General features: G+C 55.7%; 51 protein-coding genes, 1 tRNA gene and 1 pseudogene (2 of these 53 only partly in view). 27 read left to right on the top strand and 26 right to left on the bottom strand.

The genetic code is table 11. The features are described 5' to 3' along the window. Positions 1 to 360, top strand: the end of a protein-coding gene (gene mgtE / locus D5067_RS07425; protein ID WP_119937054.1) for a magnesium transporter. It extends 1,077 nt beyond the left edge of the window; the window shows 360 of its 1,437 coding nt (coding positions 1,078-1,437); its start codon lies off the left edge, out of view; the stop codon is at positions 358 to 360. Here mgtE and D5067_RS07430 read toward each other — a convergent pair. Further along, a complete protein-coding gene (locus tag D5067_RS07430) occupies positions 323 to 1,612 on the bottom strand; it encodes a SulP family inorganic anion transporter (protein ID WP_119937053.1) in 1,290 nt (429 codons plus the stop codon). The genes mgtE and D5067_RS07430 overlap by 38 nt on opposite strands. Positions 1,613 to 1,799: 187 nt before the next feature. Between D5067_RS07430 and mqo the strand changes: the two genes are divergently transcribed. Beyond that, positions 1,800 to 3,449 carry a malate dehydrogenase (quinone) gene (gene mqo, locus D5067_RS07435; RefSeq protein ID WP_119937052.1) on the top strand — a complete coding sequence of 550 codons (1,650 nt, stop codon included), beginning with the start codon at positions 1,800 to 1,802 and terminating at the stop codon, positions 3,447 to 3,449. 97 nt (positions 3,450 to 3,546) lie between these two features. Here the strand turns inward: mqo and eco are convergent, their stop codons facing one another. Continuing rightward, positions 3,547 to 4,002 carry a serine protease inhibitor ecotin gene (gene eco, locus D5067_RS07440; protein ID WP_235843298.1) on the bottom strand — a complete coding sequence of 152 codons (456 nt, stop codon included), beginning with the start codon at positions 4,000 to 4,002 and terminating at the stop codon, positions 3,547 to 3,549. A gap of 255 nt (positions 4,003 to 4,257) precedes the next feature. On the opposite strand from eco, the gene D5067_RS07445 reads away from it, so the two are divergent. Both D5067_RS07445 and D5067_RS07450 read left to right on the top strand, forming a co-directional pair. Then, positions 4,258 to 4,518, top strand: a complete 261-nt coding sequence (locus D5067_RS07445) for a DUF2534 family protein (RefSeq protein WP_119937050.1) — start codon at positions 4,258 to 4,260, stop codon at positions 4,516 to 4,518. A gap of 138 nt (positions 4,519 to 4,656) precedes the next feature. Further along, a complete protein-coding gene (locus D5067_RS07450) occupies positions 4,657 to 5,844 on the top strand; it encodes an MFS transporter (protein ID WP_119937049.1) in 1,188 nt (395 codons plus the stop codon). 36 nt (positions 5,845 to 5,880) lie between these two features. On the opposite strand, the gene D5067_RS07455 is transcribed toward D5067_RS07450, so the two are convergent. The 3 genes from D5067_RS07455 to D5067_RS07465 form a co-directional block, all read right to left on the bottom strand. After that, positions 5,881 to 5,957 (bottom strand) — tRNA-Pro (locus D5067_RS07455). 73 nt (positions 5,958 to 6,030) lie between these two features. Further along, positions 6,031 to 7,791, bottom strand: a complete 1,761-nt coding sequence (gene yejM, locus D5067_RS07460) for an LPS biosynthesis-modulating metalloenzyme YejM (RefSeq protein ID WP_119937048.1) — start codon at positions 7,789 to 7,791, stop codon at positions 6,031 to 6,033. Positions 7,792 to 7,810: 19 nt separating this feature from the next. Then, positions 7,811 to 8,038, bottom strand: a complete 228-nt coding sequence (locus tag D5067_RS07465) for a YejL family protein (protein WP_001135586.1) — start codon at positions 8,036 to 8,038, stop codon at positions 7,811 to 7,813. A gap of 134 nt (positions 8,039 to 8,172) precedes the next feature. Between D5067_RS07465 and yejK the strand changes: the two genes are divergently transcribed. Beyond that, positions 8,173 to 9,180, top strand: a complete 1,008-nt coding sequence (gene yejK / locus D5067_RS07470) for a nucleoid-associated protein YejK (protein ID WP_119937047.1) — start codon at positions 8,173 to 8,175, stop codon at positions 9,178 to 9,180. Positions 9,181 to 9,232: 52 nt separating this feature from the next. Here yejK and rplY read toward each other — a convergent pair whose 3' ends face one another. Both rplY and radD read right to left on the bottom strand, forming a co-directional pair. Then, positions 9,233 to 9,517 carry a 50S ribosomal protein L25 gene (rplY, locus tag D5067_RS07475; RefSeq protein ID WP_119937046.1) on the bottom strand — a complete coding sequence of 95 codons (285 nt, stop codon included), beginning with the start codon at positions 9,515 to 9,517 and terminating at the stop codon, positions 9,233 to 9,235. A 125-nt stretch (positions 9,518 to 9,642) separates the two neighbouring features. Then, positions 9,643 to 11,403 (bottom strand): DNA repair helicase RadD, encoded by a 1,761-nt coding sequence (gene radD, locus D5067_RS07480; protein WP_119937045.1) that lies wholly within the window; start codon positions 11,401 to 11,403, stop codon positions 9,643 to 9,645. Between the two features lie 280 nt (positions 11,404 to 11,683). On the opposite strand from radD, the gene rsuA reads away from it, so the two are divergent. From rsuA to D5067_RS07495, 3 genes are all read left to right on the top strand, one after another. After that, positions 11,684 to 12,391 (top strand): 16S rRNA pseudouridine(516) synthase RsuA, encoded by a 708-nt coding sequence (gene rsuA / locus D5067_RS07485; protein WP_119937044.1) that lies wholly within the window; start codon positions 11,684 to 11,686, stop codon positions 12,389 to 12,391. 15 nt (positions 12,392 to 12,406) lie between these two features. Further along, positions 12,407 to 13,603, top strand: a complete 1,197-nt coding sequence (locus D5067_RS07490; protein ID WP_119937043.1) for a Bcr/CflA family multidrug efflux MFS transporter — start codon at positions 12,407 to 12,409, stop codon at positions 13,601 to 13,603. Between the two features lie 279 nt (positions 13,604 to 13,882). After that, a complete protein-coding gene (locus D5067_RS07495) occupies positions 13,883 to 14,227 on the top strand; it encodes a YejG family protein (RefSeq protein ID WP_119937042.1) in 345 nt (114 codons plus the stop codon). Between the two features lie 3 nt (positions 14,228 to 14,230). Here D5067_RS07495 and yejF read toward each other — a convergent pair whose 3' ends face one another. From yejF to D5067_RS07540, 9 genes are all read right to left on the bottom strand, one after another. Then, on the bottom strand, positions 14,231 to 15,820 hold the full coding sequence (gene yejF, locus D5067_RS07500) for a microcin C ABC transporter ATP-binding protein YejF (protein ID WP_119937041.1): 1,590 nt from the start codon (positions 15,818 to 15,820) through the stop codon (positions 14,231 to 14,233). Between the two features lies 1 nt (position 15,821). Beyond that, on the bottom strand, positions 15,822 to 16,847 hold the full coding sequence (locus tag D5067_RS07505) for an ABC transporter permease (RefSeq protein WP_119937040.1): 1,026 nt from the start codon (positions 16,845 to 16,847) through the stop codon (positions 15,822 to 15,824). After that, the gene (locus D5067_RS07510; protein ID WP_119937039.1) at positions 16,847 to 17,941 is read right to left on the bottom strand and encodes a microcin C ABC transporter permease YejB; all 1,095 of its coding nucleotides are present in this window, start codon (positions 17,939 to 17,941) and stop codon (positions 16,847 to 16,849) included. Before D5067_RS07510 ends, D5067_RS07505 begins: the two co-directional genes overlap by 1 nt. Before the next feature lie 9 nt (positions 17,942 to 17,950). After that, positions 17,951 to 19,756 (bottom strand): extracellular solute-binding protein, encoded by a 1,806-nt coding sequence (locus tag D5067_RS07515; protein WP_119937038.1) that lies wholly within the window; start codon positions 19,754 to 19,756, stop codon positions 17,951 to 17,953. A gap of 63 nt (positions 19,757 to 19,819) precedes the next feature. Beyond that, complete coding sequence (gene pdeN, locus D5067_RS07520; protein WP_119937037.1) at positions 19,820 to 21,376, bottom strand: cyclic di-3',5'-guanosine monophosphate phosphodiesterase PdeN; 1,557 nt, start codon at positions 21,374 to 21,376, stop codon at positions 19,820 to 19,822. 127 nt (positions 21,377 to 21,503) lie between these two features. Continuing rightward, a complete protein-coding gene (mepS, locus tag D5067_RS07525; RefSeq protein WP_119937036.1) occupies positions 21,504 to 22,073 on the bottom strand; it encodes a bifunctional murein DD-endopeptidase/murein LD-carboxypeptidase in 570 nt (189 codons plus the stop codon). Positions 22,074 to 22,489: 416 nt separating this feature from the next. Next, positions 22,490 to 23,203 carry a phosphatase PAP2 family protein gene (locus D5067_RS07530; protein WP_119937035.1) on the bottom strand — a complete coding sequence of 238 codons (714 nt, stop codon included), beginning with the start codon at positions 23,201 to 23,203 and terminating at the stop codon, positions 22,490 to 22,492. 33 nt (positions 23,204 to 23,236) lie between these two features. Further along, positions 23,237 to 24,223, bottom strand: coding sequence for a CobW family GTP-binding protein (locus D5067_RS07535; protein WP_119937034.1), 987 nt, complete (start codon positions 24,221 to 24,223; stop codon positions 23,237 to 23,239). A gap of 128 nt (positions 24,224 to 24,351) precedes the next feature. Continuing rightward, complete coding sequence (locus D5067_RS07540) at positions 24,352 to 25,818, bottom strand: mannitol dehydrogenase family protein (protein ID WP_119937033.1); 1,467 nt, start codon at positions 25,816 to 25,818, stop codon at positions 24,352 to 24,354. Between the two features lie 204 nt (positions 25,819 to 26,022). On the opposite strand from D5067_RS07540, the gene uxuA reads away from it, so the two are divergent. Continuing rightward, positions 26,023 to 27,213 carry a mannonate dehydratase gene (uxuA, locus tag D5067_RS07545; protein ID WP_119937032.1) on the top strand — a complete coding sequence of 397 codons (1,191 nt, stop codon included), beginning with the start codon at positions 26,023 to 26,025 and terminating at the stop codon, positions 27,211 to 27,213. A gap of 120 nt (positions 27,214 to 27,333) precedes the next feature. Here the strand turns inward: uxuA and yeiP are convergent, their stop codons facing one another. Beyond that, positions 27,334 to 27,906 carry an elongation factor P-like protein YeiP gene (gene yeiP, locus D5067_RS07550; RefSeq protein ID WP_006176435.1) on the bottom strand — a complete coding sequence of 191 codons (573 nt, stop codon included), beginning with the start codon at positions 27,904 to 27,906 and terminating at the stop codon, positions 27,334 to 27,336. A gap of 163 nt (positions 27,907 to 28,069) precedes the next feature. On the opposite strand from yeiP, the gene D5067_RS07555 reads away from it, so the two are divergent. Beyond that, positions 28,070 to 28,324 (top strand): YkgJ family cysteine cluster protein, encoded by a 255-nt coding sequence (locus tag D5067_RS07555; RefSeq protein ID WP_119937031.1) that lies wholly within the window; start codon positions 28,070 to 28,072, stop codon positions 28,322 to 28,324. On the opposite strand, the gene setB is transcribed toward D5067_RS07555, so the two are convergent. Then, a complete protein-coding gene (gene setB, locus D5067_RS07560; RefSeq protein WP_119937030.1) occupies positions 28,321 to 29,502 on the bottom strand; it encodes a sugar efflux transporter SetB in 1,182 nt (393 codons plus the stop codon). The two genes, D5067_RS07555 and setB, sit on opposite strands and share 4 nt — an antisense overlap. A gap of 357 nt (positions 29,503 to 29,859) precedes the next feature. Between setB and fruB the strand changes: the two genes are divergently transcribed. From fruB to fruA, 3 genes are read left to right on the top strand one after another with little or no spacing between them, the layout of a single operon-like run. After that, the gene (gene fruB, locus D5067_RS07565) at positions 29,860 to 30,990 is read left to right on the top strand and encodes a fused PTS fructose transporter subunit IIA/HPr protein (RefSeq protein ID WP_119937154.1); all 1,131 of its coding nucleotides are present in this window, start codon (positions 29,860 to 29,862) and stop codon (positions 30,988 to 30,990) included. Next, positions 30,990 to 31,928 carry a 1-phosphofructokinase gene (gene fruK / locus D5067_RS07570; RefSeq protein ID WP_119937029.1) on the top strand — a complete coding sequence of 313 codons (939 nt, stop codon included), beginning with the start codon at positions 30,990 to 30,992 and terminating at the stop codon, positions 31,926 to 31,928. Before fruB ends, fruK begins: the two co-directional genes overlap by 1 nt. Positions 31,929 to 31,944: 16 nt before the next feature. Beyond that, a complete protein-coding gene (gene fruA, locus D5067_RS07575; RefSeq protein ID WP_119937028.1) occupies positions 31,945 to 33,630 on the top strand; it encodes a PTS fructose transporter subunit IIBC in 1,686 nt (561 codons plus the stop codon). Positions 33,631 to 33,705: 75 nt separating this feature from the next. On the opposite strand, the gene nfo is transcribed toward fruA, so the two are convergent. Together nfo and D5067_RS07585 are read right to left on the bottom strand one after the other, a co-directional pair. Continuing rightward, the gene (gene nfo / locus D5067_RS07580; RefSeq protein WP_119937027.1) at positions 33,706 to 34,563 is read right to left on the bottom strand and encodes a deoxyribonuclease IV; all 858 of its coding nucleotides are present in this window, start codon (positions 34,561 to 34,563) and stop codon (positions 33,706 to 33,708) included. Between the two features lie 64 nt (positions 34,564 to 34,627). Then, a complete protein-coding gene (locus tag D5067_RS07585; protein ID WP_119937026.1) occupies positions 34,628 to 35,674 on the bottom strand; it encodes a YeiH family protein in 1,047 nt (348 codons plus the stop codon). Between the two features lie 97 nt (positions 35,675 to 35,771). Here D5067_RS07585 and yieE point away from each other — a divergent pair, with 97 nt between their 5' ends. After that, positions 35,772 to 36,638, top strand: a complete 867-nt coding sequence (yieE, locus tag D5067_RS07590) for a DNA-binding transcriptional regulator YeiE (RefSeq protein ID WP_119937025.1) — start codon at positions 35,772 to 35,774, stop codon at positions 36,636 to 36,638. Positions 36,639 to 36,813: 175 nt separating this feature from the next. Beyond that, a complete protein-coding gene (locus D5067_RS07595; protein ID WP_119937024.1) occupies positions 36,814 to 38,283 on the top strand; it encodes an amino acid permease in 1,470 nt (489 codons plus the stop codon). A 54-nt stretch (positions 38,284 to 38,337) separates the two neighbouring features. Here the strand turns inward: D5067_RS07595 and D5067_RS07600 are convergent, their stop codons facing one another. Continuing rightward, positions 38,338 to 40,323: a ligand-gated channel protein gene (locus D5067_RS07600; protein WP_119937023.1), complete on the bottom strand. Its 1,986-nt coding sequence runs from the start codon at positions 40,321 to 40,323 to the stop codon at positions 38,338 to 38,340. Positions 40,324 to 40,586: 263 nt separating this feature from the next. After that, the gene (gene fghA, locus D5067_RS07605; RefSeq protein ID WP_119937022.1) at positions 40,587 to 41,423 is read right to left on the bottom strand and encodes an S-formylglutathione hydrolase; all 837 of its coding nucleotides are present in this window, start codon (positions 41,421 to 41,423) and stop codon (positions 40,587 to 40,589) included. Between the two features lie 138 nt (positions 41,424 to 41,561). Here fghA and D5067_RS07610 point away from each other — a divergent pair, with 138 nt between their 5' ends. The 7 genes from D5067_RS07610 to mglC all read left to right on the top strand — a co-directional run bounded on the left by D5067_RS07610 (position 41,562) and on the right by mglC (position 49,755). Continuing rightward, complete coding sequence (locus D5067_RS07610; protein ID WP_119937021.1) at positions 41,562 to 42,698, top strand: YbfB/YjiJ family MFS transporter; 1,137 nt, start codon at positions 41,562 to 41,564, stop codon at positions 42,696 to 42,698. A gap of 114 nt (positions 42,699 to 42,812) precedes the next feature. Then, positions 42,813 to 43,481 carry a GTP cyclohydrolase I FolE gene (folE, locus tag D5067_RS07615; RefSeq protein ID WP_119937020.1) on the top strand — a complete coding sequence of 223 codons (669 nt, stop codon included), beginning with the start codon at positions 42,813 to 42,815 and terminating at the stop codon, positions 43,479 to 43,481. A gap of 18 nt (positions 43,482 to 43,499) precedes the next feature. Continuing rightward, complete coding sequence (gene yeiB, locus D5067_RS07620) at positions 43,500 to 44,657, top strand: DUF418 domain-containing protein YeiB (protein WP_119937019.1); 1,158 nt, start codon at positions 43,500 to 43,502, stop codon at positions 44,655 to 44,657. Between the two features lie 155 nt (positions 44,658 to 44,812). Then, positions 44,813 to 45,835, top strand: coding sequence for an HTH-type transcriptional regulator GalS (gene galS / locus D5067_RS07625; protein ID WP_119937018.1), 1,023 nt, complete (start codon positions 44,813 to 44,815; stop codon positions 45,833 to 45,835). A gap of 295 nt (positions 45,836 to 46,130) precedes the next feature. Then, complete coding sequence (mglB, locus tag D5067_RS07630) at positions 46,131 to 47,129, top strand: galactose/glucose ABC transporter substrate-binding protein MglB (protein ID WP_119937017.1); 999 nt, start codon at positions 46,131 to 46,133, stop codon at positions 47,127 to 47,129. 79 nt (positions 47,130 to 47,208) lie between these two features. Then, positions 47,209 to 48,729 (top strand): galactose/methyl galactoside ABC transporter ATP-binding protein MglA, encoded by a 1,521-nt coding sequence (mglA, locus tag D5067_RS07635; RefSeq protein ID WP_119937016.1) that lies wholly within the window; start codon positions 47,209 to 47,211, stop codon positions 48,727 to 48,729. A 15-nt stretch (positions 48,730 to 48,744) separates the two neighbouring features. Beyond that, on the top strand, positions 48,745 to 49,755 hold the full coding sequence (mglC, locus tag D5067_RS07640) for a galactose/methyl galactoside ABC transporter permease MglC (RefSeq protein WP_119937015.1): 1,011 nt from the start codon (positions 48,745 to 48,747) through the stop codon (positions 49,753 to 49,755). A gap of 166 nt (positions 49,756 to 49,921) precedes the next feature. On the opposite strand, the gene sanA is transcribed toward mglC, so the two are convergent. The 4 genes from sanA to D5067_RS07660 form a co-directional block, all read right to left on the bottom strand. Then, positions 49,922 to 50,635: an outer membrane permeability protein SanA gene (gene sanA, locus D5067_RS07645; RefSeq protein ID WP_119937014.1), complete on the bottom strand. Its 714-nt coding sequence runs from the start codon at positions 50,633 to 50,635 to the stop codon at positions 49,922 to 49,924. Positions 50,636 to 50,760: 125 nt separating this feature from the next. Beyond that, positions 50,761 to 51,645 carry a cytidine deaminase gene (gene cdd / locus D5067_RS07650; protein ID WP_119937013.1) on the bottom strand — a complete coding sequence of 295 codons (885 nt, stop codon included), beginning with the start codon at positions 51,643 to 51,645 and terminating at the stop codon, positions 50,761 to 50,763. A gap of 129 nt (positions 51,646 to 51,774) precedes the next feature. Beyond that, on the bottom strand, positions 51,775 to 52,470 hold the full coding sequence (locus D5067_RS07655) for a CidB/LrgB family autolysis modulator (protein WP_119937012.1): 696 nt from the start codon (positions 52,468 to 52,470) through the stop codon (positions 51,775 to 51,777). Then, positions 52,467 to 52,862, bottom strand: coding sequence for a CidA/LrgA family protein (locus tag D5067_RS07660; protein ID WP_119937011.1), 396 nt, complete (start codon positions 52,860 to 52,862; stop codon positions 52,467 to 52,469). Before D5067_RS07660 ends, D5067_RS07655 begins: the two co-directional genes overlap by 4 nt. Positions 52,863 to 53,064: 202 nt before the next feature. Between D5067_RS07660 and map the strand changes: the two genes are divergently transcribed. The 5 genes and pseudogenes from map to bglF all read left to right on the top strand — a co-directional run. Further along, complete coding sequence (gene map / locus D5067_RS07665) at positions 53,065 to 53,844, top strand: type I methionyl aminopeptidase (RefSeq protein ID WP_119937010.1); 780 nt, start codon at positions 53,065 to 53,067, stop codon at positions 53,842 to 53,844. Positions 53,845 to 53,910: 66 nt separating this feature from the next. Beyond that, on the top strand, positions 53,911 to 54,843 hold the full coding sequence (dusC, locus tag D5067_RS07670) for a tRNA dihydrouridine(16) synthase DusC (RefSeq protein WP_119937009.1): 933 nt from the start codon (positions 53,911 to 53,913) through the stop codon (positions 54,841 to 54,843). Between the two features lie 301 nt (positions 54,844 to 55,144). Then, complete coding sequence (locus D5067_RS07675) at positions 55,145 to 56,491, top strand: carbohydrate porin (protein ID WP_119937008.1); 1,347 nt, start codon at positions 55,145 to 55,147, stop codon at positions 56,489 to 56,491. Between the two features lie 154 nt (positions 56,492 to 56,645). After that, on the top strand, positions 56,646 to 57,479 hold the full coding sequence (gene bglG / locus D5067_RS07680) for a transcriptional antiterminator BglG (protein WP_119937007.1): 834 nt from the start codon (positions 56,646 to 56,648) through the stop codon (positions 57,477 to 57,479). A gap of 24 nt (positions 57,480 to 57,503) precedes the next feature. Beyond that, positions 57,504 to 57,671, top strand: a pseudogene (gene bglF / locus D5067_RS07685) (PTS beta-glucoside transporter subunit IIABC); it runs 1,795 nt beyond the window's last position.

Raw genomic sequence — 57,671 nt, forward strand, 5'->3', positions numbered from 1 at the left:
GGAAACCAGACCATCACCATGATCGTCCGCGCGCTGGCGCTGGAAAATATTCAGCCCGGTAACTTTTCGTGGCTCATTTTTAGAGAGATGGGCGTCGCGCTGATTAACGGCCTGGTGTGGGGCGGGATTATGGGGGGCATCACCTGGTGGCTATACGACGACATGGCGCTGGGCGGCGTGATGATGCTGGCGATGGTGCTGAACCTGCTGGTGGCGTCGATGATGGGGGTGATTATTCCGCTGACGATGACCAAACTGGGGCGCGACCCCGCGGTGGGGTCGAGCGTGATGATCACCGCCATCACCGATACCGGCGGTTTCTTTATTTTCCTTGGGCTGGCGACGATTTTTCTTCTTTAAGCCGGCGCTTGATGCGGGCGGGAAGCAGCACCATCACCACAATCCCGCCCAGCACGCCAATGGCCAGATTGCCGGTTGAGACCGTTGCGGCCACGGTAACCAGCATGACCACCGTTTCTGCGACGGGGGCATTTTTGATCGTCGCAGGCTGAAGGCTATGCCAGCTGAAGGTTTTAATGGCGACAATCGCCATGATCCCCGCCAGCACGGCCATCGGGATTTTAGCCATCACTTCGCTGAGCGCCGTCACCAGCACCAGCAGCACAAGGCCCGCAGCGACGGTGGAAATGCGGCTCCTGCCTTTCCCCATCTCCACGTTGACGATGGTTTGGCCAATCATCGCGCAGCCCGCAATCCCACCGTAAAAACCTGACAGGATGTTACCCACGCCCAGCCCGATGCTTTCGCGGCGTTTGCTCGACGGCGTTGCGGTCAGTTCATCCACCAGCTTTGCCGTCAGCAGAGATTCCAGCAGGCCAACGAAGGCGATACTCAGCGCGCACGGCCAGATAATGCTCAGCGTTTGTACGTTAAGCGGCACCAGCAGTTCCGTGAACCCCGGCAGCCCGCCGCTCATCGAGCCTTCATCCCCGACCGTCGGCAGGATTTGCCCGGTGGTGACGGTGAACAGGGTTAACAGCACAATCGCAATCAGCGGCGAGGGGATACTTTTGACGTAGCGTGGCACCCACAGCACAATGAGCAGCGTGAGCACGAACAGGCCTACAATCAGGGGGCTTCGGCTCCAGAAATGGGGAACCTGGGCAAAAAATATCAAAATGCCGAGGGCATTCACAAAGCCGGTCATCACCGACTGGGGGATAAAGCGCATTAGCCGCGCCATGCCCAGTACGCCAAACAGGATTTGAATCACGCCGGCCATCAGCACGGCGGGCAGAATGTACTGTACGCCATGCTGATGCACCATGGGTCCAATCACCAGCGCCACGGAACCTGCGGCCGCGGTAACCATTGCGGGACGCCCGCCGAGGACAGACAGCGCGAGGCAGAGCACCACGGAGGCGATCAGGCTGACCTTCGGATCAACGCCTGCAACCACCGAAAATGAGATCACTTCAGGGATTAGCGCCAGAGCGGTAATCACGCCCGCCAGCGTTTCACGCATCAGGTGTTTAGGCGAACGTAAGACCGTAGTGACGTGGTCTTCATGGGGTAGAGCTGAATGGGGTAGAGACATAACATTTCGCAGGTTAGGGCAGGCTTCCGTGCGTGCGATCACAAAGTGCAGCATAGTAGCCAGAAAAAGCCCGTTTTGCCAGCTGTGCCCCTAATCCCTACAAACAATCCATCATTAAATTTCACAATTACAATAATTTCGTAACCTTTAAACAATATTTAAAAGTTGCTACCGTTCCCCCCGCAGCTTTTTTCACCTGCACTTTCCACGCATCAAGCACTATTACACTAAGGCATTAATTATGAAAAAAATGACTGCCATGCTCTTTTCTCTGGCCGTCGTGCTGAACACCGTCCCTATGGCGGCGAAAGCAGACGCGCCCAAAGAGCAGGAAACGGACGTCCTTTTAATTGGCGGCGGTATCATGAGCGCCACGCTGGGAACCTATCTTCAAGAACTGCAGCCGGACTGGTCGATGACCATGGTCGAGCGCCTCGATGGCGTGGCGCAGGAGAGCTCCAACGGCTGGAATAATGCCGGTACAGGGCATTCGGCACTCATGGAACTGAACTATACGCCGCAGAAAAAGGACGGTTCCATTAGTATCGAAAAGGCGGTTGAGATCAACGAAGCGTTCCAGATCTCCCGTCAGTTCTGGTCCCACCAGGTCAACGGCGGCGTGATGCACGATCCGCACTCCTTCATTAACACCGTACCGCACATGAGCTTTGTGTGGGGCGATCAGAACGTGAACTTCCTGCGCGCGCGCTACGCTGCGCTGCAGCAGAGCACCCTGTTCCGCGGCATGAAATACTCGGAAGATCACGCGCAGATCAAGGAGTGGGCACCGCTGGTCATGGAAGGTCGTGACCCGAACCAGAAAGTGGCGGCGACCCGTACCGAAATTGGTACCGACGTTAACTACGGTGAAATTACCCGTCAGCTGGTCGCGTCTCTGAAGAAAAAAGAGAACTTCAACCTGCAGCTCAGCACCGAAGTGCGTGGCTTCAAGCGCAATGCGGATAACAGCTGGAGCGTGACGGTAGCCGATCTGAAAAACAACGACGCCGAGCACGTTATCAAGGCGAAGTTTGTCTTTATCGGTGCGGGCGGCGCGGCGCTGAAGCTGCTGCAGGAGACCGGTATTCCTGAAGCAGATGACTACGCGGGCTTCCCGGTAGGCGGCCAGTTCCTGGTGTCGGAAAACCCGGAAGTGGTAAACCGCCATCTGGCGAAAGTGTATGGCCAGGCTTCCGTGGGCGCGCCACCGATGTCTGTACCGCATATCGATACCCGTATGCTGGACGGAAAACGTGTGGTGCTGTTCGGGCCATTCGCGACCTTCTCCACCAAGTTCCTGAAAAATGGTTCCCTGCTGGACCTGCTCAGCGCGACCACGACCTCCAACTTTAAGCCAATGGTCGATGTGGGGCTGGACAACTTCGATCTGGTGAAATACCTGATTAGCCAGGTGATGCTCTCTGACGACGACCGTTTCGAGGCGTTGAAAGAGTACTACCCGCAGGCGAAGAAAGAGGACTGGCGTTTGTGGCAGGCGGGTCAGCGCGTACAGATCATCAAGCGCGATCCGAAAGAGGGCGGCGTACTGCGTCTGGGTACTGAAGTGGTGAGCGATAAGGAAGGAACCGTCGCTGCACTGCTGGGTGCGTCACCGGGCGCGTCAACCGCTGCGCCAATCATGCTGCACCTGATGGAAAAAGTGTTTAAAGATAAAGTCGCGAGCCCGGAATGGCAGGCGAAACTGAAAACGATTATTCCATCCTACGGTACGATGCTGAACGGTAACGTGGACGCGACGGAGCAGGAGCTGGAATACACCAGCCGTGTGCTGCAGCTGCAATACGTTAAGCCGCAGGCTGCGGATGCTGCGCCAAAAGCGGAGCTGAAGCCACAGGCGGAAAACAAGCCGGTTGCGGATATCGCGCTGTAGTGATTTCTCCCTCTCCCGGTGGGAGAGGGTTGGGGTGAGGGCACCAGAACGCACCCTTTCCGGGTCGGGTGAGGCGAAGCCTTCACCCGACCCGGTTTTAACGTACTACCGCCTGTCCGACGTTCTCGTCCGCCTTCCATACGCGATACTTCACATCTACGTTATCAGGCGTAAACACCACGATTGGCAGCTTGCTGTTGTAACGGATCAGGCTGTTGTCACCCAAATACGCGGTGATGAATTTCTTCTCTTTTTTGCCGTCCGGGCAGGCCATCATGGTGGAGACCGGCGACGTTACTTTGTCGAAGACGTAATAGTCATAGCCCCAGCCTTCCAGAGTTTTTCTTTCCATCTGGCCGCCGAGGCGATGCTGGTTGCAGTCTACTTCCAGAGTCTGGCCGATTAATAGCTCGACTTTGAAGTTCGCTTCATCCTGCTGAACGGGCAGTTGAATCACCTGGCGCTTCATCCCTTTTTCCGCTTGCGGGTACGGGGCTACTTTTTCCAGTGGCTGCTGTTCAGGGGTTTCGTTCGCGAAAGCGCTGGCACTCATGCAGGCAGCGGCGACGATGGCGAAGGCAAATTTTGGTGCGTTTTTCACAGTTATTCCTTTATGTCAAAACGGTCATGACAAGATTAGCATAACGCTAGTGAATGAATGGATTGATTTACTTACATTTGCAATATGGGTGGTGGAATAAACTAGCTTTTCGCTGTCTTTGTGGTTGATCGTGCTGATATGGAGTCCCATGGAAGATCGTGTTATTTTAAGTACTAGTAATGTTATTCATCTGTAAAGGGAAGAGTGATGGTTCGCGCGAAATTGAAAACAGCTGAAGGCCGCAAGTTCCTGCTGGCGCTGATGGTTGTGTTTATGATTGCAGTCGCCTGTGTCGGACGGGCAACGATTGTCGGCGTGATTGAACAGTACAACATCCCGCTTTCACAGTGGACAACCAGCATGTACGTTCTGCAATCCGCGATGATCTGCGTATACAGCCTGGTATTCACCGTTCTGCTTGCCATTCCGCTGGGGATTTACTTCCTGGGCGATCGCGAAAAGCATTAAGTAAGCGCTTACGTATATTAAGCCAGCCTGCGGGTTGGCTTTTTTTATGCCTTTATTTTTATTAACGATATTTATTCGCATTTCCAGGATATTCTGTTTTGAACACGAGGAAGGTTCGTTAAGTTCAGGAGATGCGCAATGTTATCCCGGTTTGCAACCCTCAGCCGGATCCCGAAAGGAGTCTGGGTAGTGGGTGGCGTCAGCATGTTGATGGATATCTCATCGGAGATCGTTCATAGCCTTTTGCCGCTGTTTATGGTGACCACACTCGGTGCCAGCGTGATCCTAATTGGTCTGATTGAAGGCCTGGCTGAAGCCACCGCGCTGTTTATCAAAGTTTTCTCGGGGGCGATCAGTGACTATCTGGGTAAACGCAAAGGGCTTGCTGTGCTGGGCTATGGCCTTGGCGCACTGAGCAAACCCCTTTTCGCGATTGCGTCGTCCTCCGGCATGATTCTGGGCGCACGTTTAATCGACCGGGTAGGCAAGGGGATTCGCGGTGCACCGCGGGACGCGCTGGTCGCTGACGTAACGCCGCCCGAATTGCGCGGCGCGGCGTTCGGTCTGCGCCAGTCCATGGACACCGTCGGCGCATTTCTCGGGCCGCTGCTGGCGGTTGGCCTGATGCTGCTGTGGAACGATGATTTCCGCACTATTTTCTGGATTGCGGTGATCCCTGGTGTACTCGCCGTTGCGTTACTTTTCTTTGGTCTTCACGAACCCAAAACCCCTGTTGAGCACAAACGTACGAATCCGATTAAAAAAGAGAACCTGAAGCGGTTGGGCAAAGGCTGCTGGTGGGTAATTGGATTAGGCGCTGTTTTCACGCTTGCGCGTTTCAGTGAAGCCTTTCTGGTACTTCGCGCACAGCAGTCGGGCGTCCCGCTTGCGCTGATCCCGCTGGTTATGGTTGCCATGAATCTGCTCTATTTTTTCTCTGCTTATCCTTTTGGCAAGCTTTCTGACGCGATGAGCCACGTCCGGCTGCTGCAGTGGGGGCTGGTGGTATTGATCGGTGCAGACGTTGTTCTGGCACTCAGCACCCATTGGCTCGGGATTATTTTAGGCGTTGCGCTGTGGGGCTTACATATGGGCATGACCCAGGGGCTTCTTGCGGCAATGATTGCGAAAACGGCGCCAGCGGATTTGCGCGGCACCGCTTTCGGTATTTTCAGTATGGTAAGTGGCGTTGGCTTGCTCATCGCCAGCGTCGGGGCAGGCGTCCTCTGGGAAACCGTCGGCGCTGAATATACGTTTTACGCCGGGGCGGTGATTTGCCTGGTTACGCTGGTGTATTTGCGCAAAACGCCGTACGAGGTGCAATAAAAAAACCAGCCTAATGGCTGGTTTTAAATGTGTATTTGGTCGGCACGAGAGGATTTGAACCTCCGACCCCCGACACCCCATGACGGTGCGCTACCAGGCTGCGCTACGTGCCGACGCATTTAAAGAATACTACTCGATTCCATTTCGAATGCAAGGGGAAGGCGATGCTAACTGGTTTATAATTAATCAGTTAGCGATGAAGCGCTTCTCATCCGTCAGAACCTGCAAGAGTAGGCTGAGCTGTGGTTTCTGGTCCTTCAGCTTTTCACCCTCCAGGCTATACGTCTCGTACTTCCCGTTGCTGTTCAACACCAGCGTGAGCTGCGGCGTTGTTACCGCCAGCGTATTGCCACCGGCTGCAGTTACCCAGTTGTGACGTCGCGTGGCGCTAAAGAGATCCTGTCCCTGCGAGTATTCGTTCGCTGGGGTGCTGACATGCAGCAGTCGCTGCATCAACGTGGTCATGACATCTTTATGATCGGTAAGCATATTGATGCGCTGCGCCGGCGTGCCCGGCCAGTGGATCACCAGCGGAACGTGCAGGTTTGGACGTGACCAGTCCATACCCTTTTTCTCGTCGCCCAGCGGCACGCCGTGGCCGGCAGTAACGATCACCACGGTATTGTCCAGTTTGCCGGATTCGCGCAGGGCGTCCAGCACGCGGCCAATCTGCGCATCGACATCGCCCGCCGCGCGGCTGTAACGGCGCGCGAACCCTTTTTGGTTGCTGTCATCAAGCGTTGTGCCGTTAAATGCAACCCAGGAGAACCAGCGGTTATCTTCCTGTGCGTAGCGTTGCAGCCAGTTTATCCACTGGTTAGCGGTCTGGCTGTCTGACTGACTCTGCGCTGTCGGCAGTGAGAAATCAGAGAGCAGCGCCTGACGATACAGCGAGCTGTTGAAGCCATCCGAAGAGAACAGCCCTAACTGATAGCCCTGCTGATTGAGTCCGGTAATCAGTGCGGCAGGAATACGCGCAGACAGTACGCCGTCCATATATCCAGACGAGATACCATAAAACAGGCCGAAAATGCCCGCGTCGGTCGAGTTACCGGAGCTCATATGCTGCGTGAACGCGATGTTTTTATCCGCGAATTCGGCAAGCGCCGGCATCTGCTTCTCGTAGCGCGAATAGTTCAGACCATCCACGGTGATCAGCAGGACGTTTTGACCCCGGCCCATGTCACGGTAGCGCAGTTCGCTCAGGGGATACTGCACGCTGACCGCTTCCGGATTACCTTGCTCAATCAGGCGGCGTTGATACTCCTGCGCATCCAGCAGCCCGTGCTTCTCAAGGAAGCGACGCGCCGTCATTGGATAGGAGAGCGGCAGGTTAGCGCGCTGCATGGTAATCGGGCGATAGAAGTTCGCATCCGCCCAGATATACATCAGGTGCGAACCAATAAATGAGATAAAGAAGAGTGCTGCGACAGGCTTCGCATAATGGCGACGCCGGGTCAAACTGCGCAGCTTTTGCCAGCTCCACGTGGCGAACAGCATCTCAATCAGAAGGATGATCGGCACGCTGATAAACATCAGCTGCCAGTCACGCGCGGTCTCGTTCTGATCGGGGTTAATCACCAGCTCCCAGACGATAGGGTTGAGGTGCAGGTGGAACCGGGTGAAGACTTCGCTGTCGATGAGCAGAAGCGTCATGCCCGCGGTCGCGAGGATCGCGGACAAGAATCGCATCAGGCGCTGCGACATGACGATAAACGTCAGAGGGAACAGGATAAGCAGATAGGTGGCGAACACCAGAAAGCTAAAGTGACCGACAACGCTCATCCAGGAGTAAATACGCCCGATTAGCGTAGTGGGCCAGTCTGCCACAAACAGATAACGGCAGCCGATCACCATCGCCAACAGAATGTTGAACAGGGCAAACCAGTGCCCCCAGCTGACCATCTGGGAGACTTTTTCACGGTAGCGCTGACGATTCGTCACCATAAACTGTTGTTCGTTTCCCTTAGTGTGCCTGGTCGTCGCTAACGGAGGACTGCAGTGCCTGGGCGAAAGATTTGGCGATCGCCTGACGCTGAGCCGGAGCAACGCTGGTATTGATAAGGTTGGTAACCATATTTCCCAACACCATCAGGGAAAGATCGGTCGGCGTTTTATGTTTTTCCAGTACGTTGACCAGCTCACTGAGCAGTTGTTCAACGTGTTCGTCACTGTAGCGGGAATGTTGTGGCATAAATCAAAATCAGTTTGTTGAGAGAAGGGCGACATATTACCGTAGCAACAGCTTTTTTTCCCCTTTTTTATCTTCTGTTGCACACATGCGCTGGTGGTGGTTGAATACCGCCCGGTCTAAAAGGAGAGTTTATCATGAGTCTGGAAATCAACCAGATTGCCTTGCACCAGCTTATCAAGCGCGATGAGCAAACCCTTGAAGTGGTGCTTCGCGATTCGTTACTTGAACCCACGGCTACCGTTGTGGAAATGATGGCGGAGTTACACCGCGTCTACAGTGCTAAAAATAAAGCCTACGGTCTGTTTAGCGAAGAGAGCGAACTGGCTGATAGCCTGCGTCTTCAGCGTCAGGGTGAAGAGGATTTCCTGGCATTCAGCCGCGCCGCAACCGGGCGTCTGCGCGACGAGCTGGCGAAGTATCCCTTTGCCGATGGCGGCATCGTCCTGTTCTGCCATTACCGATACCTGGCAGTGGAATACCTGCTGGTGACCGTGCTGAACAATTTGAGCAGCATGCGCGTGAACGAGCAGCTGGATATCAGCTCTACGCACTATCTCGACATCAACCATGCGGATATCGTGGCGCGTATCGATTTGACCGAGTGGGAAACTAACCCGGAATCAACCCGTTACCTGACCTTCCTGAAAGGGCGCGTGGGGCGCAAAGTCGCGGATTTCTTTATGGATTTCCTCGGCGCCAGCGAAGGCCTGAATGCCAAAGCGCAGAACAAAGGTTTGCTGCAGGCCGTTGATGACTTTACGGCAGAAGCGCAGCTCGATAAATCCGAACGCCAGACCGTGCGTCAGCAGGTTTACAGCTACTGCAACGAACAGCTGCAGGCGGGGGAAGAAATTGAGCTGGAGTCGCTTTCTAAAGAGCTAGCGGGCGTGAGCGAAGTCAGCTTCCAGGAATTCACCGCTGATAAAGGCTATGAACTGGAAGAGAGCTTCCCAGCCGATCGCAGCACGCTGCGCCAACTTACCAAGCTTGCCGGTAGCGGCGGTGGGTTAACCATCAACTTTGATGCCATGCTGCTTGGGGAACGTATTTTCTGGGATCCGGCCACTGACACGCTGACCATCAAAGGCACGCCGCCTAATCTGCGCGATCAGCTGCAGCGCCGAACGTCCGGCAGTAAATAACGGCCATAAAAAAACCCCGCAGAAGCGGGGTTTTTATTCGACGAGTTTGCGATTACGCGCGAACGAAGTCGATGTGAGACAGTTTTGGCTTGAACGGGTGACGCTGAACAGCCTGAACCTTCACTTTTTCTTCTTTCCCGCCAACAACGAGAGTCAGAACTTCGCTGTAAAAACCGTCTTTGGTCTGCAGGTTCCACACTTTGTCGTGGTCCAGTTCGATTGCAACTGGAGCAGCTTCGCCACCGTAAATGATAGCTGGGAACTTGTTGGCGTTACGCAGGCGGCGGCTCGCACCCTTACCCTGAACGCTACGTACTTCTACTTCGATAGTAAACATTGATTTCTCTCTGTATTTAAAACCCTACTACAGGCGACCCAGCAGCAGGTGAGTGTTCTGCATCACGGATGTGAAGCGGGCGGCATTTTATACTCAAATGCCCCTCACATCAATGAAAAGTCCTGCTAACCGCGCAATTCATTTGCCCGGCGAAAGCGCCCTTCGTAGTCAAAGACCTTCTCACGCACCTGCCAGAACTGGCCTTTTTTGCGGGCGACAACGAAATCAGGGTGGCGCAGCAGTACCTGCTGATGGACGATATCGGCAACGGTGATCCAGCGCAGCGGCACGCCTGGCGTGCGGGTATGTGGACGAATAAAAAGCTGTTCAAAGGCCGTTCGTTGAGCCGGCGTGTGTACCCGGAAGCGCTCGCTGACGTCCGCGCCGTCTTCATCGTAGTAGGTGATTTTCAGCCACTCGCCTTTTTCATCCGCGCCGGGCTGCAGCGCCATGCCGGAACAGCGCAGTACCAGCGCGTCTTTCAGCTTCAGCGCCGCTTTCAGCATATCGTCAGGGTCGACCAGAATAGTGTCGCATTCGCGGCAGCGTCGGGCGGCAATGTCGTTTTCGGCGTTGCACTGTGGGCAGTTTTTAAAGCGGAAACGGAAATCGCACTGCTCGCGATGACCGTCATCGTCTTCAAACCAGCCCTGACAGCGACGGCCGAAATGCTCAATCAGCGTGCCGTCGGCGGTCGTTTTACCCCAGAAGGTGTTGGCAAACCCGCAGGCGGGGCAGAAGACCTGTACAGGCACGTTGTCACTTTTCCCTTTCGGCGTGCCCACTTCAGGGGAGTAGAGATCGTGCGGATTGCCCGCGTAATCCAGAATCAGGCAGTCGGTTTTTCCCGGCGACAGGCGCAGGCCGCGCCCGACAATTTGCTGATACAGGCTGACGGATTCGGTGGGGCGCAAAATCGCAATCAGGTCGACGTGCGGGGCGTCAAACCCGGTGGTTAATACGGAGACGTTCACCAGATAGCGAAACTGCTGTGCCTTAAAGGCTTCAATCAGGCTGTCGCGCTCCGGGCCGGGCGTCTCACCGGTGATCAGCGCGGCGTCATTAGCGGGCAACAGCCCCGTAATTTCGCGGGCATGCTCGACGGTAGCGGCAAAAATCATCACCCCTTTGCGGGTCTGCGCGAACTCCTCAATCTGGCTGACGATGTGCGGCGTAATGCGCTTTTGCTTTTTCAGCTCCTGATTGAGGTCCGCTTCGCTGAACAGGCCGTTGCTTTGCGCCTGCAGGCGGCTGAAATCGTACTGAACGACGGGCATATCCAGCCGCTCGGGCGGCGTCAGGTAGCCGTGTTTAATCATATAGCGTAGGGGAAGCTCGTAAATGCAGTCGCTGAACAGCGCTTTCGCGTCGCCACGCACCATGCCGTGATAATGGAAGTGATAAATCCAGCCTTTTCCCAGACGAAACGGCGTGGCCGTCAGGCCGAGCAGGCGAATGTGAGGATTCACTTCCTTCAGGTGCGAAAGGATTTGCTGATACTGACTGTCGTCGTCATCGCTAATGCGGTGGCATTCGTCGACAATCAGAAGTGAAAATTCGCTGCGAAACAGGTCCAGGTTTCGGGCAACCGACTGCACGCTGCCAAACACCACCTTGCCGTGGCTCTCTTTACGTTTTAAACCGGCTGCGAAGATATCGGCCTCAAGCCCAAGCGCACAGTATTTCGCGTGGTTTTGCGCCACCAGCTCCTTAACGTGCGCCAGCACCAGCACGCGGCCACGGGCCAGACGCGCCAGTTCGGCGATGACCAGGCTTTTACCTGCACCGGTGGGAAGTACGATAGCGGCCGGTTCCCGGTGCTTCCGGAACCAGGCGAGGGTAGCGTCGACGGCTTCCTGCTGATAGGGACGAAGTGTAAAAGTCATAGGGTCTCGGTTTCGTTATTCCGCACATATACCCGTCATACTTCAAGTTGCCTGTGCGTTGGCTGCACTCGTTCACCCCGGTCACTTACTTATGTAAGCTCCCGGGGATTCACTCCTTTGCCGCCTTCATGCAACTCGAATTATTTAGGGTATAGATAGTATGCCACGAAACTTTTTCCCTTGAGTGGCGCAACCAGACCATTATACTGAACCGTTCTTGACTGCTTCTTTTTCGGACGCGTTGTCCGACTCTCAGCACCATTAAGGCTAAAAAGATTTCATGCGACTTGATAAGTTTATCGCTCAGCAACTCGGCGTAAGCCGCGCTATTGCCGGGCGCGAAATTCGCGCCAGCCGCGTTACCGTGGATGGCGACATTGTGAAAGACACTGCTTTCAAACTACAGCCTGAGCACCAGGTCGAGTATGACGGCAATCCGCTGACCCAGCAGCACGGTCCGCGCTACTTCATGCTCAACAAGCCGGAAGGCTACGTCTGTTCAACGGACGATCCGGATCACCCAACGGTGCTGTACTTTCTCGACGAACCTGTGGCGCACAAGCTGCACGCTGCCGGGCGTCTGGATATCGACACCACGGGTCTGGTGCTGATGACCGATGACGGTCAATGGTCGCATCGCATTACCTCGCCGCGCCACCACTGCGAGAAAACCTATCTGGTAATGCTCGAGTCCCCGGTATCGGACGACACGGCAGAGCAATTTGCCAATGGCGTTCAGCTGCATAATGAAAAAGATCTCACCAAACCGGCGGTGCTTGAAGTGATTACCCCAACGGAAGTGCGCCTGACCATCAGCGAAGGGCGCTATCACCAGGTGAAGCGTATGTTTGCCGCAGTGGGCAACCGCGTTGTGGGCCTGCATCGTGAACGTATTGGTGCGATTGAACTCGACCCGGATCTGGAGCCAGGCGAATACCGCCCGCTTACGGATGACGAGATCGCCAGCGTCGGTCTGCCTTCGCATTAATTTCAGGAGAACCCTGTGACCACCAGGCCACACTCGTCTTTCAAAATCGTGTTCATTCTTGGCCTGCTGGCCATGCTGATGCCGCTGTCCATCGATATGTATCTGCCTGCGCTGCCGGTGATTTCCGCGCAGTTTGGCGTACCGGCGGGCAGCGCGCAGATGACGCTCAGCACCTACATTCTCGGCTTCGCTATTGGTCAGCTGCTTTATGGACCGATGGCCGACAGCCTTGGACGTAAGCCTGTTATCCTGGGCGGAACGCTGATCTTTGCGGGCGCGGCCGTCGCCTGTGCGCTGGCGCAGAGTATCGATCAGCTGATCGTCATGCGCTTCTTCCACGGACTGGCGGCAGCTGCGGCAAGCGTGGTGATTAACGCCCTGATGCGCGACGTTTATCCGAAAGAAGAGTTCTCCCGCATGATGTCGTTCGTCATGCTGGTCACCACCATTGCGCCGCTGGTGGCGCCAATGGTCGGCGGGGCCGTGCTGGTGTGGTTCAGCTGGCATGCTATCTTCTGGATCCTGGCGATTGCGGCACTGCTGGCCTCGGCAATGATCTTCTTCTTTATAGATGAAACCTTGCCCGTTGAGCGGCGACAGAAATTCCACATCCGTACCACGATAGGGAATTTTGCCTCATTGTTTCGCCACAAGCGCGTCCTGAGCTACATGCTGGCGAGCGGCTTCAGCTTTGCCGGGATGTTCTCCTTCCTGAGCGCCGGGCCGTTTGTCTATATCGAGCTGAACCACGTTTCGCCGCAGCACTTTGGCTATTACTTCGCGCTGAATATCGTGTTCCTGTTTGTCATGACCATCATTAACAGCCGCTTTGTTCGCAGAGTCGGGGCGATCAACATGTTCCGCGCGGGGCTGTGGATCCAGTTTGTGATGGCAATATGGCTGGTGGTGAGTGCCTTTCTCGGCGTGGGGTTCTGGGCGATGGTGGTCGGGGTCGCGGCCTTCGTCGGCTGCGTATCGATGATCTCCTCCAATGCGATGGCGGTGATCCTCGACGAGTTTCCGCATATGGCGGGGACGGCTTCATCGCTTGCCGGAACGTTCCGCTTCGGCATCGGCGCCATTGTGGGCGCACTGCTGTCGATGGCGACTTTCAATACGGCCTGGCCGATGCTGTGGGCAATCGCATTTTGTGCAACCAGCTCCATTCTCTTCTATCTCTACGCCAGCCGGCCGCGTAAAACCGCGCGCTAACGATCGTAAAAGGCCCGTTTCGGGCCTTTTTGTTGACGCATATCAACCAAACCGTCGTTCGTTTACCCTGTGTTTGTTTCTTTTATGTAAAATGTATTTATGTAAAAAGTCACATCATTGTATTCAAAAAGGTTGAGTTAGATCGCAGAAACGGGTACATATAGCGCCGACGCCAGCCTGCAGTGCCTATAAAAACCGCTAAAGAGTGCAGGCTCGCGATGATGTGTTACTATAAATGTAAATAAATTGTGAAGTAAATTTTGCTTCCGGGGAACTAACGTGAATACATTACAACTCTCCATTGTCCATCGCTTGCCCCAGAGCTATCGCTGGTCGGCGGGTTTTGCAGGTTCGAAAGTTGAACCGATTCCGCAAAGTACGCCAGGGTGCGAAAACTGTCTGGTTGCGCTCAAACTGCTGAGCCCGAGCGACGAAAGTGCATGGCCGGTGATGGAGCGTCTTAGCCAGGCGCTGACGGATATCGAAGTGGATAGCTCGGTGGTCGAGTGCGAAGGCGAGCCGTGCCTGTTTGTGAACAGCCAGGATGAATTTGCCGCCACCTGCCGTCTGAAAAACTTTGGCGTGGCGATTGCCGAGCCGTTTTCCGGCCAATATCCTTTCTGAGTGCTAGTCCGCCGATAAAAGCTGGCGCGTGTAGCTCTGCGTTGGCGCAGCGAATACGCGCTGGCACTCTCCCTGCTCCACCACTTCTCCCTGCCGTAACACAATCACCTGATGGCATAACGCCCGCACCACCTGTAGATCGTGGCTGATGAAGATATAGGCCAGCCTGTGCTTTTCCTGTAATCCCTTGAGCAATGCCAGAATCTGCGACTGCACGGTTCTGTCCAGCGACGATGTCGGTTCATCCAGGATAATCAACTCAGGCTTAAGGATCAGCGCGCGGGCAATGGCGATACGCTGGCGCTGCCCGCCCGAGAATTCGGCAGGATAGCGATGACGCGCGTCGGGATCTAAACCCACCTCGACCATTACCCGCATGACCTCTTCTTCTCGCTGCTGCGTCGTCAGTTCAGGACGGTGCACGCGTAAACCCTCTTCGACAATCTGCAATACGCTCAGGCGCGGGTTAAGCGAGGAGTTCGGATCCTGAAACACCACCTGCATACGCGGACGGACGGGCAGCATCTGACGACGGTTCCGGGTGTGCAGCGGCATCCCGTCAAAGAGAATTTCGCCCTGTGAGGCAATCAGGCGCAGCAGCGCCAGCCCGGTGGTGCTTTTACCCGAGCCCGACTCGCCAACCAGCCCGAGTGACTCTCCAGGGCGCAGGTAAAAACGGATATTTTTCAGCACCGGGTTCTGGTCAACGATGCGGCGCAGGATGCCTTTGCGGATCGGAAACGAGACGGACAGATCGTTAACGCACAGCAGCGGCGCGCTGTTCTCCACCAGCGGAACGGGGTCTCCGGACGGTTCGCTATCGAGCAGACGCTGCGTGTAGGGGTGCTGCGGGGCGCTCAGGAGAGTCGTTGCCGCATTCTGCTCCACGCACCGTCCGTTTTGCATTACCGCCACGCTGTCTGCCAGCTTTCTCACAATACTCAGGTTATGCGTGATAAACAGGAGGCTCATATTGAGCTCAGCGCGTAGCTCACGCAGGAGCTGAAGAATTTGCGCCTGCACCGTCACGTCCAGCGCCGTGGTGGGTTCGTCGGCAATCAACAGTTCAGGGCGCGTCAGAAGGGCCATCGCGATCATCACGCGCTGGCGCTCCCCGCCGGACAGCTGGTGCGGAAAATCCGTCAGCCGTTTGGCTGCATTTCGTATGCCCGTGCGGTCAAGACAGTCGAGGATCTCGCCGCGCGCCGCCTCTTTGCGCATTCCCCGATGAAGCGAAAGCACCTCATAGAGCTGCTTTTCCAGCGTGTGCAGCGGATTGAGCGAAACCATCGGTTCCTGGAAGATCATCGCAATTTTATTCCCGCGGATCCCGCGCAGCGTCTGTTCGTCGGCGTGCAGCAGCGAACTGCCGTGGAACAGAATATCGCCCTGCGGATAGCTTACCGGCGGGGAGGGGAGCAGACGAAGCACGGAGAGGGCGGAAACGCTCTTGCCGGAACCCGATTCGCCCACCAGCGCCAGCGTTTCGCCGCGCTGGATCTGCAGCGACAAATCATTCACGACCGTGCGGGTCTCACCCTGCTTCGTAAACGCAATCGACAGATTTTCAATACTCAGAAGAGGCTGCGTCATCTTATACCGCCTTGTCGGGATCGAAGGCATCGCGCACGGCTTCGCCAATAAAGATCAGCAGCGAAAGCAGGACTGCCACGGAAAGGAAGGCGGTAATGCCGAGCCACGGCGCCTGCAGGTTGTTCTTGCCCTGCAGCAGTAGCTCACCGAGAGACGGGGAGCCGAGCGGTAGCCCGAAGCCCAGAAAATCGAGCGAGGTCAGCGTGGTTATTGAGCTGCATAAAATAAACGGCAGGAACGTCAGCGTCGCCACCACGGCATTGGGCAGCATGTGACGGAAGATGATCCCGCTGTCGCTCACCCCCAGCGCCTGTGCAGCCCGGATGTAATCGAAATTGCGCGTGCGCAGGAACTCCGCGCGGACAACGCCAACCAGCGCCATCCAGCCGAACAGGACGGTGATCCCCAGCAGCCACCAGAAGCCGGGCTGCACTACGCTGGAGAGCAGGATAATCAGGAAAAGCGTCGGCATTCCGGACCACACCTCAATCACGCGCTGCCCCCAGAGGTCGATTTTTCCGCCGTAATAGCCCTGAACGGCCCCTGCCACTACGCCCATCACGCTGGAAAAGAGCGTCAGCATCAGCCCGAACAGGAGAGAAATGCGGGTGCCGTAAAGAATACGCGCCAGCACGTCGCCGCCGTTGGCATCCGTTCCCAGCCAGTTTTGACTGGAAGGCGGTGAAGGGAAGGGGGCCGTGGTGGCAAAGTTAATGCTGTTGGCGCCAAACCGAATCGGTGCCCAGAGCGCCCAGCCGTGCCTGTCGATTTGCTCGCGAAGCCACGGATCCTGATAAACCGCTGGCGTCGCAAACGGGCCGCCAAAGTCGCTCTCACTGTAGGTGGTGAGAACCGGAACATACCAGCGGTCGTTAAGGTGCACCAGCAGCGGCTTATCGTTAGCAATTAGCTCAGCGCACATGCTGAGGACGAACAGCACGGCAAAAATCCACAGCGACCAGTAGCCGCGACGATTATGGCGAAATCGGGCCCAGCGGGCCTGATTGACGGGGCTTAAATGCGGCATCATCGGCCCTCGAAATCAATACGGGGATCGACCAGCGTATAGCTGATATCGCTGATAATATTCAGCAGCAGGCCGATCAGAGTGAATATGTAAAGCGTGCCAAACATCACCGGATAATCGCGCGAGACGGTCGCTTCATAGCCCAGCAGCCCCAGACCGTTCAGCGAGAACATCACCTCGATCAGCAGCGAGCCGGTAAAAAACATGCTGATGAACGTGGCGGGAAATCCGGCGATGACCAGCAGCATCGCGTTGCGGAAAACGTGCTTCCACATGATCTGCTTTTCGCCCACGCCTTTTGCCCGCGCGGTAACAACGTACTGCTTGCGGATTTCATCGAGGAACGCATTTTTGGTCAGCATGGTCAGGGCGGCAAATCCCCCGATCACGGTCGCGAGAACCGGCAGCGTGATATGCCAGAAATAGTCGGTGATTTTTTTGTACCACGGCAGGGTGCTGAAATCCGCTGACACTAACCCCCGCAGCGGGAAGATATCGAAATAACTCCCTCCGGCAAAAAATACGATCAGCAGAACCGCGAACAGAAATGCCGGAATGGCGTACCCGATGATGATGAGCGTGCTGCTCCAGATATCAAAACGGCTGCCGTTGTGGACCGCTTTGCGGATCCCAAGCGGAATGGAAACCAGATAAATTATCAGCGTTCCCCACAGCCCGAGCGTCACGGAAACCGGCAGGCTTTGCTTAATTAACGTCAGAACGGACGCGCTGCGAAACAGGCTGTCGCCAAAATCAAACCGGACGTAATTCCAGAGCATGTTCAAATAACGCTCGTGGAGCGGTTTATCAAAGCCGTAGCGGTGGGTGATCTCGGCGATCACCTCCGGATCCAACCCGCGCCCGCCGCGATAGTGGCTTTCGCTAATATTACCGACACCGGTTCTGGCATGGCTGGCCCCCATTCCTTCAGCGCCACCGCCCGGCATTCCTCCGCTGTGGCCAAACTCAACGGCAGCGATAGCCTGATCGACCGGACCGCCAGGGGCAATCTGGACGATAAAAAAGTTAATGGTGATGATGGCCCACAGCGTTGGGATAATCAGCAGCAAACGGCGAAGCAGGTAAGCACCCATCGTGATTCCTTAACGCCGCTCGGCGGGCAGTCTGGAGGCTTTATTTACGTCATACCACCAGGTATCAAAGCCCAGCGTGTAAACGGGACGCACGTCGGGTTGGGAAAATTTATCCCAGCGGGCAAGGCGATCTTCGCCCATGTACCACATCGGCAGCATGTAATAGTTCCAGGTTAACACCCGGTCGAGCGCGCGGCCAAGCGGCAGAAGCTTTGCCTTATCGCCCTGGGCGGCGACGATTTTCGCAATCAGCGCATCGATTATCGGGCTCTTAACGCCCGGAGCATTGTAAGAGGAGTCGATGTAGCTGGATGCCCATGAGATTTGCAGGTCGGAGCTTGGCCACGGCTGCGCGGCCCACAGGCTCTGCATCATGTCGTAATCCCGGCTGCGCTTGCGGTTGGTGAGCTGAGCAATATCCACCTGGCGGATATTCACGGCGATCCCCAGACGGGCGAGGTTCTGCTTAAACGGCAGCACCCACTGATCGTTTGCTCCAGAGGCAAGAAGAAGCTCAAAGCTCAGCGGCTTACCCGTTTGCGTATTCACCCGCTTTTGGTTTTTCAGCACCCAACCGGCGTCATCCAGCAGTTTACCGGCTTTCAGCAGATTAACGCGGTCGAACCCGTTACCGTCGGATTTTGGCGGCTCGAACACCTGCGTAAAGACCTCCGGCGGAAGGTCTGCTTTCATCGGGGCCAGCAGCACCAGCTCGTCGGCGTTGGGATAATTACGTGCGGAATATTCGGTGTTCTGGAAATAGCTGTTGGCACGGCTGTAGGCGCCGTAAAACAGCGCCTTGTTCATCCATTCAAAATCAAATGCCAGGGTAATAGCTTCCCGCACGCGACGGTCTGAAAATACCGGACGCTGAATATTAAACGCCAGCCAGCGCGTGTCCTGCGCGGACTCATTTTTGTGTTCGTCTTTAACGATATAACCGTTGGTGAAGTTTTTGCCGATATAGCGTGTTGCCCAGTTTTTGGCGCTGCTTTCAACGCGCAAATCAAACGCGCCCGCTTTAAACGCCTCAAACGCTACGTTGTCGTCGAGGTAGTAATCATAGCGAAGGGTGTCAAAATTCCAGCGCCCCCGGTTTACCGGAAGACTGGCGGCCCAATAATCTTTCACCCGGGAGTAGATAACGTACTGCCCCATGCGCCAGTCGGTTATGCGATAGGGGCCGCCCGCCAGCGGCGGCGTGGAGAGGGGATCGCTCAGCCTGTGATTTTTCCAGAACGATTCCGGCATCACGGGCAGGGAGAACAGGCTCAGCATATTCTCTTTATTCGGCTCGCTCTGTTCGATACGTACGGTTAACGGGGCGATAGCCTTAACGGTCGTGCCTTTGTAGACCAGACGGAACTGCGGTACGCCTTCGGTCATAAACTTATGAAACGTGAACGCAATGTCGCTGGCTTTCACCGGCGTACCGTCATGAAAACGCGCCTGCGGATTGATCGATATCTCGGCCCAGGCAAAGTTATCTGCGTAACGTACGTTATCGGCGACCAGTGGATAGTAGCTGCCGGGCTCGTCGTCTGAGGTCACAAAGAGCGTATCGTAAAGGGATTCCGTTCGCGCCGCCGCCACGCCCCTCAGGGCGAAACGGTTGAAGTTATCAAAGGTACCGGTGGCAGAGAGCGTGACGTTACCGCCTTTAGGGGCCGCCGGGTTGACGTAATCGAAGTGGGTAAAGTTAACCGCGTACTTCGGTTCGCCAATCACGGCGAACGCGGTGTTCTCTTTAATGGCCTGCGCCTGGCTGGACAGGCTCACACATACCAACAGCATCAGCAAGAAGCGCATAAACATTTCGCGGCGGTTCCCTTGTCCTCAGTTAGGCTGATAATAAGTGACACCACCGCTAATGTGAAATTATTCAAGGGCAGACGGCATATCAGGCTGCCATTTTTTGAACTGTTCCAGCGGCATGGGGCGGCTTATCCAGTAACCCTGCAGATAATTTACCCCGTGTTCGCGCAGCCAGGCGGCCTGTTCAGGCGTTTCCACCCCTTCAGCCACGGTCAGCATGTTAAGCCGTCTTGCCAGGGTCAGCACGGCATCCAGCACCGGCGAGGTGACGGTTTCTGTGCCAATCGCGTTGACGAAACCCCGGTCGATTTTAAGGTAATCCATGGTAAAGCGCTCAAGGTAAATCAATGCGCTATGGCCGGTGCCAAAATCATCAATCGCGATTTCAAAACCCTCGTCGTGCAGCCATTCGAACAGGCTGTTGGCTTCCCGATGATTAAGCATGTCGCGCTCGGTGATTTCCAGCACTATCTGGAAATGATCCCGCGGCAGCAGGGACTTAAAGGTCTGCATATCATCTTTAAAACTGTCCGCATGCAAATGCCCCGGCGCAATATTAATGCCCACCTTGGCGCCAGGCGGTAGCAGGCCCTCCAGAACCGGCGCATCCTCAACGATCAGGTCGAAGAGATGCAGCGTTAGCGGAACAATCAGCTTTTGCGCTTCGGCAAAATTGATAAAGGCATCAGGGGGGATCTCACCCATCGTAGGATGTTTCCAGCGCATCAGCACTTCAAGCCCGGTCATCCTCAGCGATGTGGCATCGACGACGGGCTGATACACCACATAAAACTGACCGCGCTTAATGGCGCTTAATATTTCTTTTCCGGGGTTGAGCCGTATGCTGAGAATATAGTAATTGAACGATCCGGCGGCAATACCGCATACCAGCCCGAAGAAGAGGGCGTAAAGTATTTCATCGCTTGTCCAGGCATCGGCGTAAAGATTAATGGTCAGCGGGACGTCTTTTAACGTGGCGGTACGGGCAGGGACTTCTTGCAGGTCGTTCGCGTTGACCAGGCTGCTCGACATTGTCGTTAACGCATGGCCGCCAATAATGATGGCAATGCCGGCAAACTCGTCCTGGCGCGCGGTATAGAGCAGGTACGGCGTCAGATTGAGATTTACCGAGGTAAACACGCCACCGTCCTTCACAAGGGGGTTACGGTACCAGATGGCAATGGCCGGTTTATTGGGCAGCATCGGCGTACCGGGCAGCAGCGCCATGTCAATCTGTTTGCCGATGTGAAGCTCGGGGATAAGCGCTTCCATCGACACATTCATCGGGCCGGTGGCAGATGAGCAAAAGGCCATTTTATCTCTGACCAGCAGGAACGCGCGCACGTTAAGGCTAAACGCCGCGCGGGAGGTCAGTTCGGCGTTGACGTCATGGCAACTGCTCAGCGTTAGCGGCTGCAGCACATCGATAGAGGTTTTCAGCTCGTCAAAATAGCTCTGCATGTAGACGTTAACGTCTTTTATCAGGGTATCGAACCTGAGCTCGCGCTTGTGGTAGCTCCAGAAAAACTGTAGCGAGCCGAGGAGCAGGGCGAAAAAAAGGCCTGAGAGAATGCTGATGAGCAGAATCTTGCGATTGCTGGAGAAGTAGCGGGTGAACATAAACGTTGGGCTTCCTGATTTGCCGCTCAATGTATTCAGTGTAACGGGCAAAAAAAAACACCGCCGAAGCAGTGCTTTTTTTTATCGTATCGTCAGCCAAGGGATAACCCACGACACGACAAACATATTAGCTGCGAGACAGTACGCGGCGTGCTTCGTTGTAACGCTTCTTCCAGTATGGCTCATTCATGCTGGAAATGGTCACACCGCTGCTGGTGGAAGCATGAACAAACTGGTCGTTACCAATATAGATACCAACGTGTCGGCCTGTAGAACCGGCTTTAAACAGGACCAGGTCGCCCGTCCGCAGCTTGGTGCGAGAAATGGATTTGCCCATCTCCTGCTGTTCATAAGTTGAACGTGGCAGGTCTAAACCAAATTGCTCACGGAAAGTACGCTGTACGAAACCGGAACAATCGATACCTTTTTTGGTGCTGCCGCCAAGACGATAGCGCACGCCTTTCCAGTCAGCATACTGGTCCATAATGCGGGACTTCACGTCCAGATTACGTACCATATTTTCAAATTCATCCTGAGAGGCTTGCAGTGACGAGGAATCTTCCATTCCCACAACACGCGTCTCAGGATGCATATTCTTTGCGGTATTCGTCGTGCTACATGCTGAAAGCAGTACCGCCACTGCAATCGCCGGGATCCCCCGCAAGATATATCTCAAAAACGGTTGAGATTTGACCATTTTGTTTATTTTCCCTTGAAGTCCTTAACGATAAATATCGTTATAAAAATGCCAACCGTGACGAGACTAATTATCTGTTCACATTGAGACAATTCTTTCTGGTCAGATTTGTGGCGCAGCGCACAAATTTATTTACCAGGATAATAATTATCTCAGTGGGGCAAAACGAGTTCGAGATTAACCGATTGCAGGGGGCATTGCGAGCAAAAAAATCCGATTTTTTATAAGAAAAAGTGATACAGAAAGTGAATAACCGGAAATGGGCAAAATGGCGTCAATACGGGTTAAAAACCGTGCAACGCATTCATTTACAACATGAATACCATGACGAAATGATGACAGAAAAGGGGCGGCAAGAAGAGAAATCCATCAGGGATCGAAAATGATCTCTGATGGATAGTGTTAATTTAGGTTGGTTATTTGTTTCTGTTTTGTTGCTTTTTGCCGGGCAGATAACGATCGAAAAGGTCAATTAATCGATCGCTCATTGGTGTCATCAGGCACCATGGAATGCCAATCAGCACGGCAGAAAGTGAACCCACAGCAATATCGGTCAGCCAGTGGGCGCCAATCATGACGCGTGGGAATGCAAACACGACAACAATAATCAGGGCAATTGCGAAGGCTTTTTTACCGAAATAACGCAGCATAAATGCTGAAAAAATCAGCAGCATCATTCCGTGATCGCCAGGGAAACTGTCCTTCGACGCGTCTTTAGTGGAAATATGCAGCAGCTCGCTCACGCGGTTAATATTCGGGAAATAGAGCGACGGGCTGGCGCGTTTAACCGGCATCAGGTGCTGCGCCAGCTGGTTGATGACCACGGCAGCCAGCAGCATCACCAGGCCGATAATCACAATGCGACGACGCCCGGTTTGGTCCTCTTTCAGCCAGAAGGAGAGCATCAGGCAGCCCATCGCCAGCAGAGAACAGCCGTCGAAGGCGCGGTTGTTGGTAATAGCAACAACCCACAGAAACGCCTGGCTTTTCGCCAGCGCCTGGTTGAAGAAATGGAAAAGCCCGGCATCCAGTGGGAACCAGAAACCGTGGTTAACCGGCATATACCAGGATAAAAAAAGCGCCAGGCCAGCCGCGTTGAGTAGCAATATCAGGGGGATTCGTGTCGTCATATCATTCAACATACAGTTAAAACAGGGGCAACGTTAGCCGCCCGAACTTAAACGAAGCTTCAACAAGCTTGACTGGAGGGCGTTCCAGTCGGCGTTAACCGCACTAATTAGCTCTATTCGGCTGTCCGGGGGGGCAACGTTCTGGGTTTCGATAAAGAAATCCTCTCCCTGACGGTTTATCCGCACCAGCCCGTCCTGGGTGCGCATAATCCCTTTTACGCGGTCGACCGGGGCCAGCCTTGCCCACTCCAGTATGCCAATGGTGTCGAAAACCGTATCGGCATCGAAAATCCATCCGCAGGCCTGGTATCCCTGGCCCGCATTCAGATTACGACGCCAGCGCTGGTGTTCGGGAAGGCTCAACGCGGCCAGCCCCTGCTTCACGCTGTGGCCGTGCGAATGCTCCGCGCTGGAAGGCAGCGCGGCGGTGTTCAGGCGAGGATGATCGAGCAGGGCGGGGTCAATGTTGCCCTGCGTGGTCTGGATACGCTGGCGCCCGCCGCCGAACTGCTGCCACCAGGCATCAAATGCGGCCTGGCTTTCAGGCGTGGCGCGATCGGTTTTATTCGCCACGATGATATCCGCCGAGGCGAGCTGATCGCGGAAGTTCTCATTAGCCGCGGCTTTCTCGTCCAGTAGCTGGCGCGGATCTATAAGACACAGCGTGGCGCGCAGGTCGATCCAGGGTTCATATACCGGTGCGGTTAGTAAGTCGAGTATTTGCTTTGGGTGGCCAAGGCCGGTGGGTTCAATCAACAGGCGATCCGGTTTCCCCTGGCGCAACAGCGTGTTCAGCCCGACCTGCATCGGCAAGCCATTCACGCAGCACATACAGCCGCCAGGGATTTCCTTAATCATCGCACCGCTGTCTGCCAGCAGCGCGCCATCAATACCGACTTCACCAAATTCATTGACCAGAACGGCCCATTTTTCAGCCGGATCTTTGTTCGCCAGCAGATGCAGAATGGACGTGGTTTTACCACTTCCGAGAAAACCGGTTATGAGGTTGGTTTTGGTCACGTGCGCTCCGATTCCGAAAGATAATTGTGATGCTATAACAATTATCCATCATCCTGACGAAAAAAGAGCGTAATGAAAAGGGGAGGGGGGACGGCGTTGTTTTCCGTCCGCCTTAACCGCAATAATCGCTAAAGATTTAACGTTTCTATAACAGCCTGACGCGCGCCGCGACGGACGATACGCTGGTATGCCTGATTAACGGCTTCAACAAAGACGGCGTTTTGCGCAAGCGCGTCACCAAAGACTTCGCTCAGAGCGACGAGGGCGTTCACGCGGTCAGCGTCGCTGCTGGCCTCTACGGCCGTGCGAATTTTATCGCTAAGCGGGTCGCGAACGTCAATGGCGTCGCCACGCTCATCCGTGCCGCTGACGTAGCGGATCCATCCCGCAACGCCCAGTGCCAGCAGCGGCCACGCGCTGCCACGTTCCAGATGTACGCGGATCCCCTCCAGCATGCGCTGAGGCAGCTTCTGGCTGCCGTCCATCGCTATTTGCCAGGTGCGATGCTGTAGCGCCGGGTTGGCAAAACGGTCAATCAGGCTGTCGGCATAGGCGGTCAGATCCACATCGGTGATGCGCAGGGTAGGAGCCTGTTCGTCCAGCATCAGCCGGCGAGCGGCAGCGCGGAAGCTCGCATCCTCCATGCATTCATTGATATGCGCGTAGCCGGCCAGGTAACCGAGATAAGCCAGGAAGGAGTGGCTGCCGTTGAGCATCCGCAGCTTCATCTGTTCCCAGGGTAAGACGTCATGCACCATCTGCACGCCCGCGACCTCCCATTCCGGGCGTCCAGCGACAAAGTTATCTTCGACTACCCACTGAATAAAGGGTTCACAGCTGATGGCGCAGGGATCTTCAACGCCCAGCGCCTGCGTAATTTCCGCCAGTGAGGCGTCTGTCGCCGCCGGGACAATCCTGTCCACCATCGTCCCCGGAAAGCTCACCTGTTCATCAATCCACGCTGCCAGCTCCGGCGAGCGTTTCTGAGCCATGCCGAGCACCGCGTTTTTCACCACGTGACCGTTGTCAGGAATGTTATCGCAGGAAAGGACGGTAAAAGCGGGCAGTCCGCGCTCGCGGCGGCGGTGGAGAGCCTCAACCAGGATCCCCGGCGCGGAGTGTGGTTCGGCGGGGTTTTCGAGATCGTGAATGATTCTGGCATTTTGCATATCCAGTTTGCCCGTGGCCGGGTCGATGCAATAGCCTTTTTCGGTAATGGTAAGCGAAACTATCGCCACCTGCGGCTCGCAGAATTTCTCGATAATGGCCGCCAGCGAGTCGAGTTTTGCATTCAGGCATTCATTCACCGCGCCAACGATAATCGGCTGATTCCCTTCCGCTCCTTTCTCCAGAACGGTGAACAGGTGATCCTGCGCGCGCAGCTGGCTCATCAGCACATCACCGCTGAAGAGGCTGATCTCACAAATCCCCCAGTCGCCCCCTTTTGCATTCAGCACCCGGTTTGTTAACAACGCCTGATGTGCGCGATGAAACGCACCAAACCCGAAGTGAACGATACGCGAGCGTAGCTGCGTACGATCGTAGGAAGGTTGCTGAACGTGGGCAGGAAGCGTGGCGGAGGCAAGAGTCTTCATGAAATATACACCTGATTAACCATTAATTAACAATGGCAGTGTAAAGTTATATGACAACAAATTGAATTGGTAAGCCGTAAATATCGCCGTTCTGTGAGTTTGATCAATCAATGTGCGGTGCCGTATTGACCCCTTTCATTAAGCATGTATGGTAGTCGTCATCGCAGTCATATATTTGGTATAACAACTTGAGAGGGTGGGGCTATGGAACAAACCTGGCGTTGGTACGGACCGAACGATCCGGTTTCTCTTGATGATGTGCGTCAGGCTGGCGCAACGGGTGTCGTCACGGCGCTGCATCACATTCCTAACGGTCAGGTGTGGCCGGTAGAGGAAATTCAGAAGCGTCAGGCGGTGCTGGCGGAAAAGGGCCTGACCTGGTCAGTCGTGGAGAGTATTCCGGTTCACGAGGAGATCAAAACCCATTCCGGTGAATATCAGACCTGGATTGCCAATTACCAGCAGAGCATTCGTAACCTGGCGGCCTGCGGTATTGATACCGTTTGCTATAACTTCATGCCGATTCTGGACTGGACGCGTACCGATCTCGAGTACCAGATGGCGGATGGTTCAAAAGCGCTGCGTTTCGATCAAATTGCTTTTGCCGCCTTTGAACTGCACATTTTGAAGCGTCCGGGCGCTGAAGCGGATTACACCGCAGAAGAGCAGCAGCAGGCGCTCGCATGGTTTGATGCAGCAAGCGAAGCCGACGTAGAAAAGCTGACGCGCAATATTATCGCGGGCCTGCCGGGTGCAGAAGAGGGCTACACGCTGGACCAGTTCCGCGCGCGTCTGGCGGAATACGGCAATATCGACAAGAACCAGCTGCGCGAAAATATGGCGCACTTCCTGCGCGCTATTGTGCCGGTTGCGGAAGAAGCGGGCGTGCGGCTGGCCGTGCATCCTGACGATCCTCCGCGTCCAATCCTCGGCCTGCCGCGTATTGTTTCTACAATTGAAGATATGCAGTGGCTGAAAGAGACGGTGGATAGCATCTATAACGGTTTTACCATGTGTACGGGTTCATACGGCGTGCGTGCGGATAATGATCTGGTGCAGATGATTGAAACCTTTGGCGATCGCATTCACTTTACGCACCTGCGGGCGACCTGTCGTGAAGACAACCCAAAAACTTTCCACGAAGCAGCGCACCTGGGCGGCGACGTGAATATGGTTGCGGTGGTGGATGCCATTCTGGCGGAAGAGGTGCGTCGTAAGCAGGCGGGCGACGTGCGTCCAATCCCATTCCGTCCGGATCACGGACATCAGATGCTGGACGATCTGCGCAAGAAAACCAACCCGGGCTATTCGGCGATTGGCCGTCTGAAAGGGATGGCTGAAGTGCGCGGCGTTGAGCTGGCGCTGAAGATGACGAAGTATCCTGAACTGCTGTAAGGTTTGCTGCCCGGTGGCGCTGCGCTTACCGGGCCTACAATAAAAAAACCGGCCTGAGAGCCGGTTTTTGTGTTTTTGTAGGTCGGGTAAGGCGAAGCCGCCACCCGACAAATACTGCGATCAGTCAGCGCGACCCATATAGCGTTTTTCTTCGATATGGATACGGATTTTCTCGCCAGCAGACAGGTATTCAGGCACCTGCACAACCAGACCGGTGGTCAGGGTAGCCGGTTTGTTGCGCGCACTCGCAGACGCACCTTTGATGCCCGGCGCCGTATCCACGATTTCCAGATCGACGGTCTGCGGCAGTTCCAGCGCCAGCAGCACGCCGTCCCAAGTCAGAACCTGCATATCTGGCATTCCGCCTTCAGGAATGAACAGCAGCTCTTCTTCAATCTGGTCTTTGGTGAAGATGTACGGGGTGTAATCTTCTTTATCCATGAACACGTATTCGTTGCCGTCGATGTAAGAGAAGTCGACATAGCGGCGGGTCAGGGTCACGGTATCGACGATATCGTCACCTTTAAAACGTTCTTCAACTTTCAGGCCGGTACGCACATCAGCGAAACGCATTTTGTACAGCGTTGCTGCACCACGGGCGCTCGGAGCCTGAATGTCGATGTCTTTCACAATCAGCAGTTTGCCGTTGTAATTCAGCACCATACCTTTCTTAATTTCGTTCGCTCTTGGCATTGCTCTAATCCTGTCTACATAAGGTAAAAAATATCGCGCCAAATTACTCGCGCGCGGCCTTTCAGGCAAGCGGAATTCGTGGCTTTTGCTATCAATACGCAAAAGGTGTTACTGTGCGCGCGATGCCCGACTGCGCGGGCGTTTGCCATCGAAGAGAGCATTTATGGATTGTCGTCCAGACTGTGGCGCGTGCTGTACTGCACCGTCCATTTCCAGCCCCATTCCAGGAATGCCGGAGGGCAAGCCTGCCAACACCCGCTGCGTTCAGCTCTCTGACACCAATCTGTGCATGATCTTTGGTTCGCCGCTGCGCCCGAAGGTGTGCTCCGGGCTTCAGCCCGCTGCCGACATGTGCGGCAGCACGCGAGGGCAGGCGATGACGTATCTTCTTGAGCTGGAAGCGCTCACCGCGCCTTAGACGTCTTTGATCCGCGTCAGGCAGCTTATTGTCAGGACGCACATCGCCAGCGCAATCCAGAATACCGTGTGATAGCTCCAAATCTCCGCAACCACACCGGCCATAGAGCCTGCAATAATCCAGCCCACGCGGGTGGTATTAGTATAAAGGGTGGTGGCTGCGCCCGCCTGGCCCGGCATGAGATCCTGGAAGTAAAGCATGCCAATCCCTGCCAGGATGCCGATATAGATAGCGTTCAGCAGCTGTAAGGCCAGCAGCAGCCCCGGCGTATGTACCGTCAGCATACCGACATAGAACAGCAGCCCGGCGACCGCCGCGATGCGCATCAGAAAACGTTTCCCAAAGCGCTTCGCGTAATAGCCCGCAATCAGCATGGTCGGTATTTCCAGACCCGCCGCGGTGCCCATCATGATGCCCGCCAGCTTCTCCGGCAGGTGCAGCTCGTCAATAATAAACAGCGGCATATTGATGATATAAAGGCTGTTAGTGCCCCACATCAGCGTACAGACAATAAAGAGCAGCAGCGCATCACGGCGGTTACGACGCGGCGCTTCCAGCGTGCCCGTCGCCAGTTTCGGCTCTTTGCGCATCGACGGCAAAAAGAACCACACCATTGCTCCGCACACCACGAAGGCGACGGCCGCGCTCAGGTACATCACCGTAAAACCAAACCCCATTGCCAGCGCGTAGGCCAGCGGCGGCCCGATGACCCACGCCAGCGACACCTGGGCACGAAGAATAGAGCTGAACATTACCGCTTCACGTCCGGTGCGGTCGGCATGCTCACGCGCGAGGGCGAACATCTGCGGGTTCGCCGTGGAGCCAAAGCTGCTCAGGAACACGCCAATAAACAGCAGAACAAAGTAGTTACGGTTCCAGGCAAACAGCACGCAGGCAAACACGCCAAGCAGGCAGCAAAAGACGATCAGGCTTTTACGGTCGCCTTTTCTGTCTGAACGGCCCGCCAGAAACTGGCTGACCAGAATGCCGATGATGGCGCTGCCGGTAAAAAAGAAACCTACCATGGCCGGACGAGCGTGGACTTCATTCGTCAGAAACAGGCTGAGCGTGGGGGTTTGTAGCGCACCGGCGATACCGGTCAGGAAAGCGACAATCAAAAACGCCGATGACGTTAAATCAAAGGGCTTTGGTGAGGCGGCGGCGGGGGGGTTATGCATGTTTCACAGTCAGCGAATATTGAAAGACGCGGAGTGTACGACGTGAGTCATTAAATAAACAGTGGGTGCGGTCAATTTCGCCACGAAAAATCAAAATAGCATTTCACTTTCAGAGAGCAGCTGACCTTAGCTGAAACTCATTTGCTGAACGTCAGCAGGGTTCAGCAGGACGAAGAAGAAATGTGCTGAACATCTAACTTCTGAAACAAGAAATGTAACTTTTCTTGCAACGCTTTGCAGAAAGGGCAAGACTTCTTGAAACGTTTCAGCGCTATCTTGTTTTTACTAACGGAGCAGGTTAGCGCATTTTTTCTCATTAAGGCTGAAACGATTCAATTTCAGCAGGAGAGGAGAACCATGTTCCAGTTATCTGTTCAGGATATCCACCCGGGCGCACAGGCCGGGAATAAAGAAGAGGCTATTCGCCAGGTTGCCGCCGCGCTCGTGCAGGCAGGCAACGTGGCGGACGGCTACGTCAACGGCATGCTGGCCCGCGAGCAGCAGACCTCAACCTTCCTGGGTAACGGCATCGCCATTCCCCACGGAACGACGGACACCCGCGACCAGGTGCTGAAAACCGGCGTCCAGGTTTACCAGTTCCCGCAGGGCGTACTCTGGGGTGACGGTCAGGTGGCCTACGTGGCGATTGGTATCGCGGCCAGCAGCGACGAACACTTAGGTTTGCTGCGCCAGCTGACGCACGTGCTGAGCGATGACTCCGTGGCTGAACAGCTGAAATCCGCCACCACGGCGGAAGAGCTGCGCGCCCTGCTGATGGGTGAAAAACAGAGTGAGGCGCTGAAGCTGGATAATGACACGCTGACGCTGGACGTCGTTGCCTCGGATCTCGTGACGCTGCAGGCGCTGAACGCGGGCCGTCTGAAAGAGGCCGGTGCGGCAGACGCGACCTTCGTAACGCGCGTGATTAATGATAAGCCGCTGAACCTTGGCCAGGGCATCTGGCTGAACGACAGCGCTGAGGGCAACCTGCGCAGCGCTGTTGCGGTGAGCCGTGCGGCAAACGCCTTCGACGTTGACGGCGATCGCGCTGCGATGCTGGTCACCGTCGCAATGAACGACGACCAGCCGGTTGCGGTACTGAAGCGTCTGAGCGATCTCCTGCTGAACAACAAAGCTGAAAAATTGCTGAACGCCGATGCCGCCACCGTGCTGGCGCTGCTGACCAGCGACGATGCGCTGACCGATGACGTGCTGAGCGCCGAGTACGTTGTGCGTAACGAACACGGCCTGCACGCCCGTCCTGGCACCATGCTGGTGAACACCATTAAACAATTCGAAAGTGAGATTACCGTGACCAACCTGGATGGCTCAGGCAAGCCGGCTAACGGCCGCAGCCTGATGAAAGTTGTCGCGCTGGGCGTGAAGAAAGGCCACCGCCTGCGTTTCACCGCGCAGGGTGCAGATGCTGAACAGGCGCTGAAAGCGATTGGCGACGCCATCGCTGCTGGTCTGGGGGAGGGCGCATAATGAGCAGACGTGTTGCCACAATTACGCTGAACCCGGCCTATGATCTGGTGGGCTTTTGCCCGGAAATCGAGCGCGGCGAAGTGAACCTCGTACGTACCACCGGCCTGCACGCTGCGGGTAAAGGGATTAACGTCGCGAAGGTGCTGAAGGATCTCGGTATTGACGTCACCGTCGGCGGGTTCCTCGGTAAAGATAACCAGGACGGTTTCCAGCAGCTGTTCAGCGAGCTGGGGATTGCTAACCGCTTCCAGGTGGTTCAGGGCCGTACCCGTATCAACGTTAAGCTGACGGAGAAAGACGGCGAAGTGACCGACCTCAACTTCTCTGGCTTTGAAGTGACGCCGTCTGACTGGGAGCGTTTTGTTAACGATTCCCTCACCTGGCTGGGCCAGTTCGACATGGTGTGCGTCAGCGGCAGCCTGCCGTCCGGCGTTAGCCCGGAAGCGTTCACCGACTGGATGACGCGCCTGCGCAGCCAGTGTCCGTGCATTATTTTCGACAGCAGCCGTGATGCGCTGGTTGCCGGTCTCAAAGCCGCGCCGTGGCTGGTGAAGCCAAATCGTCGCGAACTGGAGATCTGGGCTGGCCGTAAGCTGCCAGAATTAAAAGATGTGATAGAAGCTGCCCATGCGCTTCGCGAGCAGGGTATTGCTCACGTAGTGATTTCCCTGGGGGCTGAAGGGGCGCTGTGGGTTAACGCGTCTGGCGAATGGATCGCCAAACCGCCGTCGGTTGAAGTTGTTAGCACCGTAGGCGCCGGGGATTCGATGGTTGGCGGCCTGATTTACGGCCTGCTGATGCGCGAATCCAGTGAGCATACCTTACGTCTTGCCACCGCCGTTGCAGCCCTGGCCGTGAGCCAGAGCAATGTCGGCATTACCGATCGTACCCAGTTGGCCGCGATGATGGCGCGCGTTGACTTAAAACCTTTTAACTAACAGCAGGAGAGGAATAATGAAAACGCTGCTGATTATTGACTCCGGTCTCGGACAGGCTCGTGCCTATATGGCGAAGACCCTGCTGGGAGCGGCGGCGAACAAAGCACATCTGGACATTATCGATAACCCGGGCGATGCCGAACTGGCGATTGTGCTGGGCGATAGCATTCCGGCGGACAGCGCGCTGAACGGCAAAAAGGTGTGGCTGGGCGATATTAATCGCGCGGTAGCCCATCCCGAGCTGTTCCTGAGCGAAGCGAAAGGTCACGCCACGGTCTACAGTGCCCCTGTCGCGGCGGCCCCGGCTGCGGCTGCGGGTCCAAAACGCATTGTGGCGATTACCGCCTGCCCGACCGGCGTTGCCCATACCTTTATGGCGGCTGAAGCCATTGAAACCGAAGCGAAAAAACGCGGCTGGTGGGTAAAAGTTGAAACGCGCGGCTCGGTTGGCGCAGGCAATGCGATCACGCCTGAAGAAGTGGCGGAAGCCGATCTGGTTATCGTTGCGGCGGACATCGAGGTAGATCTGGCGAAGTTTGCCGGTAAGCCGATGTACCGCACCTCTACCGGTCTGGCGCTGAAGAAGACGGCTCAGGAGTTTGATAAAGCGCTGGCTGAAGCCAAACCGTATCAGGCGACCGGTGCAGCGAAAACAGCTACCGAAGGGAAAAAAGAGTCTGCGGGCGCGTATCGTCACCTGCTGACCGGCGTTTCCTACATGCTGCCGATGGTGGTGGCGGGCGGTCTGTGCATCGCGCTCTCCTTTGCGTTCGGTATTACCGCGTTTAAAGAAGAAGGCACCCTGGCGGCTGCGCTGATGCAGATCGGCGGTGGTTCAGCGTTCGCGCTGATGGTGCCGGTGCTGGCGGGCTTTATTGCCTTCTCTATCGCTGACCGTCCTGGCCTGACGCCGGGTCTTATCGGCGGTATGCTGGCGGTGAGCACCGGTTCCGGCTTTATCGGCGGTATTATTGCCGGTTTCCTGGCGGGTTACGTCGCGAAGTTGATTAGCTCGAAGCTGAAGCTGCCGCAGAGTATGGAAGCGCTGAAACCGATTCTGATCATCCCGCTGATCTCCAGCCTGGTGGTCGGTCTGGCGATGATTTACCTGATTGGTAAGCCGGTTGCGGGCATCCTGGCGGGTCTGACCCACTGGCTGCAAACCATGGGCACCGCTAACGCGGTTCTGCTGGGGGCGATCCTCGGCGGCATGATGTGTACCGACATGGGCGGTCCGGTGAACAAAGCGGCGTACGCCTTTGGCGTTGGCCTGCTGAGTACCCAAACCTACGCGCCGATGGCGGCGATCATGGCAGCAGGTATGGTGCCACCGCTGGCGCTGGGCCTGGCGACCATTATTGCCCGTCGTAAGTTTGATAAGGCGCAGCAGGAAGGCGGCAAAGCGGCGCTGGTTCTGGGTCTGTGCTTCATCACCGAAGGTGCGATACCGTTCGCCGCGCGCGATCCAATGCGCGTTCTGCCGTGCTGTATCGTGGGTGGCGCGGTAACCGGTGCTATCTCGATGGCGGTTGGCGCGAAGCTGATGGCGCCGCACGGCGGTCTGTTTGTCCTGCTGATCCCTGGCGCAATCACGCCGGTGCTGGGCTATCTGCTGGCGATCGTTGCCGGTACGCTGGTGGCAGGCTTGTCTTACGCGGTGCTGAAGCGTCCGGAAGCGGAAGTCGTGGCAAAAGCAGCGTAATAAAGGTATCGGGTGGCGGCTTCGCCTTACCCGACCGACAAAAAAAGCCGGGTTGCATTATGCACCCGGCTTTTTTTATGCCGCCTGTTCAGCGGTTTGCTGTGCCTTCAGCCAGGCAATCTCTTCCGCCCAGATATCCGGGTTGATGGTTTCCAGCACCATCGGAATACCGTCGAAACGGGCGTCCTGCATAATAAAGCGGAACGCATCGTGGCCAATATTGCCTTCACCCAGGCTGTGGTGGCGGTCCACGCGGCTGCCGAAGGCGCTTTTCGCATCGTTCAGGTGCATGCCGCGCAGGTACTGAAAGCCTACGATACGCTCGAACTCATCGAAGGTATTTTTGGTGGCCTCGGTTGTGCGCAGGTCATAGCCGGCGGCAAAGGCGTGACAGGTATCAATGCACACCCCCACGCGAGATTTGTCTTCCACGCCGTCAATAATCGCCGCCAGATGTTCGAACTTAAAGCCGAGGTTGCTGCCCTGACCGGCGGTGTTCTCAATCACCGCGGTGACGCCTTTGGTTTTATCCAGCGTAATATTGATGGACTCCGCAATGCGCGCCAGGCAGGCGTCTTCGTCAATCTGCATCAGATGGCTGCCGGGATGGAAGTTCAGCAGCGTCAGCCCCAGCTGTTCACAGCGCTGAACTTCATCAAGGAAAGCGTCGCGGGATTTTTCCAGCGCCTCTGCAACCGGGTGACCGAGGTTGATCAGGTAGCTGTCGTGGGGAAGGATTTGGCCAGGCCCGTAGCGGTATTTCTCACAGGCGGCTTTGAAGTCATCAATCACCTCAGCGGTGAGCGCTGCGGCGCGCCACTGGCGCTGGTTTTTGGTGAACAGGGCGAAAGCGGTCGCCTCGATTTCGGCGGCGCGAACGGCGGCATTCGCAAGGCCACCTGCAGCGCTAACGTGCGCTCCAACATATTTCATAAAGGGACTCCTGTTAACCCGAAACGCTTATGATAGCGGGTTAACAGGAGAAGGATGTAGTGGTTTATGCCATCAGGCTGTGAACCGCGAGGTTGATCGCGCCGCCGCCCACAATCAGCCAGATGAACAAGACCAGCGCCATCAGCAGCGGTTTGGCACCGGCTTTTTTCAGCGCGCTGACGTGAGTGGTCACGCCCAGAGCTGCCATCGCCATCGCCAGCAGGACGGTATCCAGCGTCACCAGCATGTCCACAACGGCTTTCGGCAGCAGGTGGAAGGAGTTGAAAATCGCCACCACGATAAACAGGATCGCAAACCACGGAATGGTGATTTTGCTCTTCTCATTGCCGCCAGCAGGCGCCAGCTGTTTGACACGCGCGGCCAGGAAAATCAGGAACGGGGCCAGCATCATGACGCGCAGCATTTTGGCAATCACCGCTGCGTTTTCCGCTTCCGGGTTGATGGCGTGGCCCGCCGCGACAACCTGCGCGACTTCATGCATGGTCGAACCGATATAAATGCCGTAGGTTTCCGGACTAAACCAGTGAGCAACCAGCGGATACATAGCCGGGTAGAGGAAAATGGCCAGCGTACCGAAGATCACTACCGTCGCCACCGCCACGGTCACTTTGCTGGCTTCTGCTTTGACCACCGGTTCTGTTGCCAGCACCGCTGCTGCACCGCAGATGCTGCTCCCCGCGCCGATGAGCCAGCTGGTGTGCTTATCGAGACCAAATACCTTCTGGCCGATAAAGCACGCCAGTAAAAAGGTGCTGGTCAGCGTCAGGACGTCGATGGCGATCCCGCTGACCCCGACATCCGCAATCTGCGAAAAGGTGAGACGAAAGCCGTAAAGAATAATCCCCAGGCGCAGCAGATGCTGCTTGGCGAAGATCACGCCGCCGTCGCAGGATTTCCATATATGGGGATAAACGGTATTACCCACTACCATGCCGAGCAGAATAGCCAGCGTTAATGCACTAAAACCTGCGCCCGCGACGGCCGGAATGCTGCCGCCCCATAACGCCACGCCGGTAATCACGGCGCTAAGCGCAAGACCCGGCACGAAGTGCCACACTGTACGATGATGTTGTAAGGTGAGTTCTGACATAACCTTCTCCTTTGTCTGGCTAAAGGTTACGGCGTGCTGGCTTAAAAATAAAATTGATTATATATTTATAATTAATCTATATAAGTGGTAAACAACCATGCACATTACGTTGCGTCAGCTGGAAGTCTTTGCCGAAGTGCTGAAAAGCGGGTCCACAACCCAGGCCTCGCAGATGCTGTCTCTCTCTCAGTCGGCGGTCAGCGCCGCGTTAACCGATCTCGAAGGTCAGCTGGGCGTACAGCTTTTCGACAGGGTAGGGAAGCGTCTTGTCGTCAATGAACATGGCCGTCTTCTGTACCCCCGTGCGCTGGCGCTGCTGGAACAGGCCGTTGAAATTGAACAACTGTTCCGCGAAGACAACGGCGCGATCCGGGTGTACGCCAGCAGCACCATTGGCAACTATATTCTGCCTGAGGTCATCGCTCGCTACCGCCGGGATTTCCCGACCCTGCCGCTGGAGATGAGCGTGGGCAACAGCCAGGACGTTATTAACGCGGTGATCGATTTCCGCGTGGATATCGGCCTGATTGAAGGGCCATGCCACAACGTGGATATCATTGCTGAACCCTGGCTTGAGGATGAGCTGGTGGTGTTTGCCTCACCGGCTTCTTCTTTATTACAGGGGCAGGTGACGCTGGATCGGCTGGCTCAGGCGCAGTGGATCCTGCGCGAGCAAGGTTCCGGCACCCGTGAAATTGTTGATTACCTGCTGCTGTCGCATCTGCCGCAGTTCCAGCTGGGCATGGAGCTGGGAAACTCAGAGGCCATCAAGCACGCGGTGCGTCACGGTCTCGGGATCAGCTGTCTTTCGCGGCGCGTCATTGCCGAACAGCTTGAGACGGGGTCATTGGTCGAAATTCCGATTCCGCTGCCTAAGCTGATACGCACGCTGTGGTGCATTCACCATCGGCAGAAGCATCTTTCCAGTTCTCTGCAGCGTTTTCTGCGCTATTGCGAGATGTAACCTTCCCCTCACCCTGACCCTCTCCCCAAAGGGGAGAGGGGACGACCCTATTTCTGCTTTACTTATAATCCTGGCCGAGTCATGAAGCTCTCTTATAACTGGGTATTTCTGCCGGAAGGAACGCAGATCGTCTGCTACAATCGCGCCTCATTTAATAAATGGACAGCATTTTCACATGGTTTCAGAAACTAAAACCACAGAAGCGCCCGCGCTACGTCGCGAACTCAAGGCGCGTCACCTGACGATGATCGCGATTGGCGGTTCAATCGGTACAGGTCTTTTCGTTGCCTCTGGCGCAACGATTTCGGCAGCAGGCCCGGGCGGGGCGCTCTTCTCATATATCCTGATTGGCCTGATGGTGTACTTCCTGATGACCAGCCTGGGTGAACTGGCTGCATACATGCCGGTTTCCGGTTCGTTCTCCACCTACGGTCAAAAATACGTTGAAGAAGGCTTCGGCTTCGCGCTGGGCTGGAACTACTGGTACAACTGGGCGGTCACTATCGCCGTTGACCTGGTCGCCGCGCAGCTGGTGATGAACTGGTGGTTCCCGGATACCCCAGGCTGGATCTGGAGCGCCTTGTTCCTGGCCGTCATCTTCCTCCTGAACTACATCTCCGTGCGCGGTTTTGGCGAAGCGGAATACTGGTTCTCTTTGATAAAAGTGGCAACCGTCATCATCTTTATCGTCGTCGGTGTGGCGATGATCGTTGGTATTTTCAAAGGGGCTGAACCTGCCGGGTGGAGTAACTGGACGATAGGCGATGCGCCGTTTGCCGGTGGATTCTCGGCGATGATTGGCGTGGCGATGATCGTTGGCTTCTCCTTCCAGGGGACCGAGCTTATCGGTATTGCTGCCGGCGAGTCCGAAAACCCGGAGAAGAACATCCCGCGCGCGGTGCGTCAGGTGTTCTGGCGTATCCTGCTGTTCTACGTGTTCGCGATCCTGATTATCAGCCTGATCATTCCGTATACCGATCCGAGCCTGCTGCGTAACGATGTGAAAGACATCAGCGTCAGCCCGTTCACGCTGGTCTTCCAGCACGCTGGCCTGCTCTCTGCGGCGGCGGTGATGAATGCCGTGATCCTGACGGCGGTGCTGTCTGCGGGTAACTCCGGCATGTACGCCTCAACCCGTATGCTTTACACCCTGGCCTGCGACGGAAAAGCGCCGCGCATATTCGCCAAACTGTCTCGTGGCGGCGTGCCGCGTAACGCGCTGTACGCGACCACGGTGATTGCGGGTCTGTGCTTCCTGACCTCTATGTTCGGCAACCAGACGGTTTACCTGTGGCTGCTCAACACCTCCGGTATGACGGGCTTCATCGCCTGGCTGGGCATTGCCATCAGCCACTACCGCTTCCGTCGCGGCTACGTGATGCAGGGTCATGACCTGAACAACCTGCCGTACCGCTCAGGTTTCTTCCCGCTGGGGCCGATTTTCGCCTTCATTCTGTGCCTGATTATTACCCTGGGGCAGAACTATGAAGCTTTCCTCGCGGATTCCATTGACTGGGGCGCAGTGACGGCCACCTACATTGGTATTCCGCTGTTCCTCATCATCTGGTTTGGTTACAAACTGACGAAAGGAACCCGCTTCGTTCCCTATAGCGAAATGGACTTCCCGGAACGATTCAAACAATAACCGCACTTCCTCTCGTTTAGCCCGCTCACTCGAGCGGGCTTTTTTATGGGCCGGTTAGAAGCTGTAGGTCATGCCAACGGTATAGCGTCGGCCATCCAGCACGGTGTCGTACGTATCGTAATCAATCTGCTTATCCAGCACGTTATACACACCGGCGGTAACCAGCAGGTTTTTGTTCGCGTTGTAGCGCAGGCCTACATCAACCTGGGTGTAGGACGGCGTGCCCTGGGACATTGACGTACGGCTCAGGTACTCAGAGGTTTTTCCACGCAGGTTCAGACGGCTCCAGAAGCCGACGTCGGCTGTCGCCTGCCAGTCCAGAGTGGTGTTGAACATGTGTTTCGGCATTTTATTCAGCGGCTTGCCGGAGAACTGGCCGCTCTTCTGCTCGGATTCCGTATAGGTGTAGTTTGCGGTCCAGTTCACATCGCGCGTGATTTTCCAGCCGAAGGAGGACTCCACGCCGCGCATGTTGGCTTTGTCCACGTTGACGCGATCGCTCACGAAATCATAGCTGTGATCGCCAATCGTACAGGCGGGATCGGCGCTGCTGTTACAGCGGCGAACTTCAGTAATTTTGTCTTTGAAGTCGGTATTAAACAGCGTCACGCCGGCATTAAGATTGTCGTTATTATCCCAGAGCAGGGCGATCTCTTCGCTCAGGCTCTTCTCTGGTTTCAGGTCCGGGTTGCCCACGATGATACCGTCGAGGCGCCCGCCACCGGTTACCTGACCCCAGTTGGCAGAAGACTGACGCAGATCCGGCGCACGATAGCCCGCAGAAACTCCGCCTTTCAACGTCCACTCATCGGCCAGGTGCCACACGCCGTAACCGCGCGGCGTCCAGTTGGTACCGTAGTTTTGGTCTTTATCCATACGCAGGCCGCCGGTCAACGTAAAGCTTTCCGTCATTGACCATTCATCTTCGGCAAACAGTGCCCAGCTCCAGCGCGTCAGTTTGTTCAGGCCGTCAGCCGCTTCAAGCTGATTGCCGTTGTCGCGCAGTTTCTCATAGCGATACTGCCCGCCGAGGGTCAACGTATGATCGCCGAGGAAGATCTGGTTCTGGTTGTTGAAGGTGGTGTTATAGGATCGCATTTCACGATCCGGGTTATTCGTCTCTTCCTGCTGAATATAGCTGGTGGTATTGAAGTCGCTGTAATAACCGCTGTGTGTCAACGAGTAGGTCGTATGCTCATAGCGCGTGTCGCTTTTAGCGTTCGGCGTACAGGTACTTCCGCGGCAGGTTTCAGCGGCTTTCGACATCCCAGGGGTGCTGTTCCTGTCCTGAAGCTCGCGGGCAAAGTCGAGGTCGAAATCATTTTTCTCGTCCGGCGTGAAGTTCAGCGTAATACCGCCGTTCCGCATTTTCTGCTCGTTATAGCCGTTCACAATTTTATCTTCAGCGCGGCGCGACAAAAGCCCCGTCACTTTTGCGCCAAGCAGCCCGTCGATCAGGGGGCCAGAAGCGTAGGCGTTGGTCTGGAAGATATCGCCGGAATCATTATTTTCCTGGAAGGTTGCATCGCCATGCAAAGAACCGGTCCAGGCTTTGGTGTTCGAAACTTTTTTGGTAATGACGTTGATGACGCCACCCATTGCATCAGAGCCGTAAAGTGAGGACATCGGGCCGCGGATGACCTCAATGCGCTCAATGGACTCCAGCGGCGGCAGCCAGCCTTGTTCAATGCCCGAGTTATCGCTGTTTGGGCGCGTGCTTCGCGTACTGACGCGCTTGCCGTTCACCAGGAACAGCGTGTACTGAGAGGCCATGCCGCGAATGCTGATATCACTGCTACTTCCGCCGCCGGTGACGACGACGCCTGGCACATCTTTTAGGGCATCGGTGACGTCACGGTACGCCTTATCTTCAATCTGCTGTTTTGAAATCACAGAGATGGAGGCGGGGGCATTCTGAATTTTTTGTTCAAAACCCGTTGCGGTGACGACAACGGTGTCCTGATCGGCTGCGTAAGCAAGCGGGGGGAGAGTGGCGACGCCAACGGCGATCGCGAGAGCCTTAACGCGAGGTATAGTCATTTGTACATTCCGTATAAAAATGAAAAAACTCCATCGGGATAACCCTGAGAACTGTATGTATTTGTCTTGTAAGAACTCTTTGTGATGGAGAAGAGCCTGGAATTGTACAAAAGAATGTAGAATTGTAAACACAAATGATAATTGAAATCATTTGTGTTTGATTAAAGCGTAAGGAAAATATTCTGGATTCAAGAGGATAGGATTATGTAAATCAGGGAAGGGGATAAGCCCGGCAGGCGTGATGCTGCCGGACAAAAAGGAGCTTATGTGAACAAATGCTCCGCATGGAAGCGGAGATGATCCTCAATAAAGGACGCCATAAGGTAATAGCTGTGGTCATATCCCGGCTGAATGCGCAGCGTCAGCGGCCAGTCCTTCTGGCGCGCGGCTTCCGCAAACACCGCGGGCTGTAGCTGCCCGGCAAGGAACTGATCCGCATCACCCTGATCGATAAGCGTAGGGATCGCCTCCCCCGCGCGGCTTGCCAGCAGCAGCGCGCAGCTGTCCCATTCCTGCCATTTTTCAACGTCTTCACCCAGGTAATGGGTAAAGGCTTTCTGGCCCCACGGCACCTGCGTCGGGTTCACAATCGGCGCAAACGCCGACACGCTGGTATATTTCCCTGGGTTTTTCAGCGCCATGATTAATGCGCCATGTCCGCCCATGGAGTGTCCGCTGATGGCGCAGCGGTCGCTCACCGCAAACTCCGCCTGAATCAGCGCAGGCATCTCGTCGCGGATATAGTCATACATGCGGTAGTGGCTCGCCCACGGCTGCTCGGTGGCGTTGAGATAAAACCCTGCGCCTTTGCCCAGATCGTATCCGGCATCGTCAGCCACATCGTCACCGCGCGGGCTGGTGTCGGGCATCACCAGCGCAATGCCGAGCGCGGCTGCAATGCGCTGCGCGCCTGCTTTGGTGGTGAAGTTCTCGTCGCTGCAGGTCAATCCAGACAGCCAGAACAGTACCGGCGGCTTAACGCCCGCCTCGGTTGGCGGCAGGAAAATGCTGAACGTCATGGAACAGTTCAGTGCGGTGGAGTTGTGCCGCCAGCGCTGCTGTCGACCTTCAAAACAACGATGCTCTTCGAGCAGTTCCATGCAGGGCTCCTTAATGAGGATACATATTCATAAAATCCATAATACAGAGTTTTCATTGACCTGTGAGCAACTTTCACTTTCCCCTCGCGGCCAGATGCTGCATCATAAATTTACTTTTCTTTAACAATTGGAGCGATCATGGCGCTGCGTATCGCGCTCAGCGGATTTGTGGTTCTGGGGGTGGCAATGGGGATAGGGCGCTTTGCCTTCACGCCCCAGGTGCCGCTGATGATTGCCGCCGGGCAACTGACGCTGACCAGCGCGGGTCTGGTGGCGGCGATGAACTATCTGGGCTACCTGGTGGGGGCCTGGGATGCCATGCGCGCGCACCGCTTCGTGGAAACACGTCTCTGGCTGGGCATCTCAGGCGCCGTGGCGCTGACATTACTCTCTGCGGCGGCGGATAACGCCGTCGTTCACGGCCTGCTGCGCTTTGTTATCGGCTGCATGAGCGGCTGGTCTATGGTACTGATTGCCGCCTGGACCAACGAGCGGCTGGGGCAGCTGGGTAAACCGGGGCTCAGCGCGGCGGTCTTTGCCGGGCCGGGCGCAGGTATCGCCCTCAGCGGACTGCTCGCCGTCTATATTCAGGCGAGGTCACTCTCTGCCGGAGCCGCCTGGCAAATCTACGGCGTGCTGGCGCTGGTGCTTATTGCGCTGGTAGCGAGATATCTGCCGCGTTCGGGCCAGCTTCACCGGCCAGGCACCGCGCCGGAGCCGCTGGTGCTGACGGCGGATGTAAAGCGTCTGGTCTGGAGCTATAGCCTGGCGGGGTTTGGCTATATCCTTCCGGCGACCTTTTTATCGCAGATGGCGGCCGTGCGTTTTCCCGGCAGCCTGTTTGCCCAGTTTGTCTGGCCACTGTTCGGGATTGCTTCCGTCGTGGGTATTGCGCTCAGCATCCTTCTTCGCCATACCTCAACGTCCCATCGCAGGCTGGCTATTGTGCTGTGGCTGCAGGGTGCTGGCGTGCTGGCGGCCTGGCTGCTGCCGGGTATTGGCGGCCTGCTGATCGGTGGGCTGCTGGTGGGCGGCGGGTTCCTGTGCGCCGTGCAGCTTTCTCTTTTGTACGGACGCGAGCTGGCGCCAAACCACACGCGCTATATGGCGGGACTGCTTACCACGGGATATGCCATCGGCCAGCTGGTTGGCCCGGTCACCTCGGCGCTATCCACGTGGCTTACGCACCGGCTGGAGCCTGCGCTGGGGCTGGCGGGCGTCGCGCTGTTCGTCGGCGGGGCGCTGGTCTGGAACCGTCAGGCTGAAAGGCAATAGCAATTGCAATAATTATCGTCGTGAATACTGGATTATGTGCGCCGCCTCACGCACAATGAGCGCACACTTTTGCCACAACGAGGGCAGAAGACGCCACACCTGCAGGAGAAAATAATGCCATCACTCAGTAAAGAAGCTGCCCTGGTCCACGAAGCTCTGGTTGCGCATGGTCTTGAAACGCCACTGCGTCCACCGGTTCAGGAGTTGGATAATGAAACCCGTAAGAATCTGATTTCCGGGCATATGACCGAAATCATGCAACTGCTGAATCTCGATCTGAGCGATGACAGTCTGATGGAGACGCCACATCGCATCGCGAAAATGTACGTCGATGAGATTTTCTCTGGCCTCGATTACGCGAACTTCCCGAAAATCACCGTCATCGAAAACAAGATGAAGGTCGATGAAATGGTGACGGTACGCGATATCACGCTGACCAGCACCTGCGAGCATCACTTCGTGACTATCGATGGTAAGGCGACGGTGGCCTATATTCCGAAAGATACGGTGATTGGGCTCTCCAAGATCAACCGCATCGTGCGTTTCTTCTCTCAGCGTCCGCAGGTACAGGAACGTCTGACGCAGCAGATCCTGATCGCGCTCCAGACCCTGCTGGGGACCAACAACGTGGCGGTTTCCATCGACGCGGTACACTACTGCGTGAAAGCGCGCGGCGTTCGTGATGCGACCAGTGCAACCACCACCACGTCGCTGGGCGGTCTGTTTAAGTCGAGCCAGAACACCCGCCAGGAATTCCTGCGCGCGGTGCGTCACCACAACTAGTCAAACAGGGCAGGAACCATGGAGCGAAACGTCACGCTCGATTTTGTACGCGGCGTCGCGATCCTCGGTATTCTCCTGCTGAATATCAGCGCCTTCGGTCTGCCGAAGGCTGCTTACCTCAATCCCGCCTGGTACGGTGATATCACTCAACGTGACGCGTGGACGTGGGCGATCCTCGATCTCTTTGCGCAGGTTAAATTCCTGACCCTCTTCGCGCTGCTTTTCGGCGCAGGACTTCAGCTATTACTCAAGCGCGGCACGCGCTGGATCCAGTCGCGTTTAACGCTGCTGGCGATCCTGGGCTTTATTCATTGCCTGCTGTTCTGGGACGGCGATATTCTTCTGGCCTATGGGCTAGTCGGGCTGATTTGCTGGCGTCTTATCCGCGATGCGCCCGGCGTAAAAAGCCTGTTCAACACCGGCGTGATGCTTTATGTCATGGGGCTTGCCGTACTGCTGCTGCTGGGCCTGATTTCCGGTGAATCGACAAACCGCTCCTGGATCCCCGATGCCGCGAACCTCCAGTATGAGCAGTTCTGGAAACTGAAAGGGGGCACCGAAGCTATCAGCAATCGCGCGGATATGCTGGGCGATAACCTGATCGCGCTGGGCGCGCAGTACGGCTGGCAGCTGGCGGGAATGATGCTAATGGGCGCATCGTTGATGCGCACCGGCTGGCTAAAAGGCGAATTCAGCCTGCGTCACTATCGCCGAACCGGGGCGTTACTGGTATTGCTCGGCGTGCTGATTAACCTCCCGGCGGTGGTTGCGCAGTGGCATCTCCACTGGGATTACCGCTGGTGCGCTTTCCTGCTGCAGCTGCCGCGCGAGCTGAGCGCACCGTTCCAGACCATTGGCTATGCGGCGTTGATGTATGGCTTCTGGCCGCAGCTCTCCCGCCTGTGGATCGTCAGTGCAGTTGCCTGCGTTGGGCGTATGGCGTTAAGCAATTACATTTTGCAGACGCTGATTTGCACCACGCTTTTCTATCGATTTGGCCTGTTTATGAAATTCGACCGTCTGACGCTGCTGGCGTTTGTTATTCCGGTCTGGATTGTTAACCTGGCGTTTTCCGTTATCTGGCTCCGTTTCTTCCGCCAGGGCCCGCTGGAATGGGTATGGAGAAAATTAACCGCACATGCTTCGGGTGTATCATTGTCTAGAACATCCAGATAACGATCTGGATCACAATCATTAACAAAATGGATGTAAACGTTTTCATCCGTGTGAGCTTCTTCACGTAGTCCCCCCTCTCTCGCTGCCAAAATAGCCACCTTGCTAAACACAGGGGGTGTCTGTGAGTTGCTGCAATCCTTTGAAGGATGGTGAATATGATCACCATTCGTGACGTCGCCCGCCAGGCGGGCGTTTCTGTTGCTACCGTCTCTCGCGTGCTGAACAACAGCGCGCTGGTCAGCCCTGAAACCCGTGAAACCGTAATGAAAGCCGTGACCCAGCTGGGGTACCGGCCAAATGCCAATGCGCAGGCGCTGGCCACGCAGGTCAGCGATACCATCGGCGTGGTGGTGATGGATGTTTCAGATGCGTTCTTCGGCGCGCTGGTTAAGGCGGTGGACGTTGTCGCCCAGCAGCACAATAAATACGTGCTGATCGGCAACAGCTATCACGAGGCGGAAAAAGAGCGTCATGCCATTGAAGTGCTGATCCGCCAGCGCTGTAACGCCCTGATTGTCCACTCAAAAGCCTTGAGCGATGAAGAGCTGGCCGGGTTTATGGAACAGATCCCCGGCATGGTGTTGATCAACCGGATTGTGCCGGGCTACGCGCACCGCTGCGTAGGGCTTGATAACGTCAGCGGCGCAATGATGGCGACGCGGATGCTCATCAACAATGGCCATCAGCGTATCGGTTTTCTGGCCTCCAGCCACTCGATTGAAGACGACGAGATGCGTCGTGAAGGGTGGCAGAATGCGTTGAAAGAGCACGGCATTGTGCCGCCTGAGAGCTGGGTAGGAACCGGAACGCCCGATATGCAGGGCGGGGAGGCGGCAATGGTTGAGCTGCTGGGCCGTAACCTGCAGCTATCCGCGGTATTTACCTACAACGATAGCATGGCGGCCGGTGCGCTTACCGCACTGAAAGACAACGGTATTGCGGTGCCGCAGCATTTATCGCTGATTGGCTTCGATGATATCCCTATTGCCCGTTACACCGACCCGCAGCTCACCACGGTGCGTTACCCGATAGCGTCCATGGCAAAACTGGCGACGGAGCTGGCGCTACAGGGGGCGGCTGGGCTGTTAGATCCGGATGCAACACACTGTTTCATGCCGACTTTAGTGCGTCGTCATTCGGTCGCCGTTCGGCAAATTGTGGCTCCGATCACTAACTGATTACATGGTGTGATGTAACCGTTTTCAATCTGTGAGTAAATTCACAGTATCTTAACAATGCGCTGACTATGATGTCAGCGTTTTAGGGGATGAAACGCTATGTAACGGTGATTATTCACTTTCACTATAGCCAACGTGCCGCAAACAACGAATAAAACGCATTTCTGGAGCGTTACCGAACACGGAAGATAGAAATTTTATAAGTGAACTTCGGCGATCAGTAACGTTTTATTAACACCTGCCCGCCGACCGTTATTCACAAGAACTACCCTGCATAAAAAAAACCGGAGATACCATGAATAAGAAGGTGTTGACTCTGTCTGCTGTAATGGCAAGCATGCTTTTTGGTGCAGCAGCGCACGCTGCGGATACCCGTATTGGTGTGACAATCTATAAATACGACGACAACTTCATGTCTGTTGTGCGTAAAGCTATCGAGAAAGACGGTAAATCAGCGCCAGACGTGCAGCTGCTGATGAATGACTCCCAAAACGACCAGTCCAAACAGAACGACCAGATTGACGTTCTGCTGGCAAAAGGCGTGAAGGCACTGGCCATCAACCTGGTTGACCCGGCAGCAGCAGGCACCGTCATTGAGAAAGCGCGTGGCCAGAACGTGCCAATCGTCTTCTTCAACAAAGAACCTTCTCGTAAGGCGCTGGATAGCTACGACAAAGCGTTCTACGTGGGTACTGACTCCAAAGAATCCGGCATTATCCAGGGCGACCTGATTGCCAAACACTGGGCGGCGAACCCGAACTGGGACCTGAACAAAGACGGTCAGATTCAGTTCGTTCTGCTGAAAGGCGAACCTGGCCACCCGGATGCTGAAGCACGTACCACTTACGTTATCAAAGAGCTGAACGACAAGGGCCTGAAAACCCAGCAGCTGGCGTTAGATACCGCCATGTGGGACACCGCTCAGGCGAAAGATAAGATGGACGCGTGGCTGTCCGGCCCGAACGCGAACAAAATCGAAGTGGTTATCGCCAACAACGATGCGATGGCAATGGGTGCAGTAGAAGCGCTGAAAGCACACAACAAATCGTCCATTCCTGTCTTCGGCGTGGATGCGCTGCCGGAAGCCCTGGCGCTGGTTAAATCTGGTGCGATGGCCGGTACCGTTCTGAACGATGCCAACAACCAGGCGAAAGCCACCTTCGATCTGGCGAAAAACCTGGCCGACGGTAAAGGTGCTGCTGACGGCACCAGCTGGAAAATCGAAAACAAAATCGTTCGCGTACCTTACGTGGGCGTAGACCAGTCCAACCTGGCTGAGTTTATCGGTAAATAAGTTCGTCGTACTGTCTCCACTGGGCGCAATTCGTTGCGCCCTTTTATAACGCGATATGCGAGGCCAACAAGGTATAATTATGGTCAGCACAAATACTCAGTCGTCTGGTGAATACTTGTTGGAAATGACCGGTGTCAATAAGTCTTTCCCCGGCGTTAAGGCACTCGATAATGTTAATTTAAAAGTGCGTCCTCACTCTATTCATGCCCTGATGGGGGAGAACGGTGCGGGTAAATCAACATTATTAAAATGTCTTTTTGGGATCTATCAAAAAGATTCTGGCAGCATCCTTTTTCAGGGGAAAGAGATCGATTTCCATTCAGCGAAAGAAGCGCTGGAAAACGGTATCTCAATGGTTCACCAGGAACTGAACCTGGTACTGCAGCGCTCGGTTATGGATAATATGTGGTTGGGACGTTATCCAACCAAAGGTGTCTTTGTCGATCAGGAGAAAATGTATCGCGACACCAAGGCCATCTTCGACGAGCTGGATATTGATATCGATCCGCGCGCCCGCGTGGGAACATTATCCGTATCCCAGATGCAGATGATCGAAATTGCCAAAGCGTTCTCCTACGACGCCAAGATCGTCATCATGGATGAACCGACCTCATCCTTAACGGAAAAAGAGGTTAACCACCTTTTTACCATTATTCGTAAGCTGAAAGATCGCGGCTGCGGTATTGTCTACATCTCGCATAAGATGGAAGAGATCTTCCAGCTGTGCGATGAAATCACCATCCTGCGCGACGGCCAGTGGATTGCCACTCAGCCGCTGGAAGGGCTGGACATGGACAAGATCATCGCCATGATGGTTGGCCGCTCCCTGAATCAGCGTTTCCCTGACCGTGAGAACAAACCGGGTGAAGTGATCCTTGAGGTGCGGAACCTCACGTCGCTGCGCCAGCCGTCCATTCGCGACGTCTCCTTCGACCTGCACAAAGGTGAAATTCTGGGGATAGCAGGGCTGGTCGGCGCGAAACGTACCGATATCGTGGAAACCCTGTTTGGGATCCGTGAAAAATCGGGCGGCACCATCACCCTGCACGGAAAGAAAATTAATAACCACAACGCCAACGAAGCCATTAATCACGGTTTTGCGCTGGTGACGGAAGAGCGTCGCTCGACGGGTATTTACGCCTATCTGGACATTAACTTTAACTCGTTAATTTCGAATATCCGTAACTACAAAAGCAAAATTGGCCTGCTGGATAATTCCCGCATGAAGAGCGATACCCAGTGGGTGATTGACTCCATGCGCGTGAAAACGCCGGGTCACCGTACGCAGATCGGTTCGCTCTCGGGCGGTAACCAGCAAAAAGTGATTATCGGCCGCTGGTTGTTAACCCAGCCTGAAATTCTGATGTTGGATGAACCGACGCGTGGTATCGATGTAGGTGCAAAATTTGAGATATACCAGCTGATTGCCGAGCTGGCCAAAAAGAATAAAGGGATCATTATTATTTCTTCCGAAATGCCGGAATTGTTAGGGATCACAGACCGTATTCTGGTTATGAGCAATGGTCTCGTTGCCGGTATTGTTGACACCAAAACGACTACGCAAAACGAAATTTTGCGTCTTGCGTCTTTGCACCTTTAAGATCAGGGGCTCCTCATGAGTGCGTTAAATAAAAAAAGTTTTCTCACTTATCTGAAAGAAGGCGGTATTTACGTTGTTCTTTTAGTGTTACTGGCCATTATTATTTTCCAGGACCCTACGTTCTTAAGTCTGCTGAACTTGAGTAACATTCTTACGCAGTCCTCCGTACGTATTATCATCGCGCTCGGCGTGGCGGGCCTTATCGTCACCCAGGGTACTGACCTGTCCGCAGGGCGTCAGGTGGGTCTGGCGGCGGTTATCGCCGCGACCATGCTGCAGTCGATGGAAAACGCCAACAAGGTGTTCCCGGAAATGGCAACGATGCCGATTTTCGTGGTGATCCTGATCGTCTGCGCCATCGGTGCCGTCATTGGCCTGATTAACGGCATCATCATTGCTTACCTGAACGTGACGCCATTCATCACCACGCTGGGTACGATGATCATCGTTTACGGTATCAACTCCCTGTACTACGACTTCGTAGGCGCGTCGCCTATTTCGGGCTTCGACAGCGGCTTCTCGACGTTCACGCAAGGGTTTATTGCGATGGGCAGCTTCCGCCTGTCGTACATCACCTTCTATGCGCTGATTGCGGTGGCCTTCGTCTGGGTGCTGTGGAACAAAACCCGCTTCGGCAAAAACATCTTTGCTATCGGCGGTAACCCGGAAGCGGCAAAAGTCTCCGGCGTTAACGTTGCCCTGAACCTGCTGATGATTTACGCGCTCTCCGGTGTGTTCTACGCCTTCGGCGGGATGCTGGAAGCGGGCCGTATCGGCTCCGCCACCAACAACCTCGGCTTTATGTACGAACTGGATGCGATTGCGGCCTGCGTGGTGGGCGGTGTCTCCTTCAGCGGCGGCGTGGGTACCGTGCTCGGCGTGGTAACCGGTGTGATCATCTTCACCGTTATCAACTACGGCCTGACCTACATCGGCGTGAACCCTTACTGGCAGTACATCATTAAGGGCGCCATCATCATCTTCGCGGTTGCGCTGGATTCACTGAAGTACGCGCGTAAGAAGTAAGCTCATTAAGAATGAAAAGGCCCGCTCACGTAGCGGGCTTTTTTTTGCCCGGTGGCGTCCAAAGTCGGGTGGCGGCTTCGCCTTACCCGACCTACACGAAAATCCGCCCCGTAGGCCTGGTAAGCGCAGCGCCACCGGGCAGGACCCCGCACCGGAGTAAACAGTTCTATTTCTTCTTCTGTATTTCCAGCAGCTGCTCCGGCGTTACCGCCGGATAACCCTGCGCATCTTCCGGCACCTCGTGCATCGTTGGAATCGGGACCAGCGGGCCTAAAAAACGCGGTTCGCGTTTGAAGAGATAGAGATCGGCCAGGGCGCCAAAGCGGGCGCCAAACTCGCGCACGCGCACGCTCAGCATGTCTTTTGGTGACGGCACGGCGTAGCACTGGGCCTGAATCCCCATGTGCAGGGCGATGAACAGCGCGCGCTCGCAGTGGAAGCGCTGGGTGATGATGATGAAGTCGTTAGTGTCGAATACTTTACGGGTGCGCACGATGGAGTCCAGCGTGCGGAACCCGGCATAGTCAAGCACGATATCCGCCGGATCGACGCCAGCGGCAATCAAATCTTTCCGCATGGTCACCGGTTCGTTATAGCTCTGCAGCGCGTTATCGCCGCTCAGCAGCAGGTAGTTCACCTTGCCGCTGTTGTAGGCGTTCAGCGCGCCCTGAATGCGGTAGCGGTAATACTGATTGATAACGCCGGTGCGGTAATACTTGGCGGTGCCGAGCACCACGCCAACCTGACGGTAGGGGAGATCCTGGAGGTCATCAAAAATATAGGGTGCCGTTTTCCAGCTCATCCAGCGGTCGAGGCCCAGCACGATCAACAGCAGTATGCCGACCAGGACAGACAGGCTGTAAAAAACGCGCTTTAACATGGAGATGGCTCGTTCGTGGATGAAAGTTCACTCAGGCTACTGTACCCGCCTGGTTAGCGCAAGAAACGGTGAATCAACTGAGGGCTTTTTCAGCAAACGGGCGGGCATTTCTGCCCGCCGGAAGGTCAGGCAAGCAGCACGCGGTCAATTGTCGTGCAGCCCAGCGCTTTCAGCGTGGCGGCGGTAGCGTCCCACTGGATCAGCGGTGCATCGGCTTTTTCGGCCAAAATTGCGCGTTGGATATCAGGATAGTCGTAGCCGTTCAGGCTCAGCAGGTTGAGTGCGCCCTGCAGCGGCGGGAGCGTCGGGTTGAACGCGGCGTTCTCCGCATAGCTGCCGGTGAAGATGCGGCCATCGCGGCACTGCAGCGCCACGCCGCTCGGTGATTTGCTGTACGGCGTGTGGCTCTGGTTGGCGGCGGTGATAGCGGCCTGGCTCAGGTCATCGCCGGACAGGGCGAAACCGTGGTCCTGCGCGTCCATCAGCAGCGTTTTGATCTCAAGATCTTTCGGGCCGAAGGCATCCGGCAGATAGTCGCCCAGCGTGTGCGGCTCGCGGCCCGGCAGATTGATGCGCAGCTGCAGGCCGCTGTTCAGCTCGTTCATAAACTGGCGGCAGTGGCCGCACGGGGTGTAGTTAACGGTGATGGCGCTCAGCGCTTTTTCACCGCGCAGCCAGGCGTGGCTGATGGCGCTCTGCTCGGCGTGGACGGTTTGCTGCATCGTCGCACCCAGGAACTCCATGTTTCCACCGAAGTACCAGGTTCCGCTTACGCCGCGTGCAATCGCACCGACGTTAAAGTGGGAGAGATCTGCGCGGGCGCAGGAGGCGGCCAGCGGCAGGAGTGCGAAAGCCAGCGCGTCTTCGTCCAGTCCCGCTGCCTGTTTAAGCGTCGCGACCTGCTCCGCCGTCAGCAGGGCGGGGAAATGTGCATCCGCCAGAACCGGAGCCAGGGCTGATTGCAAATTCTCTGCGAGCTGGGCGAAAGCAGTTTGAAAACGTGGATGCATGGCGTGTGCCTCATAAAGGTTAATGGATCGGTAGTGTACGGAGCCGATGGGGCTTTATATGTGATCCACTTCTCATTATGTATGCAACTTATGAAAACAAAATGAAATTTGCGCGACGCATCGCAAATTTTAGCCCATCACCGCCAGAATAATCGGGAACACAAACGGCGCGATCAGGGAGGTGATAATCCCGCAGATCACCAGCGCCAGCGAGCTAAACGCCCCTTCCTGATAATCCACCTCTGCGCAGCGCGCGGTGCCCAGCGCGTGTGATGCCGTGCCCATGGCCAGACCGCGTGCGGCTTTGGTGCGGATCTTCATCAGATTCAGCAGGGTATGGCCAAATACCGCGCCCAGGATACCGACGAAGATCACGCACATGGCGCTGATGGCCGGAATACCGCCGATGCTGCCGCCCACGGCCATTGCGATAGGCGTGGTAACGGACTTCGGCAGGATAGACGCCGCAATTTGCGGCGACGCGCCCATCAGCAGCGCCACCGAGGTTCCGGTAACCATCGCCACCAGGCTACCGATAAAGCAAATGGTAATGATGGACTTCCAGCGGGCGCGGATCTGGTGCAGCTGTTCATATAAAGGAAACGCCAGCGCCACAACGGCAGGCTGCAGCAGGTCGTTTAAAATTTTGCTCCCGGCGAAATAGCGTTCGTAGGGAATGCCGGTAAGGAGCAGGAAAGGAATAATCACCACCATCGCCACCAGCAGCGGGTTGAGCAACGGCATTTTGAAACGAATTGCGAGTTTACGCGCGGCAAAGAACACCACCAGGGTTAACGGCAGCGACCACCAGATATTGGCCATCATTTTTTTGTTTTCTCCCCGACCACTTTGCGTTCGCCATGCACAATATGCGAACTCCAGCTCACCACCAGGAAAACCACCAGCGTACTGACCGCGCAGGAGACAACGATCGGGCCGAACTGCGCTTTGAGCACGTCGTAGTACTGCATGACCCCGACGCCGATGGGCACGAACAGCAGCGCCATATAGCGGATAAGGACGAAGCAGCCGGGGTTGACCCACTTCGCGGGCAGAACCTGCAGCGCCAGCAGCACGAACAGGATCAGCATGCCGATAATGCTGCCGGGAATGACGATCGGCAGCAGCGAGGCGATAAAGATCCCGGCGTACAGGCAGGCGTAAATCAGGACGAATGCGCGCAGATATTGCCAGACGGTGTTTAGTGATTTGCTCATGGTGAAAGTCCTTGATGAAACGCATTCATCATACAATTAAACCCAGAAATGTGCCACGGATCACATCATGAATTTTGAGCATACCAGACATTCCTGAATGGAACGTTGGGCATTTCCCCAAATGGACAGGCTTCGTTTTACATGCCAGTATTTGTTTTATATATGAATCAATTGATTATGCATCTCGACGCAGGAGCGCCTCATGCCGTCTATCATCATTAAAACCGCCGACGAGCTGGCCAGACAACGCCATGCCGGCGAGCTGTTAGCCTCCGTCTTTACCATGTTAGACGGATTTATTGCCCCCGGGGTCACCACCATGGCGATTAACAACCGTGTGGAGGATTTTATCGTCAATACGCTGCGTTCCCGCCCGGCCAGCAAAGGACAATATGATTTTCCGTACGTGCTGAATACCTCCGTCAACGAGGTGGTGTGCCACGGCATTCCCAAAGAGTCGGAGCACCTGAAGTCCGGTTCCATCGTGAACGTGGATATCACCCTTGAGAAAGACGGCCTGATAGCCGATTCCAGTAAAATGTATCTCATTGGCGACGTCTCGCCGCTGGCGCGCAGGCTGGTGAAGAAAACCTACGAAGCCATGTGGAAAGGGATCGAGGCGGTGAAGCCCGGCGCGACGCTGGGAGACATCGGCCACGCCATTCAGTCACATGTTGAAAGCAACGGCTACAGCGTGGTGCGCGAGTATTGCGGCCACGGCGTGGGCAAAGAGATGCACGAGGAGCCGCAGGTGCTGCACTACGGTAGGCCCGGCGAAGGTGCGGTACTGAAGGAAGGCATGGTGTTTACCATTGAGCCGATGGTCAACCAGGGCGACAGCCGCATCAAAACTAAAAAAGACGGCTGGACGGTGGTCACCCGCGATAAAAAACTGTCCGCGCAGTGGGAGCATACTATCGCCGTCACCGCCGACGGCTACGAAGTCCTGACGCTGCGCCCGGACGAGACGCTGCCGAATTAACCGCCGGGCTTTCAACCTACCTGGAGAGCGGCTACTATAGCGCGTCTTTTTTCACAGGTACTCTGAATGCGTGTTTTACTGGCCCCAATGGAAGGCGTGCTCGACTCCCTCGTGCGCGAGCTTCTGACCGAGGTAAACGACTACGATCTCTGCGTGACGGAGTTTTTGCGCGTGGTCGATATGCTGTTGCCGGTAAAATCGTTTTACAGGCTCTGCCCGGAGCTGCATAACCAGAGCCGAACCTCCTCCGGCACGCTGGTGCGCATCCAGCTGCTGGGCCAGTACCCTGAATGGCTGGCGGAAAACGCCGCCCGCGCCGTTGAGCTGGGTTCTTACGGCGTCGATCTCAACTGCGGCTGCCCGTCGAAAATGGTGAACGGCAGCGGCGGCGGGGCAACGCTGCTGAAAGATCCGGAACTTATCTACCGCGGCGCGAAGGCGATGCGTGAAGCCGTACCGCCGCATCTGCCGGTCACGGTCAAAGTGCGCCTGGGCTGGGACAGCGACGCGCGGCAGTTTGAAATTGCCGATGCGGTGCAGCAGGCCGGCGCCACCGAGCTGGTGGTGCACGGACGTACTAAGGAAGACGGCTATAAAGCCGAGCGTATCAACTGGCAGGCAATCGGCGAGATCCGCAAGCGGCTCACCATTCCGGTTATCGCCAACGGCGAAATCTGGGATTACGACAGCGCGCAGGCCTGCATGAAAGAGACCGGGTGCGATGCGGTGATGATTGGTCGCGGCGCGCTGAACGTGCCAAACCTCAGCCGGGTGGTGAAATATAACGAACCGCGCATGCCGTGGGCTGACGTGGTAACGCTGCTGCAAAAATACAGCCGTCTGGAAAAGCAGGGCGACACCGGTTTATATCATGTTGCGCGTATTAAGCAGTGGCTCAGCTATTTGCGAAAGGAATATAGCGAAGCGCTAGGATTATTCCAGGAGATCCGCACGCTGCAGACGTCCGCGGATATTGCGCGGGTGATCCAGTCAAAATAATAAGCGTTAATTTGCTCACACTTTTTTAAAATAGAAAACGATGCATGTTTTCAAGGTGGCGTGACGGTGGTAAGGTGCCACTGTTTTCAACGCAGGATTGTTACTGGCTAACAGGCAAAACCTAAGCGTTTCACAGCATTAACCGCTGTGGAGCGCTTAGGTTTTTTTTTGCCTGTCATTTATGCAGGAGAGACATTTGGCCTAACGCTATTTGCTGGAATGAATAATCAAAACACGACGGGAAATAGAAAAATTTCCCGCGACCGGTTACGCACTAAATACTCAGTTACAGGTTGCTATTATGACAAATAAAAATAATCTCTGTGCGCTTGCCTTATTGGCGATATCGCCTTTTTCGATGGCGCAGGACTGGAACGGAACGGTATTAGGTTTTGAAGCCCCGCCGGATCCGATTTTAGGCGAGATGCTCGGCATTCGTAAAATCCTTAACGATAACGGTTTTACCTACAATCTCGGCTACCTGAATGAGATCGGCTGGAACGGCGGCGGCGGTTACAACCACGATTCCCACGTGGCCTATATCGATCAGTTTGCGCTGACCTTCAATCAGGATCTCGAGCGCTGGACGGGCATCCCCGATGCGCGTATTGAGGGGAACATCGTCAACCGTAACCACAATGACGATCTCACCACCAAACGGGTGCAGGATCCGCGCGTGAATTTTAACGACCTGACCCAGGAGAGCTGGGGCGGGCAGTCCATTACCCGTCTGGGCTGGCTGACGTTTGCCCGCAGCTTTGACGACCGGCGCCTCACCTGGCGCATTGGGATGATGAACAAGGTGCAGACCTTCGACCAGATCATCCCGTGCGACTTCCAGCTGCTCACCCAGTGCGGCGGAAAATCGGCCAACTCGCTCACCTGGAACAACTGGAACGTTCACACCTGGGGCACCACGCTGGAGTATAAGGTAACGCCTACCGTCACCTTAAAAGGCGGGGTGATGGAGCAAAACCCGGAGGCCTCCAGCCGTAGCCACGCCTGGAGCTGGTCGACGAAGGGCAGCAAAGGGGTATTGCTCCCGGTTGAAATCGAAGCGCGGCCGCTGGTTAACGGCCTGCCGGGTGCGTATAACCTGGGCGTGGTGTTCACCAACGCGCCGCAAACCGATCTCTACCGCGGAAAATCCGGCGGGGCTGGGGCGAGCGATCCGGACGGATTTGAAAAACATAACCGCACGTGGTTCATGTATGCCGGGCTGAACCAGCAGATCACGCAGCACGAGGACGATCCGAATCGCGGGTTGAGCACCTCTTTCAGCATGAGCCTTGCGGATCAGAGCACTAACTACATGCACCAGGTTTACGCCGCCTCGCTGCGCTATCGCGGGCTGTTTGACGCGCGCCCGGAAGACTGGATTGGCTTCGGGCTGACCTGGATTGATATGAGCAGCCAGTACGCCCGCAGCCAGCGCTATATGAACAGCCTGAGCGGCGTGTCGGACTATAACGATCCGGCGTATCACCCGGTGCCGGGCCATTCCCTGAACGGGGAGTTTTACTATCGCTTTCGTCCTGTGTCGTGGCTGGAGCTGCAGCCGGGCATTCAGTACTGGCACCATCCGGGCGGCGTATCCCGCACTCAGGATGCCTGGGTTACGGAGCTGAAAACCGTCGTCACCTTCTAGCAAGTACGATCTGCGTCACGTTTTTACTCGTGGTGCATTGAGGCTACGAATGAAACTGATAGAGTGCCATAACTGGATTGTTACTGCTTCGGCAGGCAAAACCTGATTTTCTGGCTTCTGCCGGAGGTCAGGTTTTTTTGTTTCTGGAGTTCCGATGAAAATCGCCAAAATTCTTAATAATAATGTGGTGGTTGTTCTGGACGAGCGCGGGCGCGAACAGGTGGTGATGGGCCGCGGGCTGGCCTTTCAGAAGCGCGTGAATGACGCGCTGGACACCGCGCTGATTGAAAAGGTGTTCGCGCTTCAAAGCGACGAGCTGGTGCGTCGACTGGGAGAGCTGCTGAGCCAGATCCCGCTGGAGGTAATGACCACCTGCGACCGCATTATCGGGCTGGCGGCGCAGCGGCTGGGCAAGCTGCAGGACAGTTTGTATATCACCTTAACCGACCACTGCTACTTTGCGATTGAACGCCAGAAGAAAGGGCTGGCAATCAAAAACGTGCTGCTGTGGGATATCAAACGTCTCTATCCGAAGGAGTTTGAGCTGGGGCAGGAGGCGAGGGCCATTATCGCCAGACGCCTGAACGTCGAGCTGGCAGAGGACGAAGCGGGGTTTATCGCGCTGCATCTGGTCACCGCGCAGCTGAACAGCGAAATGCCGGAAGTGATGCACGTGACGCGCGTCATGCAGGAGATCCTGCAGCTGGTGAAGTATCAGCTGCAGCTGGAGTACGACGAAGAGTCGCTAAGCTACCAGCGTTTTGTGACACATCTGAAGTTTTTTGCCCAGCGGATGCTGACCCGCACCGTGGTGGAAGATGACGATGTCTCGCTGCATACGGCGGTAAAAGACAACTACGCGAAGGCGTGGAAATGCGCCGAGAAAATCGCCCTGCACCTGAACAAAAGCTATCAGCGTGAGCTGACAACCGAAGAAATTATGTTCCTCGCCATTCATATTGAACGGGTGAGAAAAGAGGGGCGTTAAGCCTCAAATCTGGATTGTTACTGCATAACGCAGGCAAAACCTGAGCGCGGCCTTCGAAAGGAGGACGCCCTCGGGTTTTTTTATTTTTATACTCAGTCAACAGGTGCCTGCGGGCATCGGATGTAAGGAAATCGAGATGGAATACCAGGCTTTAGCGAAGGATATTCTCGGCCACGTTGGCGGAAAAGAGAA

The sequence above is a fragment of the Enterobacter huaxiensis genome (genome assembly GCF_003594935.2).
Classification (GTDB): Bacteria; Pseudomonadota; Gammaproteobacteria; order Enterobacterales; family Enterobacteriaceae; genus Enterobacter; species Enterobacter huaxiensis.

Coding starts and splice junctions, on each gene's coding strand:
- D5067_RS07655 (WP_119937012.1), bottom strand. CDS start 52,470: ATGATGGCCAATATCTGGTGGTCGCTGCCGTTAACCCTGGTGGTGTTC.
- fghA (WP_119937022.1), bottom strand. CDS start 41,423: ATGGAACTGCTCGAAGAGCATCGTTGTTTTGAAGGTCGACAGCAGCGC.
- D5067_RS07595 (WP_119937024.1), top strand. CDS start 36,814: ATGGTTTCAGAAACTAAAACCACAGAAGCGCCCGCGCTACGTCGCGAA.
- galS (WP_119937018.1), top strand. CDS start 44,813: ATGATCACCATTCGTGACGTCGCCCGCCAGGCGGGCGTTTCTGTTGCT.
- sanA (WP_119937014.1), bottom strand. CDS start 50,635: ATGTTAAAGCGCGTTTTTTACAGCCTGTCTGTCCTGGTCGGCATACTG.
- uxuA (WP_119937032.1), top strand. CDS start 26,023: ATGGAACAAACCTGGCGTTGGTACGGACCGAACGATCCGGTTTCTCTT.
- fruA (WP_119937028.1), top strand. CDS start 31,945: ATGAAAACGCTGCTGATTATTGACTCCGGTCTCGGACAGGCTCGTGCC.
- mglC (WP_119937015.1), top strand. CDS start 48,745: ATGAGTGCGTTAAATAAAAAAAGTTTTCTCACTTATCTGAAAGAAGGC.
- D5067_RS07555 (WP_119937031.1), top strand. CDS start 28,070: ATGGATTGTCGTCCAGACTGTGGCGCGTGCTGTACTGCACCGTCCATT.
- mqo (WP_119937052.1), top strand. CDS start 1,800: ATGAAAAAAATGACTGCCATGCTCTTTTCTCTGGCCGTCGTGCTGAAC.
- D5067_RS07505 (WP_119937040.1), bottom strand. CDS start 16,847: ATGCCGCATTTAAGCCCCGTCAATCAGGCCCGCTGGGCCCGATTTCGC.
- D5067_RS07660 (WP_119937011.1), bottom strand. CDS start 52,862: ATGAGCAAATCACTAAACACCGTCTGGCAATATCTGCGCGCATTCGTC.
- dusC (WP_119937009.1), top strand. CDS start 53,911: ATGCGTGTTTTACTGGCCCCAATGGAAGGCGTGCTCGACTCCCTCGTG.
- radD (WP_119937045.1), bottom strand. CDS start 11,403: ATGACTTTTACACTTCGTCCCTATCAGCAGGAAGCCGTCGACGCTACC.
- D5067_RS07430 (WP_119937053.1), bottom strand. CDS start 1,612: ATGCTGCACTTTGTGATCGCACGCACGGAAGCCTGCCCTAACCTGCGA.
- yeiB (WP_119937019.1), top strand. CDS start 43,500: ATGGAGCGAAACGTCACGCTCGATTTTGTACGCGGCGTCGCGATCCTC.
- rsuA (WP_119937044.1), top strand. CDS start 11,684: ATGCGACTTGATAAGTTTATCGCTCAGCAACTCGGCGTAAGCCGCGCT.
- yejK (WP_119937047.1), top strand. CDS start 8,173: ATGAGTCTGGAAATCAACCAGATTGCCTTGCACCAGCTTATCAAGCGC.
- bglG (WP_119937007.1), top strand. CDS start 56,646: ATGAAAATCGCCAAAATTCTTAATAATAATGTGGTGGTTGTTCTGGAC.
- pdeN (WP_119937037.1), bottom strand. CDS start 21,376: ATGTTCACCCGCTACTTCTCCAGCAATCGCAAGATTCTGCTCATCAGC.
- eco (WP_235843298.1), bottom strand. CDS start 4,002: ATGAGTGCCAGCGCTTTCGCGAACGAAACCCCTGAACAGCAGCCACTG.
- yeiP (WP_006176435.1), bottom strand. CDS start 27,906: ATGCCAAGAGCGAACGAAATTAAGAAAGGTATGGTGCTGAATTACAAC.
- D5067_RS07530 (WP_119937035.1), bottom strand. CDS start 23,203: ATGACGACACGAATCCCCCTGATATTGCTACTCAACGCGGCTGGCCTG.
- yejM (WP_119937048.1), bottom strand. CDS start 7,791: ATGGTGACGAATCGTCAGCGCTACCGTGAAAAAGTCTCCCAGATGGTC.
- mepS (WP_119937036.1), bottom strand. CDS start 22,073: ATGGTCAAATCTCAACCGTTTTTGAGATATATCTTGCGGGGGATCCCG.
- D5067_RS07445 (WP_119937050.1), top strand. CDS start 4,258: ATGGTTCGCGCGAAATTGAAAACAGCTGAAGGCCGCAAGTTCCTGCTG.
- D5067_RS07540 (WP_119937033.1), bottom strand. CDS start 25,818: ATGAAGACTCTTGCCTCCGCCACGCTTCCTGCCCACGTTCAGCAACCT.
- setB (WP_119937030.1), bottom strand. CDS start 29,502: ATGCATAACCCCCCCGCCGCCGCCTCACCAAAGCCCTTTGATTTAACG.
- D5067_RS07450 (WP_119937049.1), top strand. CDS start 4,657: ATGTTATCCCGGTTTGCAACCCTCAGCCGGATCCCGAAAGGAGTCTGG.
- folE (WP_119937020.1), top strand. CDS start 42,813: ATGCCATCACTCAGTAAAGAAGCTGCCCTGGTCCACGAAGCTCTGGTT.
- D5067_RS07675 (WP_119937008.1), top strand. CDS start 55,145: ATGACAAATAAAAATAATCTCTGTGCGCTTGCCTTATTGGCGATATCG.
- D5067_RS07585 (WP_119937026.1), bottom strand. CDS start 35,674: ATGTCAGAACTCACCTTACAACATCATCGTACAGTGTGGCACTTCGTG.
- yieE (WP_119937025.1), top strand. CDS start 35,772: ATGCACATTACGTTGCGTCAGCTGGAAGTCTTTGCCGAAGTGCTGAAA.
- D5067_RS07510 (WP_119937039.1), bottom strand. CDS start 17,941: ATGGGTGCTTACCTGCTTCGCCGTTTGCTGCTGATTATCCCAACGCTG.
- D5067_RS07515 (WP_119937038.1), bottom strand. CDS start 19,756: ATGTTTATGCGCTTCTTGCTGATGCTGTTGGTATGTGTGAGCCTGTCC.
- nfo (WP_119937027.1), bottom strand. CDS start 34,563: ATGAAATATGTTGGAGCGCACGTTAGCGCTGCAGGTGGCCTTGCGAAT.
- map (WP_119937010.1), top strand. CDS start 53,065: ATGCCGTCTATCATCATTAAAACCGCCGACGAGCTGGCCAGACAACGC.
- rplY (WP_119937046.1), bottom strand. CDS start 9,517: ATGTTTACTATCGAAGTAGAAGTACGTAGCGTTCAGGGTAAGGGTGCG.
- mglA (WP_119937016.1), top strand. CDS start 47,209: ATGGTCAGCACAAATACTCAGTCGTCTGGTGAATACTTGTTGGAAATG.
- yejF (WP_119937041.1), bottom strand. CDS start 15,820: ATGACGCAGCCTCTTCTGAGTATTGAAAATCTGTCGATTGCGTTTACG.
- D5067_RS07465 (WP_001135586.1), bottom strand. CDS start 8,038: ATGCCACAACATTCCCGCTACAGTGACGAACACGTTGAACAACTGCTC.
- cdd (WP_119937013.1), bottom strand. CDS start 51,645: ATGCATCCACGTTTTCAAACTGCTTTCGCCCAGCTCGCAGAGAATTTG.
- D5067_RS07610 (WP_119937021.1), top strand. CDS start 41,562: ATGGCGCTGCGTATCGCGCTCAGCGGATTTGTGGTTCTGGGGGTGGCA.
- mglB (WP_119937017.1), top strand. CDS start 46,131: ATGAATAAGAAGGTGTTGACTCTGTCTGCTGTAATGGCAAGCATGCTT.
- fruB (WP_119937154.1), top strand. CDS start 29,860: ATGTTCCAGTTATCTGTTCAGGATATCCACCCGGGCGCACAGGCCGGG.
- D5067_RS07600 (WP_119937023.1), bottom strand. CDS start 40,323: ATGACTATACCTCGCGTTAAGGCTCTCGCGATCGCCGTTGGCGTCGCC.
- fruK (WP_119937029.1), top strand. CDS start 30,990: ATGAGCAGACGTGTTGCCACAATTACGCTGAACCCGGCCTATGATCTG.